The 57,671-nt window shown below is 59.1% G+C and carries 49 protein-coding genes, 7 tRNA genes and 1 other RNA gene (1 of these 57 running past the window's edge); 46 read left to right on the top strand and 11 right to left on the bottom strand.

What is annotated here, in order from left to right:
• From J0L98_RS03155 to J0L98_RS03140, 4 genes are all read left to right on the top strand, one after another.
• Positions 1–511 carry the final stretch of a PAS domain S-box protein gene (locus J0L98_RS03155; RefSeq protein WP_296410025.1) on the top strand. Its footprint begins 2,108 nt before the window's first position, so 511 of the gene's 2,619 nt are visible here — the last part of the coding sequence; its start codon lies off the left edge, out of view; it ends in the stop codon at positions 509–511.
• Between the two features lie 69 nt (positions 512–580).
• The gene (locus tag J0L98_RS03150; protein ID WP_296410024.1) at positions 581–1,198 is read left to right on the top strand and encodes a response regulator; all 618 of its coding nucleotides are present in this window, start codon (positions 581–583) and stop codon (positions 1,196–1,198) included.
• A 199-nt stretch (positions 1,199–1,397) separates the two neighbouring features.
• On the top strand, positions 1,398–1,982 hold the full coding sequence (locus tag J0L98_RS03145; protein WP_365954119.1) for a phasin family protein: 585 nt from the start codon (positions 1,398–1,400) through the stop codon (positions 1,980–1,982).
• Between the two features lie 107 nt (positions 1,983–2,089).
• Positions 2,090–2,923, top strand: a complete 834-nt coding sequence (locus tag J0L98_RS03140) for a ferritin-like domain-containing protein (protein WP_296410020.1) — start codon at positions 2,090–2,092, stop codon at positions 2,921–2,923.
• Positions 2,924–2,947: 24 nt separating this feature from the next.
• Here J0L98_RS03140 and ccsB read toward each other — a convergent pair whose 3' ends face one another.
• The 3 genes from ccsB to J0L98_RS03125 all read right to left on the bottom strand — a co-directional run bounded on the left by ccsB (position 2,948) and on the right by J0L98_RS03125 (position 6,894).
• Positions 2,948–4,087 (bottom strand): c-type cytochrome biogenesis protein CcsB, encoded by a 1,140-nt coding sequence (ccsB, locus tag J0L98_RS03135; RefSeq protein ID WP_296410018.1) that lies wholly within the window; start codon positions 4,085–4,087, stop codon positions 2,948–2,950.
• Between the two features lie 14 nt (positions 4,088–4,101).
• On the bottom strand, positions 4,102–6,144 hold the full coding sequence (locus J0L98_RS03130) for a cytochrome c biogenesis protein ResB (protein WP_296410016.1): 2,043 nt from the start codon (positions 6,142–6,144) through the stop codon (positions 4,102–4,104).
• 114 nt (positions 6,145–6,258) lie between these two features.
• A complete protein-coding gene (locus J0L98_RS03125) occupies positions 6,259–6,894 on the bottom strand; it encodes a c-type cytochrome (protein WP_296410014.1) in 636 nt (211 codons plus the stop codon).
• 108 nt (positions 6,895–7,002) lie between these two features.
• Between J0L98_RS03125 and yihA the strand changes: the two genes are divergently transcribed.
• On the top strand, positions 7,003–7,632 hold the full coding sequence (yihA, locus tag J0L98_RS03120; RefSeq protein WP_296410011.1) for a ribosome biogenesis GTP-binding protein YihA/YsxC: 630 nt from the start codon (positions 7,003–7,005) through the stop codon (positions 7,630–7,632).
• Between the two features lie 94 nt (positions 7,633–7,726).
• The gene (locus J0L98_RS03115) at positions 7,727–9,166 is read left to right on the top strand and encodes a mannose-1-phosphate guanylyltransferase/mannose-6-phosphate isomerase (RefSeq protein WP_296410008.1); all 1,440 of its coding nucleotides are present in this window, start codon (positions 7,727–7,729) and stop codon (positions 9,164–9,166) included.
• Between the two features lie 33 nt (positions 9,167–9,199).
• Here the strand turns inward: J0L98_RS03115 and J0L98_RS03110 are convergent, their stop codons facing one another.
• Both J0L98_RS03110 and J0L98_RS03105 read right to left on the bottom strand, forming a co-directional pair.
• Positions 9,200–9,733, bottom strand: a complete 534-nt coding sequence (locus J0L98_RS03110; RefSeq protein WP_296410007.1) for a DUF2946 family protein — start codon at positions 9,731–9,733, stop codon at positions 9,200–9,202.
• Positions 9,734–9,751: 18 nt separating this feature from the next.
• Complete coding sequence (locus J0L98_RS03105) at positions 9,752–10,555, bottom strand: outer membrane protein assembly factor BamD (protein ID WP_296410005.1); 804 nt, start codon at positions 10,553–10,555, stop codon at positions 9,752–9,754.
• 43 nt (positions 10,556–10,598) lie between these two features.
• On the opposite strand from J0L98_RS03105, the gene J0L98_RS03100 reads away from it, so the two are divergent.
• The 20 genes from J0L98_RS03100 (at position 10,599) to J0L98_RS03000 (ending at position 25,851) form a co-directional block, all read left to right on the top strand.
• Positions 10,599–11,528: an RluA family pseudouridine synthase gene (locus tag J0L98_RS03100; RefSeq protein WP_296410077.1), complete on the top strand. Its 930-nt coding sequence runs from the start codon at positions 10,599–10,601 to the stop codon at positions 11,526–11,528.
• Positions 11,525–12,256, top strand: coding sequence for a peptidoglycan editing factor PgeF (gene pgeF / locus J0L98_RS03095; protein WP_296410003.1), 732 nt, complete (start codon positions 11,525–11,527; stop codon positions 12,254–12,256). The genes J0L98_RS03100 and pgeF overlap by 4 nt, the downstream gene beginning before the upstream one ends.
• Before the next feature lie 58 nt (positions 12,257–12,314).
• Complete coding sequence (locus J0L98_RS03090; RefSeq protein WP_296410001.1) at positions 12,315–13,118, top strand: ZIP family metal transporter; 804 nt, start codon at positions 12,315–12,317, stop codon at positions 13,116–13,118.
• A 257-nt stretch (positions 13,119–13,375) separates the two neighbouring features.
• Entirely contained in the window at positions 13,376–15,115 is a 1,740-nt protein-coding gene (gene phaC / locus J0L98_RS03080) for a class I poly(R)-hydroxyalkanoic acid synthase (RefSeq protein WP_296409998.1), read from the top strand.
• Positions 15,116–15,254: 139 nt separating this feature from the next.
• On the top strand, positions 15,255–15,995 hold the full coding sequence (gene phbB, locus J0L98_RS03075; RefSeq protein ID WP_296409996.1) for an acetoacetyl-CoA reductase: 741 nt from the start codon (positions 15,255–15,257) through the stop codon (positions 15,993–15,995).
• Between the two features lie 41 nt (positions 15,996–16,036).
• Entirely contained in the window at positions 16,037–16,777 is a 741-nt protein-coding gene (gene phbB / locus J0L98_RS03070; protein WP_296409994.1) for an acetoacetyl-CoA reductase, read from the top strand.
• Between the two features lie 248 nt (positions 16,778–17,025).
• Positions 17,026–17,631, top strand: coding sequence for a polyhydroxyalkanoate synthesis repressor PhaR (gene phaR / locus J0L98_RS03065; RefSeq protein ID WP_296409992.1), 606 nt, complete (start codon positions 17,026–17,028; stop codon positions 17,629–17,631).
• Positions 17,632–17,689: 58 nt separating this feature from the next.
• Positions 17,690–19,015: a 30S ribosomal protein S12 methylthiotransferase RimO gene (gene rimO / locus J0L98_RS03060; RefSeq protein WP_296409990.1), complete on the top strand. Its 1,326-nt coding sequence runs from the start codon at positions 17,690–17,692 to the stop codon at positions 19,013–19,015.
• 286 nt (positions 19,016–19,301) lie between these two features.
• On the top strand, positions 19,302–20,219 hold the full coding sequence (locus J0L98_RS03055; RefSeq protein ID WP_296409988.1) for a patatin-like phospholipase family protein: 918 nt from the start codon (positions 19,302–19,304) through the stop codon (positions 20,217–20,219).
• Positions 20,220–20,420: 201 nt separating this feature from the next.
• Positions 20,421–21,848, top strand: a complete 1,428-nt coding sequence (locus J0L98_RS03050) for an FAD-binding oxidoreductase (protein ID WP_296409986.1) — start codon at positions 20,421–20,423, stop codon at positions 21,846–21,848.
• 245 nt (positions 21,849–22,093) lie between these two features.
• Positions 22,094–22,915 carry a PEP-CTERM sorting domain-containing protein gene (locus J0L98_RS03045; RefSeq protein WP_296409984.1) on the top strand — a complete coding sequence of 274 codons (822 nt, stop codon included), beginning with the start codon at positions 22,094–22,096 and terminating at the stop codon, positions 22,913–22,915.
• A 254-nt stretch (positions 22,916–23,169) separates the two neighbouring features.
• Positions 23,170–23,245 (top strand) — tRNA-Ala (locus J0L98_RS03040).
• A 16-nt stretch (positions 23,246–23,261) separates the two neighbouring features.
• Positions 23,262–23,337 (top strand) — tRNA-Glu (locus J0L98_RS03035).
• 66 nt (positions 23,338–23,403) lie between these two features.
• A tRNA-Asp gene (locus tag J0L98_RS03030) sits at positions 23,404–23,480 on the top strand.
• Positions 23,481–23,525: 45 nt separating this feature from the next.
• Positions 23,526–23,601 (top strand) — tRNA-Glu (locus tag J0L98_RS03025).
• Positions 23,602–23,648: 47 nt separating this feature from the next.
• Positions 23,649–23,724 (top strand) — tRNA-Ala (locus J0L98_RS03020).
• Positions 23,725–23,740: 16 nt separating this feature from the next.
• Positions 23,741–23,816 (top strand) — tRNA-Glu (locus J0L98_RS03015).
• Between the two features lie 63 nt (positions 23,817–23,879).
• Positions 23,880–23,956 (top strand) — tRNA-Asp (locus J0L98_RS03010).
• Positions 23,957–24,141: 185 nt separating this feature from the next.
• Positions 24,142–24,579: a low molecular weight protein-tyrosine-phosphatase gene (locus J0L98_RS03005; RefSeq protein WP_296409982.1), complete on the top strand. Its 438-nt coding sequence runs from the start codon at positions 24,142–24,144 to the stop codon at positions 24,577–24,579.
• 165 nt (positions 24,580–24,744) lie between these two features.
• Positions 24,745–25,851: an NDP-sugar synthase gene (locus J0L98_RS03000; RefSeq protein WP_296409981.1), complete on the top strand. Its 1,107-nt coding sequence runs from the start codon at positions 24,745–24,747 to the stop codon at positions 25,849–25,851.
• 510 nt (positions 25,852–26,361) lie between these two features.
• Here J0L98_RS03000 and J0L98_RS02995 read toward each other — a convergent pair.
• The 3 genes from J0L98_RS02995 to J0L98_RS02985 form a co-directional block, all read right to left on the bottom strand.
• The gene (locus tag J0L98_RS02995; RefSeq protein ID WP_296409980.1) at positions 26,362–26,742 is read right to left on the bottom strand and encodes a VapC toxin family PIN domain ribonuclease; all 381 of its coding nucleotides are present in this window, start codon (positions 26,740–26,742) and stop codon (positions 26,362–26,364) included.
• Positions 26,739–26,942: a type II toxin-antitoxin system VapB family antitoxin gene (locus tag J0L98_RS02990; RefSeq protein WP_296409979.1), complete on the bottom strand. Its 204-nt coding sequence runs from the start codon at positions 26,940–26,942 to the stop codon at positions 26,739–26,741. The genes J0L98_RS02995 and J0L98_RS02990 overlap by 4 nt, the downstream gene beginning before the upstream one ends.
• A gap of 504 nt (positions 26,943–27,446) precedes the next feature.
• A complete protein-coding gene (locus tag J0L98_RS02985) occupies positions 27,447–28,841 on the bottom strand; it encodes an undecaprenyl-phosphate glucose phosphotransferase (protein WP_296409978.1) in 1,395 nt (464 codons plus the stop codon).
• 401 nt (positions 28,842–29,242) lie between these two features.
• Between J0L98_RS02985 and J0L98_RS02980 the strand changes: the two genes are divergently transcribed.
• The 12 genes from J0L98_RS02980 to J0L98_RS02925 all read left to right on the top strand — a co-directional run bounded on the left by J0L98_RS02980 (position 29,243) and on the right by J0L98_RS02925 (position 44,521).
• The gene (locus J0L98_RS02980) at positions 29,243–29,581 is read left to right on the top strand and encodes a hypothetical protein (protein WP_296409976.1); all 339 of its coding nucleotides are present in this window, start codon (positions 29,243–29,245) and stop codon (positions 29,579–29,581) included.
• Between the two features lie 355 nt (positions 29,582–29,936).
• Positions 29,937–31,148, top strand: a complete 1,212-nt coding sequence (locus J0L98_RS02975; protein WP_296409975.1) for a polysaccharide export protein — start codon at positions 29,937–29,939, stop codon at positions 31,146–31,148.
• Between the two features lie 48 nt (positions 31,149–31,196).
• A complete protein-coding gene (locus J0L98_RS02970) occupies positions 31,197–33,425 on the top strand; it encodes a polysaccharide biosynthesis tyrosine autokinase (RefSeq protein ID WP_296409974.1) in 2,229 nt (742 codons plus the stop codon).
• A 249-nt stretch (positions 33,426–33,674) separates the two neighbouring features.
• Positions 33,675–34,367 carry an acylneuraminate cytidylyltransferase family protein gene (locus tag J0L98_RS02965; RefSeq protein ID WP_296409973.1) on the top strand — a complete coding sequence of 231 codons (693 nt, stop codon included), beginning with the start codon at positions 33,675–33,677 and terminating at the stop codon, positions 34,365–34,367.
• Between the two features lies 1 nt (position 34,368).
• Positions 34,369–36,615, top strand: a complete 2,247-nt coding sequence (locus tag J0L98_RS02960) for an N-acetylneuraminate synthase family protein (protein ID WP_296409972.1) — start codon at positions 34,369–34,371, stop codon at positions 36,613–36,615.
• A gap of 81 nt (positions 36,616–36,696) precedes the next feature.
• Positions 36,697–37,191, top strand: coding sequence for an acyltransferase (locus J0L98_RS02955; protein ID WP_296409971.1), 495 nt, complete (start codon positions 36,697–36,699; stop codon positions 37,189–37,191).
• Positions 37,192–37,215: 24 nt separating this feature from the next.
• On the top strand, positions 37,216–38,232 hold the full coding sequence (locus J0L98_RS02950; protein WP_296409970.1) for a glycosyltransferase family 2 protein: 1,017 nt from the start codon (positions 37,216–37,218) through the stop codon (positions 38,230–38,232).
• 9 nt (positions 38,233–38,241) lie between these two features.
• Positions 38,242–39,480 (top strand): oligosaccharide flippase family protein, encoded by a 1,239-nt coding sequence (locus tag J0L98_RS02945; RefSeq protein WP_296409969.1) that lies wholly within the window; start codon positions 38,242–38,244, stop codon positions 39,478–39,480.
• 42 nt (positions 39,481–39,522) lie between these two features.
• The gene (locus J0L98_RS02940; RefSeq protein ID WP_296409968.1) at positions 39,523–40,875 is read left to right on the top strand and encodes a hypothetical protein; all 1,353 of its coding nucleotides are present in this window, start codon (positions 39,523–39,525) and stop codon (positions 40,873–40,875) included.
• Positions 40,865–42,145, top strand: a complete 1,281-nt coding sequence (locus J0L98_RS02935) for a hypothetical protein (protein WP_296409967.1) — start codon at positions 40,865–40,867, stop codon at positions 42,143–42,145. Before J0L98_RS02940 ends, J0L98_RS02935 begins: the two co-directional genes overlap by 11 nt.
• A 92-nt stretch (positions 42,146–42,237) precedes the next feature.
• Positions 42,238–43,035, top strand: coding sequence for a transposase (locus J0L98_RS02930; protein ID WP_296409966.1), 798 nt, complete (start codon positions 42,238–42,240; stop codon positions 43,033–43,035).
• A gap of 277 nt (positions 43,036–43,312) precedes the next feature.
• Positions 43,313–44,521 carry a nucleotide sugar dehydrogenase gene (locus J0L98_RS02925; RefSeq protein ID WP_365954107.1) on the top strand — a complete coding sequence of 403 codons (1,209 nt, stop codon included), beginning with the start codon at positions 43,313–43,315 and terminating at the stop codon, positions 44,519–44,521.
• A gap of 104 nt (positions 44,522–44,625) precedes the next feature.
• On the opposite strand, the gene J0L98_RS02920 is transcribed toward J0L98_RS02925, so the two are convergent.
• Positions 44,626–45,780 carry a DUF1501 domain-containing protein gene (locus J0L98_RS02920; RefSeq protein ID WP_296409963.1) on the bottom strand — a complete coding sequence of 385 codons (1,155 nt, stop codon included), beginning with the start codon at positions 45,778–45,780 and terminating at the stop codon, positions 44,626–44,628.
• Between the two features lie 15 nt (positions 45,781–45,795).
• Positions 45,796–47,259 (bottom strand): DUF1800 domain-containing protein, encoded by a 1,464-nt coding sequence (locus tag J0L98_RS02915; protein ID WP_296409962.1) that lies wholly within the window; start codon positions 47,257–47,259, stop codon positions 45,796–45,798.
• 201 nt (positions 47,260–47,460) lie between these two features.
• On the opposite strand from J0L98_RS02915, the gene J0L98_RS02910 reads away from it, so the two are divergent.
• On the top strand, positions 47,461–48,375 hold the full coding sequence (locus J0L98_RS02910; protein WP_296409960.1) for a VanZ family protein: 915 nt from the start codon (positions 47,461–47,463) through the stop codon (positions 48,373–48,375).
• 192 nt (positions 48,376–48,567) lie between these two features.
• On the top strand, positions 48,568–50,202 hold the full coding sequence (gene pgi, locus J0L98_RS02905; RefSeq protein WP_296409959.1) for a glucose-6-phosphate isomerase: 1,635 nt from the start codon (positions 48,568–48,570) through the stop codon (positions 50,200–50,202).
• A 213-nt stretch (positions 50,203–50,415) separates the two neighbouring features.
• Here the strand turns inward: pgi and J0L98_RS02900 are convergent, their stop codons facing one another.
• On the bottom strand, positions 50,416–52,002 hold the full coding sequence (locus J0L98_RS02900; protein WP_296410075.1) for a transposase: 1,587 nt from the start codon (positions 52,000–52,002) through the stop codon (positions 50,416–50,418).
• A 441-nt stretch (positions 52,003–52,443) separates the two neighbouring features.
• Here J0L98_RS02900 and J0L98_RS02895 point away from each other — a divergent pair, with 441 nt between their 5' ends.
• The 6 genes from J0L98_RS02895 to dnaX form a co-directional block, all read left to right on the top strand.
• Complete coding sequence (locus J0L98_RS02895) at positions 52,444–52,716, top strand: transposase (protein WP_296409958.1); 273 nt, start codon at positions 52,444–52,446, stop codon at positions 52,714–52,716.
• A gap of 135 nt (positions 52,717–52,851) precedes the next feature.
• The gene (locus J0L98_RS02890; protein ID WP_296409957.1) at positions 52,852–54,261 is read left to right on the top strand and encodes an MBL fold metallo-hydrolase; all 1,410 of its coding nucleotides are present in this window, start codon (positions 52,852–52,854) and stop codon (positions 54,259–54,261) included.
• A gap of 119 nt (positions 54,262–54,380) precedes the next feature.
• Positions 54,381–55,073: a response regulator transcription factor gene (locus J0L98_RS02885; RefSeq protein ID WP_296409956.1), complete on the top strand. Its 693-nt coding sequence runs from the start codon at positions 54,381–54,383 to the stop codon at positions 55,071–55,073.
• Entirely contained in the window at positions 55,070–56,482 is a 1,413-nt protein-coding gene (locus J0L98_RS02880) for an ATP-binding protein (RefSeq protein ID WP_296409955.1), read from the top strand. Before J0L98_RS02885 ends, J0L98_RS02880 begins: the two co-directional genes overlap by 4 nt.
• A 36-nt stretch (positions 56,483–56,518) precedes the next feature.
• Positions 56,519–56,617: signal recognition particle sRNA small type (gene ffs / locus J0L98_RS02875), an RNA gene on the top strand.
• A gap of 104 nt (positions 56,618–56,721) precedes the next feature.
• The coding region (dnaX, locus tag J0L98_RS02870; protein WP_296409953.1) for a DNA polymerase III subunit gamma/tau at positions 56,722–57,671 on the top strand (950 nt) is incomplete at its 3' end.

Genomic DNA, 57,671 nt, shown 5'->3' with positions numbered 1-57,671 from the left:
CGGCGAAATCGTGCACCGGGTGCGCGGCTTTGTCCGCAAGGGGGGGCTGGTGACGGCCCCCGTGGCCCTGAACGAGGTCGTTCGGGACATGGTGCGCTTTGCCGAATTCGACGCCCGCGCCCACTCGGTCCAGTTCGTCCTCGAACTGGCAGATCCTCTGCACCCCGTCTTGGCCGACCAGGTCCAGATCGAGCAGGTCATCGGCAATCTGGTGAAGAACGGCATTGAGGCGATGGGTGAGAGTACCCGTGAGCGCGTGCTGACGATCCGCACCCGGCCGCTCGACGACGGCACCGTAGGTGTGTGCGTGATTGACCGGGGCGGCGGGCTTGCCGACGTTGTCCGTGCCGACCCCTTTGCCCCCTTTGTCACCACCAAGCCCGATGGCGTCGGTCTGGGCCTCGCCATCTGCCGCACCATCGTCGAGAACCATGGCGGGCGAATGTGGGTCGAATCCAGCACATCGTCGGGTACCACCTTCAGCTTCTGTCTGCCGGTCGTTGCGGTGTGAGCGCATCCCGTAGCCGGGCAGGAAGACAGGTTGTGCGGCGCGCGTGAACAAAAAAAACAGGAGGCAGACATGGACACCCCGCTGGTTTGTGTTGTGGATGATGATGATGCAGTCCGGTTATCCATCAGCTTGCTTGTAGAGACGCTCGGGCTCCCGGTGCGCAACTTTCCCAGTGCCGTTGACATGCTTGCGGATCCCCAGGCACTTGAGCAGGCCCATTGTCTGGTTCTGGACGTGCGCATGCCGGGCCTCAGCGGGGTGGGGCTGCAGGAGCGCCTGATGCGTCTGGGCAATGCCATCCCCATCATATTCGTCTCCGCCCACGGGGATGTGCCCATGGTGGCCCGGGCCATGCGGGACGGCGCCTTCGATTTCCTGCAGAAGCCCTTCAATGAGCAGCACCTCCTTGATCGCGTCCAGGAGGCCGTTCAGGTGGCGGCCCGGCGGCGCAACGAAAAGGTCTGGCTGGCGGACGTCCAGGGCCGTCTTGACTGCCTGACCGCGCGGGAGCGCGATGTCATGGAAGGGATGGTCGCCGGGCGCCTCAACAAGCAGATCGCCGATGATCTTGGCATCAGCATGAAAACCGTCGAGCAGCACCGTTCCCGGGTCATGGAGAAACTGCGTGTCGACTCCCTTGCCGAACTTGTGCGAATGGTCGTCCTGGCCGGGGGTCAGTCCGAATGAATACCCTTTCCCTATCCGGGTTTTCCCGGGGAGGAGGGGGGGAAAGGCCGGATTTGTGCCTTGCAGCATTCTTGTCATCATACGTTCCATGGCGTTGCGGCAAACCAGAAGCTCTCCGCAGCGCCAGCTGGGGGCGTCAAACAAAAGCACAAGGGAAGGGGGGAGGAGACACCTTCAACTATGTGATGCCTGTGACTGAATGAATCGAGGAGTGAATCAGATGGCGGAAAAGAATTTGTTTCAGTGGGGCCCGTATCAGGAAGCAGCCATGGAAAGCGGTCTTTCCCTTTTCGGGAATCTGACCACTCAGGTTGAGAAGATCACCCGTCTGCAGCTCGAAGCGGGCGCAGAGGCGACCCGCGAGGCGCTTGCCGCAGCCCAGGCCCTCATCGAGATCAAGGATCCGGCGGAGCTCGGCAACTGGCAGACTACCTATTGGCAGCCCGGTCTTGAGCGCGTCGCGGACACCGTTCGCAAGCAATATGACCTTCTCGCCGAGAGCCGCAGCGTGGTGCTTGACGCCATCAAGGAGGCTTCCGCCGAAGCCACCCAGCAGGTCCAGGCCGGCATCGACCGTCTGGCCGAGCAGGCGCCCGAAGGCTTTGGTCCGGTATTTGAAGCCATTCGCAATGGTCTGGCTGCGCAAATCACCGCCCTCGAAAGCGTGTCTCTGGTCAGCGACCAGATCAATGGCATCGCCGAAGCCAATGTGGTGGCCCTCAAGAATGCCGTCAAGCCGGTCATCGCCAAGCCTGCTGCCACGAGCAAGCGCAAGGCTGCCTGACCTTAGCCTGCACGCAAAGAAAAGCCATTCTCGGGCCGCGATCTCCGGATTGCGGCCTTTTTTTGTCTGTTTCCGGCGGGCGGGTGGGCCTGATACCATCCGGCCCCATGCAGGACTTTTCCCACGTGAATCTCCAGGCCCGGGCGCTGGAGGCACTCATGAGTTGCAGCCCGGCGCTGAAGGCCGCGCAGGTGGATGCACTCCTCGCTGACTGGCAAGCCGGCTATCTCGTCCTGCCCGAAGCCGGCGCCTTGCCGCCCCCCGTGCTCAATCCCGGGCGACCCGAACGGCCCGAGCTGGTCCCCCACACCGAGTTGCCCCGGCGACGCCCCGGCTCCCCGGGCGGGCACGCAGCCTTGCTGCACGCCATTGCGCACATCGAGTTCAATGCCATCAATCTTGCCCTTGATTGTGCCTACCGGTTCTCCGGCCTGCCTGCCGATTACTACGGGGCCTGGCTTGGGGTGGCTGCCGAGGAGGCCTACCATTTTTCCCTCATCGAGGCTCGCCTGAGGGGTCTTGGCCATGCCTACGGTGACTTTCAGGCCCACAACGGTCTGTGGGAGATGGCGATCAAGACCGCTGACGATCCCCTGGCCCGCATGGCGCTGGTGCCCCGGGTGCTCGAAGCCCGCGGGCTGGATGCAACACCGCCCATCGTCAGCGCCCTGAAGCGTATCGGTGATACCGAAACCATCGCGGTACTCGACATCATCCTGCGCGATGAAATCGGTCATGTGGCCCTGGGTGACCGATGGTTCCGGTATTTCTGTGCCGAGCGCGGGCTGGCGCCCGAGGCCACCTACCTTGTTCTCATGGCCCGGTTTGATGCACCCTGGCCTCCGCGCCCCCTCAACGTTGAAGCCCGCCGGAAGGCGGGCTTCAGTGATGCGGAGATCGCCTGCCTGGAGGCGGGCAAGGCCGCATCCACGGTGCGCTAGCACTTGCCCGCTGTCGGGCAGGGGCTAGAGTGAGCCGTAGGAATGCAGGCCCGACAGGAACATATTGACCCCGACAAAGGCAAAGGCCGTCACCACAAGGCCTGCGATGGCCCACCAGGCCAACATGGGTCCGCGCAAACCCTTGGTCAGGCGGATATGCAGCCAGGTGGCATAGTTGAGCCACACGATAAAGGCCCATGTTTCCTTCGGATCCCACTGCCAGTAGGTGCCCCAGGCCTCGGCCGCCCACAAGGCGCCCAGGATGGTGGCGATGGTGAAGAAGGCGAAGCCGATGGCAATGGCCTTGTACATCACATCATCCAGCACCTCGGCCGGGGGCAGGCGATTGGCCAGGATGCCCTTGCGCACCAGCAGATCGGCTACGCCAACCATCGCCGCCAGGGCAAAGGCGCCATAGCCGATGAAGTTGGCCGGCACATGCACCTTCATCCAGTAGCTCTGCAGCGCCGGGATCAGGGGCTGGATCTCCTGCGCCTCGCGGCTGAAGGTGTACCACAGCAGGAAGGCCACGGCAGCCGAGATCACCAGCAGCACGAAGGCCCCCATGCGGCGGGTGGCGTAGCGACCTTCGTAATACAGGTAGAGCAGGCCGGTCATCAGGGCGAAGAGCACGAAGACTTCGTAAAGGTTGCTCAGGGGAATGTGGCCCACATCGGCCCCGATCAGATAGCTCTCGTACCAGCGCACCATCAGGCCCGTGGTACCCATGGTCACCGCGCACCAGGTGAGCGCCGAGCCAGTGGCGTCGGCAAAGTCGGAGCGCGCCGCCAGGCCCAGGCAGAAGGCCCCGGTGGCGATGAAGAACAGGGCGCTCATCCACATGATCGCCGTCTGGCTGGAGATCAGATACTTCAGGAAGAACACCTGCTCGGCCCGCGCCAGATCTCCCTGGTACAAGGCGATGCTGACCAGGGCAAGGGCCGTGGATGCCGCCAGGAAGGCCCGGAAGGGCTTCCAGGCAAAGCCCATGGCAGCAAGGCCCGGCACGGTGAACAGCAGGATTGCCTTGTCATAGACATCCATGAAGCCCCCATACTGGCGCAGGGCAAACAGGGCGCCACCCGCGAGGGCAAGGGCATAGAGCCAGTCGCCGGGGCTGAGGCGGCGCAGGAGCGGACTACTTTCCTTCTGGGCGATTTCCATGGCGATAACTCAGGTCAGGAGCGGGGGGAGGGATTGAGCAGGGTGGTGAGGTCGTCCCGGTGGCGTCTGAAGCGCTCTTCCACATCCATCGACTTGCGGTTCGAGCTGAGGGCCACCAAGGCCTCTCCGGTGTCTTTGATCAATACAAAGAGGCGACGTTCGCGAACGTACAGCATGGCGAAGACGCCCAGCACGAGGAGCAGTGAGCCCAGATAAACGATGGGCTTGCCGGGCGAGCGGGTGACCTGCAGCACGGTCGCGCGTACTTCGTCGAAGCCAACCGGCTGGAAATACACCGGGGCGCCGTAGTGGAGGCTGTCGTTGGTGGCGTTCAACGTGTCGCGCAGCAGCCGCGAGTGTTGCGCTGCCGGCACCAGGGCCGGCAGGCCCGCATCCGCGCGGGCCATTTTCCAGGCCTCCCAGGCCGAACCTTCGAGAATCTTGATGAAGACGTCGGCGGCCTTGTCCCGCTCGGTTTCGGGAATGGTGTTTTCGATGAACTTGCCCAGACTCTCGAAGCCACCCCGGGCAAACAGTTCGAGGGTACTCGCAGTGGTTTCCTGCATGCGGGCCCGGACATCGGGGCTCGTGTCGGCGCCCAGGGCCGTGGCCGTAAAGCGCCTTGCAATGTCGGGGTGGCGGGTCGGATCCAGCATCACCCGGCGTATGGCGAACCAGCTATCGGGCCGGCCGTCATCATCCATGGGGATGCGCATGAAACGGAACGGTGCCGAAGGGCTGTCGCGCATTCCCGTCAGCAGATACCAGGCGCCGTCCTGGCGTATGGGCTGCATGAAGTTCTGGTACTCCCGCGCCTGACCGGCCGAATCACGCAACTTGAACTGGATGCTCGGACCGACGTTCTGCATATCCTTGGCGGTCGGTGAGCGGGCGCCGCTGCCCAGGTGCTTCTCGAGGCGGGCAAAGTTGCCTGTGTCGGCCTCCGGCTTGTCGGCAGCCATGTTCTCAATGTTGAAGGCTCGGAAGCTGCCGAGTTCCAGGGTGTAGTCGAACCCGGCGGTTTTCAGTGCCATGGCCTCGCCAACCACGGCCTCGGTCGCCAAGGGGCGTGGCGCGCCACCGCTGCGCAGATCATGGCCCAGCAGGTGTAGACGCGACCCCCCATCTTCGAAGCTGGCCTGATACATCATCACCCCGGCGAACTCGAAGGGCTTGTTTACCTCGATGGTCTTCTCCACCGACTTGCCGGTGGCGTTCTCGGTGATGATGATGTCGCTGGCAAAACGCTTGGGCATGCCGCTCTCGTAGTGCTCCAGATGGAATTTGCGCAGGGAGACCGTGAAGGGCAGATCCTGCAGCAGGATGCCATCCTGCACGTTGAGTACGGCGGTATTGGCGCTCTTTCCTTCGGGAATGAAGACGTTGCCGCGGAAACTCCAGTTATCGACGCCCAGCCGACTTGTATCGGGGATCCGGGAAATCAGCTGGTTGCCGGTGGTGACCTGCTTGCCACCCAGGGCCATCTGGATCTTGAGGGGAAGGTTGCCGTCGAGGAGCCCGCCCAGGCAGATCAGCACGATGGCCCCGTGCGCCAGGAAGTAGCCGATTCTGGTCCAGCTCCCCTGCTTGGCTGCCAGCAGGATGCCGTCCTCGCGCCCATTGATGCGGGTCGAGAACCCGTTGTTGCGGAGATAGGCTTCTACGGCTTCCTTTGCCTGTGCGACCGGCAGGCTGTGAGCAAAGCGCGCATGGTGGGCAAAGCTCGACAGGGAGGCTTCCCGGGCATGCTCCCGAAAACCTCGCATGTCCCGCAGCATCGGCCGGGTCTGACGCAGGATGCAGGCGCTTGTGGACAGCACCAGAAAGCCCAGTATGGTGAGGAACCAGAACGAGTTATAGACCGAGTAGAGGCCCAGCTTCTCGAAAACCGGAAACCAGAACGGGCCGAACTGGTTGAGATAGTTGTTGTAGGGTTCGTTCTGCTTGACCACCGTCCCGATGATGGAGGCGACGCCAAGAAGGGTCAGCAGGCTGATGGCAAAGCGCATCGAGCTGAGCAGCTCGTAAATGGCGCGGAGGGTGCTGCGGTGTCGCATGGCGTTGCGGCGGTGGAGGTGGTTGGATGCGATGGAGCAGGGGGCTTGCCAATGAAAAAGGGGTGGTCTGACCACCCCTTTTTATAGCTGGCGGGCGCCCGGAAGCGCCTTGACTCAGCGCAAGCCGGCCGCGTAGTCGGCGACAGCCTTGATTTCCGGGTCGGTCATCTTGACGGCGATGGTCTGCATCATCTTGGCCGGATCGTTGGCGCGCTCGCCAGCACGGAAGGCCCGCAACTGGGCTTCGGTGTAGTCGGCAAACTGACCGGACAAGCGCGGGTACTGGGCGGGCATGCCGGCACCGGCAGGGCCGTGACAGGCTGCACAGGCAGGGATGCCGCGCTTCAGGTCGCCGGCGCGCCACAGCTTCTGGCCGAGCTCGATGGACGCCTTGTTCTTGGCAGACTCGGGCTTCTGGGCCTGACCGGCAAAGTAAGCGGCAAGGCCCTTCATGTCGGCGTCGGAGAGGCCGGCGACCATGCCGCCCATGATGGGGTTGGCACGCTCGGCAGGGGCGCCGCCCTCACTTTTGAAGTTCTTGAGCTGCTTGTAAAGGTATTCCGCATGCTGGCCCGCGAGTTTCGGGTTGACCGGAATCTGACTGTTGCCGTCAGCGCCGTGGCAGGCGCCGCAAACCTGTTCTGCAGTCTGTTTCGCCTTGGCCAGATCGGGCTGGGCGGCGGCTTTGTCTTGAGCCTGGACCGCGCCGGTGGCCAGAAGCAGCGAAAGCAGCAGGGAACGCTTGATCATGATGTCCTCGGAAGCCAAGAATGTGGATGTCTCAAACCTGTTATTCTATAGCAACTTCAGTCTTTTGCGCGATGCAATAGCGTGTGTTGCGTATGCCTACGCTCCCTCATGTCCCTGTTCCGTAACGCCCAGTTCGAGATTTCCGTTGCCAAACCCAACGGTCTGCCGCCGCCTGCGGGCCCCGAGGTGGCCTTTGCCGGCCGTTCCAATGCCGGCAAGTCCAGTGCCATCAACACCTTGTGCGACCACGTGCGTCTGGCCTTCGTCTCGAAAACCCCGGGGCGCACCCAGCTGATCAACTTCTTCCGCCTGCGCAACGGGGCCGTGCTGGTGGATCTGCCCGGCTACGGCTACGCCGAAGTACCGGAGGCCATCCGCCTTCAGTGGCAGCGTCTGCTTGAGGACTACCTCACCCGCCGCCCCAATCTCGTCGGTCTGGTCCTGATCATGGATTCCCGTCATCCCCTCAAGGACCGTGACCGGGTCATGATTGGCTGGTTTGCACCCAGCGGCCGTCCCATCCATGTGCTGCTCACCAAGAGCGACAAGCTCACCCGCTCGGAGCAGGCCGCGACACTGGCGGCGGTGCGCAAGGAACTGGCGCCCCTGGGCGAACAGGTCACCGTGCAGTTGTTCTCAAGTCTCAAGAAGACAGGGATTGAAGAAGCCGAGCGTGTCGTTGGATCATGGCTGTCTGTACCGGATGAAGAACTCCCCGGTGAAACTGTGTCCACATGACGCCGGTTTGAGGGGCCGGGGTTTGTGGTAAAAAGCGAACTCATTGTGCACTGCACGCACCAGCCGATTTTTTACTTTCCCGACCCGACCGATCATGGAACTTCAACCCGTCATCCTTTCCGGCGGCTCCGGCACGCGCCTGTGGCCCTTGTCCCGCGAACAGTACCCCAAGCAGCTCCTCGCCCTGGTGGGTGAAGAAACCATGCTGCAGGCCACGGCCGGCCGGCTGGCCGGTTTCGGCGGCCGCCTGGCGGTGGCGCAGGCGCCCATCGTCGTGTGCAATGAAGAATACCGCTTCGTCACCGCCGAGCAGCTCCGTGCCGTCGGTCGCGCCAGCCGCGACATCGTTCTGGAGCCCACCGGCCGCAACACCGCGCCGGCCCTGACCTTGGCAGCACTGGCCGCACAGGAGGCCGACCCGGTGCTGCTGGTGATGCCGGCCGACCACGTCATCCGTGACCTGGCCGGCTTCCAGAAGGCCATCGACGACGGCATCCCGGCTGCCCTTGATGGCGCCATCGTCACCTTCGGCATCGTGCCGACCCACGCCGAAACCGGCTACGGCTACATCCGTTGCGGCGCCGACCGGGCCGATGGCAGCAAGGCCATCGCCGCCTTTGTCGAAAAGCCCGATGCGGCTACCGCTCAGCGCTACCTCGACAGCGGCGAATACCTCTGGAACAGCGGTCTGTTCATGGTCAAGGCCAGCGTCTGGCTGAAGGCCATGGCCCAGCTCCAGCCGGCCATGTCCCAGGCCTGCCTGGCCGCCTGGGCGGGCGGCTCGCGGGACGCCGACTTCGTGCGGGTCGACAAGGCCCTCTTCCAGGCCTGCCCGTCCGACTCCATCGACTACGCGGTCATGGAAAAGCTCTCGGCGGCCGAAGGGCTCGGCATCGCCGGCTGCGTCGTGCCCATGTCGGCCGGCTGGTCCGATGTGGGGGCGTGGGACGCCCTGTGGCAGATCGCCGACAAGGACGCCAGCGGTAACGTGGCCCGCGGTGATGTGCTCTTCGAGGACAGCCGCAACACCCTCGTCTATGCCCAGGACCGCATGGTGGCCTGCGTGGGCCTGGACGACGCGGTCATCGTCGAGACCCCCGACGCCGTGCTGGTGGCCCGCAAGGACAAGACCCAGAACGTCAAGCAGATCGTCGCCGCCCTCAAGGCCGGCAGCCGCAGCCAGGCCTCGGCCCACCGCAAGATCCATCGCCCTTGGGGCTGGTACGACTCCATCGACAATGGCGAGCGTTTTCAGGTCAAGCGCATCGTGGTCAATCCGGGTGCCCGCCTGAGCCTGCAGATGCACCACCACCGGGCCGAGCACTGGATCGTGGTCAAGGGGACGGCCGAAGTCACCAACGGCGAGAAGACCTTCCTGCTGGGTGAAAACGAATCGACCTACATCCCCCTGGGCCACGTGCACCGCCTCGCCAACCCGGGCAAGGTGCCCCTCGAGATCATCGAAGTGCAGTCGGGCAGCTATCTCGGTGAGGATGACATCGTGCGCTTCGAGGACAAGTACGGGCGCGGGTGAGCACCAAAGGGCCGGCTGCTACTGCCGGCCCAGTCATGCCGGGCTTGAGAGGCCCGGCTCCTGGATGAAACCAAAACGGGCCGCCACGCCGGCCTGCGCAATCCGCCCCACCGTCAGCAGCCGGCCCGCCCAGTTCAGGCTCAAGGCTGAGTTTGGCGCTTCCAGGTCGCCTTCCAGTCTGACGCACATGGCCGCCAGATCCCGATCATCCAGCAATGCCACGCCGTGCTCGCAGCCCAGCAGCAGGCTGCCGTCCTCGTCGAGCCAAGCCTCCGTCACGTGGGTCACGGGCTGGCCGGTATGGGTCTCAAGCTGCTCGGTGCCGCTCAGGCGCAGGATCAGGGGGGTGTAGTCGAGGCTGACGAACACCTGCTGCGGGCCGTTCTGGAAATACCAGCGCCCGTCGGCCGTGGGCTGATAGTTGCGTCCAATGAAGGCGTTCAGGCCGGCATGGCGGATCGGCCCTTCCGGCACCCGCCACTCACCCCGGCGGCTCAGGCGCAGCCAGCCGGTGCAGGAAGGCACATTCGGCCACTTGGCCAGGGCCGCCCGGACCGCTTCATCCATGAGGGTGTGATCCCCTGCTTACCAGAGCTTCCACCAGGCGCCCTTGCGGTCGGCAGGGGCCCCGGCGGTCAGATAGGCGCTCTTCGGGAAATTGGTGCGAAGCACCCGCTCCGCATCGTCCCGCAGCTCGGTGAGCTTCAGCGCGTCGTAGCTCTTCGCCATCAGGAACAGGGCTTCCTCGGTGGCGGGGGACTGGGGAAAGTCCTTGACGGCTGTCTGCGCCCGGTTGGCCGATGCGAGGTAGGCGCCGCGACGATAGTAGTAACGGGCCACGTGCACCTCATGGGACGCCAGGGCATTCACCAGGTAACGCATGCGCAGCGTGGCGTCGGGGGCGTACTTGCTCTCCGGGAAGCGCTGCACCAGTTCCTTGAAGGTGTTGAACGACGCGCGGGCCGCCTTGGTATCGCGTTCCGAGAGATCCTGATTGGCCAGGGCGCCGAGCAGGCCCAAATCTTCATTGAAGTTGGCCAGGCCCTTCAAGTAGTAGGCGTAATCCACGTTCGGGTGGTTCGGGTGCAGCTTGACGAAGCGCTCGCAGGCCGCGATGGCCGAAGCCGGCTCATTGGACTTGTAGTACGCATAAGCCACTTCGAGCTGGGACTGCTGGGCGTAGCGACCATAGGGGTAGCGCGCCTCCAGCTTCTCGAACATCTTGATGGCCCGGTCCCAGGCGCCATCGGACATGGATTCCTTGGCCTCCGAGTAGAGCTTCTGGGCGCTCCAGCCATTGGTTTCGTCGATCTGGTCGGGCAGGCCGCTACAGCCAGCAAGCAGAAGGAAGCCGGCAAGCGTTAAACTACGCAGGGTGAAATGCGCCATTGAAAACTCTTTGGAAGAAGATTGGGCCGATTATAGCCCAGCCATCCCTTCCCCCTCGCCGCTGCGAGAGTCTATTCCTGACGACTGTGCCGGCCTTCGGGCTGATCAGGCACTTGCCCGGTTGTTTCCGGAGCATTCCCGCAGCCGTCTTCAATCCTGGCTCAAGTCCGGGCGAATCCTCATCGATGGGGCCTCGCCGGATTCAAAATCCAAGGTCTGGGGGGGCGAGACCGTGCTGGTCAGCCCCGAGCCCACCGAGGCGATGCTGGCCGAGCAGGCCGAGGACATCCCGCTCCGGGTGCTCCACGAGGACGACACACTGCTCATCATAGACAAGCCTGTGGGCCTCGTCGTGCATCCCGGCAGTGGCAACTGGTCCGGCACCTTGCTCAATGCCCTGCTGCATCACGGTGCCCGCTTCCGTGAGCTGCCCCGTGCCGGCATCGTGCATCGCCTCGACAAGGACACCAGCGGCCTGCTGGTGGTGGCCAAGACCCTCGAAGCCCAGACCGATCTGGTCCGCCAGCTCCAGGCGCGTACCGTCAAGCGCCACTACCAGGCGCTGGTGCATGGTCACCCCGGGGAGAGTGGCGAAGTCAATGCCCCCATCGGCCGTCACCCGGTCCAGCGGACCCGCATGGCCGTGGTGCCGGGCGGTCGCGAGGCCCTGACCCGCTACCGGGTCATCGAGCGCTTTTCCCGCGCCACCCTGGTCGAATGCGAACTGGCCACCGGCCGCACCCATCAGATCCGCGTACACATGGCCCACATCGGCCATCCACTGGTGGGCGACGCCACGTATGGCAAGGCCCGCAGCGCCGATCCGCGTCTCGACGCCTTTTCCCGCCAGGCGCTGCATGCCTGGCAGCTCGGCCTCATCCACCCCCGCACCGGCGAACCCTGTCGCTGGGAAACCCCTTTGCCCGCCGATTTCGAGGGCCTGCTGGCCCTGTTGCGCAGCACCACGCCATGAACGACACCTGGATCCAACCCGACTGGCCCGCTCCGGCCCGCGTCAAGGCCCTGACCACCACCCGCACCGGCGGCGTCGGCAAGGCCCCCTACGACACCCTCAACCTCGGCACCCATGTCGGTGACGACCCCTCCCGGGTGGCCGACAACCGCGGCATCCTCCGCCAGGCCCTGCCCGGCGAACCGCGTTGGCTCAACCAGGTGCACGGCACCACCGTCGTGGATGCCGCCGTCGGCGACGGCGTGCCCGACGCCGATGCCGCCTTCACCCGCGAGTCGGGTCGTGTCTGCGTCGTCATGACCGCCGACTGCCTGCCCGTGCTGCTCTGCGACCGGGCCGGGACCGTCGTCGCCGCCGCCCATGCCGGCTGGCGCGGACTCTTTGACGGCGTGATCGAAGCGACCGTGGCGGCGATGGGCGTACCGCCGGGCCAGCTACTGGCGTGGCTCGGCCCGGCCATCGGCCCCGATGCCTTCGAGGTGGGAGGAGAGGTCCGGGCGGCCTTCATGGGTCACGATCCGGTGGCCGAGGCCGCATTCCGGCCATCCCCCAATCAACACAAGTGGCTGGCCGACATCTACCTTCTGGCCCGCCAGCGCCTGGCCCGAGCAGGCGTGACCGGCATCCATGGTGGTGACGCCTGCACGGTCAGCGATCCGGTACGTTTCTTCTCCTACCGTCGCGACGGCGCCACCGGCCGCATGGCCTCCCTCATCTGGTTGGCGTGAGCCATGGTTTTGGGGCGCTGGCGCTATACTGCGCGGCCCATTTGATCTGCGGATGACCATGACCCCCCTTGCCTGGATTGTAGTGATGAGTATCTCCGGGGGGCTGTTGAGCGTGCTCGTGGCCGCGGCGCTCTCCTGGGCTGCCCGCCCCACATGGGTTCCCACCCTCATCAGCTACGCCATTGGCGCCCTGCTCGGGGCTGCCTTCCTCGAGGTGCTGCCCCACGCCATCGAGGCTGCCGAAAGCCCCGAACGTGCCGCCATGAACATTCTGGCCGGCATCCTGATTTTCTTTGTTCTGGAAAAGCTCGTTCTATGGCGTCACTGCCACGACGAAGGTTGTCACGGGCACAGGCATGATCACCACGGGCATGGGCAGGCTGCGGCCCCGGAGCACGATCATGGGCGAAGCGGCCTGCTGATCCTCATCGGTGACACATTTCACAATTTTGTCGACGGCGTACTCATTGCCGCCGCCTTCGTGGAGAGCACGCCGCTGGGCATTGTCACGGCGATGGCCATCATTGCCCACGAGATCCCCCAGGAGGCCGGTGACTTCCTGATTCTCCTGCATTCCGGCTACAGCCGGGGCAAGGCGCTGGCCTTCAATCTCCTGTCGAGCCTCGCGACCCTGGTGGGAGGCATCCTGGCGTACTTTGCCCTCTCTCACATGGAGACGCTGGTGCCGGTGTTTCTCGCCCTCGCCGCCGCGAGTATGATTTACGTCGCCGTGGCCGATCTCATTCCGGGTTTGCATAAACGGACTGAATTGCGCGCCACCGCCCAACAGGTATTATTGATCGCCGCCGGTATTGCCTCCATCGTCCTGGCCCACCCCCTCGCGGAGCGAGCGCTGGGCTGAGCGACGGCGGCGGGCCGGGGTGCCGAAAAGCCACAAAAACAGGGAGAGCGGCGCAAGGCCATACAACAAGAAAGTCAGAATCCCGCCGATCACGGTCGTTTCGGTTACCGTGGCGAGCAGGGCGACATAAATCCAAGCGATAGCAACGATATACATCCCCGGATTCTACAAGGCCGCAATGCGGGTCGGGGGCAGGTGTTGGTCAGATTCGCCCGCACCATAACGTCGTGCAAAAGGCAAACAACAAGGAGAGGTGGATGTCTGTAACACCGGAGCAGTCTGCAGAGGCACTACAGGGCATGTTCAAGTTCGGTCAGTCACTGGCCGAAGGCTTTTTCGATTTCCTCGGCAAGCAGAATGCCGCGCTCCAGCAGGTCGCACCTGCTGCTGCGCCGCAGATCCCCCTGCCTGAGACCCAGGAGCTTGCCCGGCTCCAGAAGGAGCTTGCCGAAGCCCACACCCGCCTATGGACCAGCATGGCCCAAGCTCGCCCCGGCGAACCCGTCGAGCCGATGGTTCAGCCCCAGCCCGGCGACCGCCGTTTCGCTGCGCCCGAGTGGTCGTCGAGCCCCGTCTATGACTACATTCGCCAAGCCTATCTGCTCAATGCAGACTACCTCGCCAAGGTTTCCGACGCCCTGCCCATCGCTGATGGTCGCAGCAAGGCCCGCATGCAGTTCCTGACCCGCCAGTACATCGACGCCCTGGCCCCCTCCAACTTCGCGGCCACCAACCCCGAGTTCATCCAGACGGCGCTCGCCACCAAGGGCGAGAGCATTACCCAGGGCATCAAGAACCTCATCGGCGACATGGAGAAGGGCCGCATCTCCATGACCGACGACTCCGCCTTCGAGATCGGCCGCAACCTGGCCACCACGCCCGGTTCCGTCATCTACGAAAACGAGCTCATCCAGCTGATTCAGTACGCGCCGCTCACCGAAAAGGTCTACAAGACCCCGCTGCTGATCGTGCCGCCCTGCATCAACAAGTTCTACATCATGGATCTGCAGCCGGCCAACTCGCTGGTGCGCTTCATCGTCGAACAGGGCTTCACCGTCTTCCTCGTCTCCTGGAAGAACGCCAAGGCCGAGGAAGCCCACTTCGGCTGGGACGACTATCTCGAAAAAGGCCCCGTCACCGCCCTCCAGGTAGTGCGTGAAGTCACCAAGGTGGACAAACCCAACGTCCTCGGTTTCTGCGTGGGCGGCACCATCCTGTCGTCCTCCCTTGCCGTCTTGCGCGCCAAGGGCGAAGACCCGGCCGAAAGCCTTACCCTCATGACCACCCTGCTTGATTTCGCCGATGCAGGCGAAATCGGCTGTCTGGTGGACGAAGCCTCGGTCGCCGCCCGCGAAGCCGCCATCGGCAAGGGCGGCCTGCTGATGGGCCGCGAGCTGGCGCAAGTCTTCTCCAGCCTGCGGGCCAACGACCTCATCTGGCAATACGTGGTTGGCAACTACCTTAAGGGCAAGCAGCCCGAAGCCTTCGATCTGCTGTACTGGAACTCCGACAGCACCAACCTCTCCGGCCCCTTCCTTGCCTGGTACCTGCGCAACATGTACCTTGAGAACAACCTGCGGGTTCCCGGCAAGCTCGAGATGCTCGGTGTCAAGGTGGACATGGGCAAGGTTGATCTGCCCGCCTACCTCCTCGCCACCCGCGAAGACCACATCGTTCCCTGGACCAGCGCCTACCTGGTGCGCCAGATCCTCGGCGGTGAAACCACCTTCGTGCTGGGTGCCAGCGGCCACATCGCGGGCGCCATCAACCCGGCCTCCAAGAACCGTCGCAGCTACTGGACCAGCGACTCCCAGGCCTCCGTGCCCGAGGAGTGGCTCGAGACTGCCACCGAGCAAAAGGGCAGCTGGTGGTTGCACTGGATCGAATGGCTCAAGACCCGCAGCGGCACCCAGATCGCCGCCCGCAACAAGCCCGGCAGCACCAAATACAAGGTCATCGAAGCGGCCCCCGGCCGTTACGTGAAGGAAAAGGCCTGAGTTTCAACTCCGGCACGGCCTTGCCCGTGCCGGAGCGCACACCATAAAAAATAGAAAAGCGCTGGCGGCGAGACAACAACGGGGGCGCTGCCGGCGTTCAAGTCACCCCCGCATAAATCATGAAAAAGGAGGGAGAATCATGGCACGTGTAGCACTGGTAACCGGAGGTATGGGCGGTCTCGGCGAGTCCATCTGCATCAAGCTGGCGGCGCTCGGCTACAAGGTCGTCACCACCCACTCGCCCGGCAACCAAAAAGCCGCCGAATGGCTGCAGACCATGAACAACATGGGTTATGGCTTCAAGGCCTATCCCTGCGATGTGGGTGATTTTGACTCAGCCAAAGCCTGCGTCGAGCAGGTTACCGCCGAGATCGGCCCCGTCGACGTTCTGGTCAACAACGCGGGCATCACCCGCGACATGACCTTCAAGCGCATGACCAAGGCCGACTGGGACGCCGTCATGCATACCAACCTCGACAGTGTCTTCAACATGACCAAGCAGGTCATGGACGGCATGGTCGAGCGCAAATGGGGGCGCGTCATCAACGTGTCCTCCCTCAACGGCATCAAGGGTGCTTTTGGTCAAACCAACTATGCCGCCGCCAAGGCGGGCATGCACGGTTTCACCAAGTCCCTGGCCCTCGAAGTCGCCAAGTCCGGTGTCACGGTCAACACCATCTCCCCGGGTTACATCGGCACCAAGATGGTCCTCGCCATTCCGCAGGAAGTCCTTGAAAGCAAGATCCTGCCCCAGATTCCGATGAGCCGCCTCGGCAAGCCGGAAGAAATCGCCGGTCTGATCGCCTACCTCTCTTCCGACGAGGCAGCCTTCGTGACCGGCGCCAACATCTCTATCAACGGCGGTCAGCATATGTTCTAATCGCCACTCTCTCTCTGGCACTGCAACAAAAGGAAAGTGAAATGACTCAACGCATCGCTCTTGTTACTGGCGCAGTTGGTGGTCTCGGCACTGCGATCTGCAAATCCCTCGCCGCCGCAGGTGTCCGCGTGGTGGGCAACTTCTTCCCGGGCGATCCCGCCAAGGACGCATGGGTTGAGGCCCGCAAGGCGGAAGGCCTCGACATCCCGCTGTACGGGTTCGACGTCTCCGACTACGAGCAGTGCAAGGCGGCCGTTGAGGCCATCGCCACCGAAGTCGGCCCCATCGACATCCTGGTGAACAACGCCGGCATCACCCGCGACAAATTCTTCCCGAAGATGGAAAAGGGTCAGTGGGACGCGGTCATTGCGACCAACCTCACCAGCCTGTTCAACGTCACCCACTCCATCTCCCCCAAGATGGCAGAGCGTGGCTTTGGCCGCATCATCAACATCTCCTCGGTGAACGGCGTCAAGGGCCAGGCCGGCCAGACCAACTACTCCGCCGCCAAGGCCGGTGTCATCGGCTTCACCAAGGCCCTGGCTGCCGAGCTGGCCACCAAGGGCGTTACCTGTAACGCCATTGCCCCGGGCTACATCGGCACCGACATGGTCATGGCCATCAAGGAAGAAGTCCGCAACGCCATCATCGACACCGTGCCCGTCAAGCGCCTTGGCAAGCCGGAAGAAATCGGTGCTGCTGTGGTCTACCTGGCTTCCGATCTGGCTGGCTACGTCACTGGCGCCACCCTGAACGTGAACGGCGGTCTGTACTACCAGTAATACGCTGTCGCAGTATGCATCGCGCAAAACCCCGCTTCGGCGGGGTTTTGTTTTTTTGCGCGGGCAGGCGCGGCACGTGACCCGGGCCTTGTCCGGACGACCGCAATCGCCCTCCTGAATCAGTGCCCGCGACACATGCATCATCGTGCAACACCCATCACGGTAAACCCGCAGCGGGGCAGGGTTTTTTTTTGCGCACCGCAGTATAATCGGCAATGGCGAATTTCATCGCCGAGGAGAAGACACGAATGGCCGATCAGATTCGCCTGATAAAAAAGTACCCGAACCGCCGCCTTTACGACACCCAGACTAGCTCCTACATCACGCTCGCAGACGTGAAGGAACTCGTCCTTGAACACGGTATCTTCCAGGTTGTTGACGCCAAAAGCGGCGAAGACCTGACCCGCAACATCCTGCTGCAGATCATCCTCGAAGAGGAAGCCGGTGGCGCCCCCATGTTCACCAGCGACCTTCTTTCCCAGATGATCCGCTTCTATGGCAATGCCATGCAGGGCATGATGGGCAAGTATCTCGAGAACAACATCAAGGCCTTCACCGACATGCAGGCCAAGCTCCAGGAGCAAGTCCGCTCGGTGTATGGCGAAAACGCCACCGTCAATCAAGACCTCTGGGCCCAGTTTCTGAACTTCCAGGGGCCGGCCATGCAGAGCATGATGGGTGCCTACATGGAGCAGAGCAAGAAGATGTATGCCCAGATGCAGGAGCAACTGGACAGCCAGACCCGCAACCTCTTCTCCGGCTTCCCCTTCCCCGGCTTCCCCTCCGGCCTTGCCGGTGACAAGAGTGCCGCACCGGCGCCCGACGCCGCTCCGCCGGCCACTCCCAAGAAATAAAAAACGGGGCCGCGCAATCGACGCGGCCCCTGCACTTCATCCCCACAGGTTTTTACGCATGACCCAATCCAAGCTCGCCGCCCCCAAGGTGGGGTTCGTTTCGCTCGGGTGCCCCAAGGCATTGGTGGACTCCGAGCACATCCTTACCCGCCTGCGGGCCGAAGGCTACGAGATATCCCCCTCCTATGAAGGCTCCGACCTGGTGGTGATCAACACCTGCGGCTTCATCGATTCCGCGGTGGAAGAGTCCCTCGACGCCATCGGCGAAGCCCTCGCCGAGAACGGCAAGGTCATCGTCACGGGCTGCCTGGGTGCCAAGGACGACGTCGTCCTGGCGGCTCACCCGCAAGTGCTCGCCGTCACCGGCCCCCATGCCACCGAAGAGGTCATGCACGAGGTGCACAAGCACCTGCCCAAGCCCCACGACCCCTTCATCGACCTGATCCCGCCCCAGGGCATCAAGCTCACCCCCGATCACTACGCCTACCTCAAGATTTCCGAAGGCTGCAACCACCGCTGTACCTTCTGCATCATCCCGTCCCTGCGCGGCGACTTGGTCAGCCGGCCCATCGGCGATGTCATGCGCGAGGCCGAAAACCTCGTCAATGCCGGCGTCAAGGAGCTCCTCGTCGTCTCCCAGGACACCTCCGCCTACGGCGTCGACACCAAGTACCGCACCGGCTTCTGGGGCGGCAAGCCCATGCGCACCAAGCTCTACGACCTGTGCAACGCCCTTGGCGAGCTGGGTGTATGGGTGCGCCTGCACTACGTCTATCCCTACCCCAGCGTGGACGACATCATCCCGCTGATGGCCGAAGGCAAGGTCCTGCCCTACCTCGACGTGCCCTTCCAGCACGCCAGCCCCCGCATCCTCAAGGCCATGAAGCGCCCGGCCAGCGCCGAGAACAACCTTGAGCGCGTGCGTCGCTGGCGCGAGATCTGCCCCGACCTCACCATCCGCTCCACCTTCATCACCGGCTTTCCTGGCGAGACCGACGCCGAGTTCGAAGAACTTCTCCAGTTCCTCGAAGAAGCCAAGCTCGACCGCGTGGGCGCCTTTGCCTACTCGCCGGTTGAAGGTGCCGCCGCCAACGAACTGCCCGGAGCCGTTCCCGACGAAATCCGCGAAGAGCGTCGCCAGCAGCTCATGGAATTCCAGGAAGACATCTCCACCGAACGCCTCGAACGCTTCATCGGCCGCGAGATGACCGTGCTGGTGGACGAGATCGACGACGACGGCGCCTTGGCCCGCTCGCCCGGCGACGCCCCCGACATCGATGGCCTCGTCATCATCCCGGCCGGCGAGCACCTCGAACCCGGCGAATTCGCCCGCGTCCGCATCACCGACTGCGATGTGCACGACCTCTACGCCGAGCCGCTTTAAGCGCGGATGCCTGAAGCAGGCGAAAGCCAGGGATTCCCGCCCCGTAGGGGCGACTTCAGTCACTCGCGGACTCCGATCAACGGACGCCGCCTGGTATTACGTGCGGATCAGCTGTAGGGGCGACTTCAGTCGCCCACGGACTCCGATCAAGGGTATGTCCGTGATCAACGCGTGTTGGGCGACTGAAGTCGCCCCTACAGCCCCTACAATTCGCCTCTGCATTTTGCCCCCGGGGCGGCGCGTCAAATCGAGGCTCCCGGAATGAATTCGATCCCACGGTAAAGCCATGACCCGCCGCAAACGCCCCCCTCGCATCGGCATCGCCCTTGGCAGCGGTTCCGCCCGCGGGTGGGCGCATATCGGTGTGCTGCGGGCGCTGGCGCGGGAGGGCATCGAGCCACAGATCATCAGCGGTTGCTCCATCGGCGCCTTCGTCGGCGCCGTCGCCGCAGCCGGCGACACCGAAAAGCTCGGCGCCTGGGTCGAAACCCTGGGCTGGCAGGACGTGGTCGGCCTGATGGACATGGGCCTGCGCGGCGGCCTGCTCAAGGGCGACAAGCTCATGGCCTTCTTCGAACGCCAGTTCGTCGACCGCGACTTCACCGCCTTGCCCCACACCTTCGGCTGTGTCGCCACGGATCTCCACAGCGGCCACGAAGTCTGGCTGCGGGACGGCAGTGTCTCCAGTGCCGTGCGCGCCTCCATCGCCTTGCCCGGCCTCATGGCCCCAACGTGGCAGGATGGACGTCTGCTCGTGGATGGCGGCCTGGTCAACCCGGTACCCGTCTCCCTGGCCCGTGCCATGGGTGCCGATGTCGTCATCGCCGTCGAGCTCAACTCAGATGCCGTTGGTTGGGCCTGGCGCAACCGCCACCCGGTCGAAGCCGCTGCCGAAGCCCCCGGCGGGTGGTCGCGCAAGCTGCTCTCCCGCTTCGGCATCAATGGCAAACAGGCCGCCGATGTGGAGGAGGGCGCCGACGAAAGCCTGCCCTCCATGCTCAGCGTCATGCAAAGCAGCATCGCCATCATGTCCGTCCGCATCGCCCGCAGCCGCCTGGCGGGTGAGCCCGCCGACGTCCTCATCTCACCGCGCCTTGCCCAGCTCGGGCTCATGGACTTCCACCGCGGCGCCGAAGCCATCGCCGAAGGCGAAGCCGCCGTCGAGCTCGCCCTACCCGCCATCGCCCGGGCGCTCGGCCGCTAGGCGGCGCCTGTAGGGGCGACCTGTAGGGGCGACTTCAGTCGCCCACGGACTTTGATTAACGGTCTGGCTGTGATCGACGCGTGGATGGGCGACTGAAGTCGCCCCTACGAGTCGCCCCGACACCTCGACCCCACAAACGCAGCCGTGCCCCGCGTTTTCCTGTAGGGTCGAATTCATTCGACCCCATCACTGCAGTCCACCATGACGCCGCTCTTCGACACCCTCCGTACCCTCGTCGGCTCCGCCCACTGCCTCACCGACCCATCCGCCACTTCGCCCTACCTCACCGATTGGCGGGGCCGCTACACCGGTACCGCGCTGGCTGTCGTCCTGCCCGCCGACACGGCCCAGGTGGCTGCCGTGGTGCAGGCCTGCGCGGCCGTCGGTGTGCCGATCGTGCCCCAGGGGGGTAACACCGGCCTGTGCGGCGGCGCCACGCCCCTGGCGGACGGCAAGGCGGTCGTCGTCAATCTCTCCCGCCTGCGCAAGATCCGCAGCGTCGACCCCGCCAACAACGCCATCACCGTCGACGCCGGTGTCACCCTGGCCGACGTTCAGGCCGCCGCCGACGGGGCAGGGCGCCTGTTCCCCCTGTCCCTCGCCAGCGAAGGTAGCTGCGAGGTCGGCGGCGTCATCTCCACCAATGCGGGCGGCGTGCAGGTGCTGCGCTACGGCAACACCCGCGAGCTGGTCCTCGGCCTCGAAGTCGTCCTGCCTGATGGCCAGATCTGGAACGGCCTGCGCGCCCTGCGCAAGGACAACACCGGCTACGACCTCAAACACCTCTTCATCGGCGCCGAAGGCACCCTCGGCATCATCACCGCCGCCACCCTCAAGCTCTTCGCCAAACCGCGCCAGACCGTCACCGCCTGGCTCGCCGTGGCCAGCCCCGCCGCCGCGGTCGAACTGCTCTCCCGCCTGCGCAGTGTGGCGGGCGACCGGGTCACCGCCTTCGAACTCATCAGCCGCCCGTCCCTCGACCTCGTCCTGCAGCACATCCCCGGCGCCCGCGATCCGCTGTCCCAGGCGCACCCCTGGTATGTGCTCGTCGAACTCACCGACACCCTCATCAGTGTCGACCTCGCCGCCGTCCTCGAAGCCGAACTCGCCACCGCCATCGGCGACGGTGCCGTCCTCGATGGCACCGTCGCCGCCAGCCAGGCCCAGGCCACCGCCCTGTGGAGCCTGCGCGAGAACATCTCCGAAGCCCAGAAGCGCGAAGGTGTCAGCATCAAGCACGACATCGCCGTGCCCGTCAGTGCCATTCCCGAATTCCTCGACCGCGCCGGCGCCGCCCTGGAAGCCTGCTACCCCGGCCTGCGTATCGTCGCCTTCGGGCACGTGGGCGACGGCAACCTCCACTACAACCAGTCCCGCCCTCGCCACGACGAAAACGCGGCCTTCATCGCCCGCACCGAAGAGGTGGGGCGCGTGGTGCATGATCTGGTGCATGAACTGGGCGGCTCCATCTCTGCCGAGCACGGCATCGGTCAGCTCAAACGGGCGCTGCTTCCTGCCTACAAACCCGCCGTCGAGCTGGAACTCATGCACCGCATCAAGTACGCGCTCGACCCCCGAGGCCTGATGAACCCGGGCAAGGTTCTGCAGGGGAGAAGGGCGGCAGATTGAGCCCAGTTTGGGTTCGATGTCCGTAGCCTGCGGGTCTGTGTCGGCAAATTTTACAATCACACGTACCAGCGTTTTGTCAGAAACAATAAACCCATGAATTAATGTGATATTTCGCTTTCGGCACGCTTATTGCTCTTTTTTCGGCACATCGCCTTAAAGGGCCTGCCCAAAAAATCAGCGATTCATCTGATCAGGGTCGGCACGTAAAGATCTGAAATCCGTTTGACCTGTATTGGAGAGACCTCATGAAGAAATTCGCTGTAGCCGCTACCGTCGCGGCCCTCGCCACCGCCAGCTCGGCCTCTTTCGCTGCCGGCTACGCCACCACCTTCGCCGGCCTGACCGGTGATTTCGTAATCTCCGACTTCGGCATCAACACCGCCGGCCCCACGCTCCCTGATCCTTCCAATAACCAGTTCAAGGTCACCCTGACCAACGTTGATGGCAAGGTCACCATCCAGGTGCCGCCCGCCGGCAACTACAACATCTACGCCCTTGCCGGCACCTCCTCCCTGATCGACTACGACGGCATCGCCGGTCCTGATCTGGGCGCCGTGTACCCCACCACCACCAAGGTCGGCGGTGGCAACGTGGCGGTCACCAACACCACCAGCAGCCTGGTTGAGTTCGACTTCAACGGCGTCGGCGCCACCACCCTGAAGCTGGATGGCGTTCTGCAGTCCATCCCCTACACCACCGGCGCGATCACCATCAGCGGTGCGGGCGCCACGTCCCTGTTCGGCACCCTGCTGGGCCTGGGCTCCTTCCTCGTCAATCCGGTTTCCGGCACGGTTGATGTGTCCTACAAGCTGTTCCAAGACTCCATCGAAATCCTGATCGACGAAACCAACCTCGTTGGTGGCAGCTTCGAAGACGCACTGCTGGCCCTCGACAACCTGCCGGCGGTCAATCCGTTCGGTCTGCCTGCTGGCAACCGCAACGCCGTCATTGATGGCACCTTCGCCGCCAATGGTGTTCTCTTCACCGTTCCGGAACCCGCCACCCTTGGCATGCTCGGCCTCGGCCTGGCTGGCCTGGCGGCTGCCCGTCGTCGCAAGGCTGCCTGATCGTAGCTTGCTTCGTGCAGGTCAAAACGGCGGCGCAAGCCGCCGTTTTCATTTCTGCCGGGTGATCGCACCAAACGCCCCGGGGGCGATTTCTGTCGCCCCTGGGCGGCAACTTGTCGTTTCTGCCTTGCTTCACAAAACCGGGCGCAATTCCATCTATAGTGAAGATCGCAAGCACGCATCTTCAAGGTGTTTGGCGCAAAAAGTGGTTTACAAAGCACAGTTCGACACCTATAATGCGGTCTTCGTTGGACGGGGGTATAGCTCAGCTGGGAGAGCGCTTGCATGGCATGCAAGAGGTCAGCGGTTCGATCCCGCTTACCTCCACCAACAAAAGCAATACCGGGTCCCCATCGTCTAGAGGCCTAGGACACCGCCCTTTCACGGCGATAACCGGGGTTCGAATCCCCGTGGGGACGCCAAAATTCAAGTCCTGCGGCAGCATGGCAGGCGCATTTAGCTGAAGCAAGCTGAATGGCTGGGTAAATGGAGTGGTAGTTCAGTTGGTTAGAATACCGGCCTGTCACGCCGGGGGTCGCGGGTTCGAGTCCCGTCCACTCCGCCAACGTTTTGCATAAGGGGCCTTGGCCCCTTTGTTGTCGGTCAGCAGGTCCCCATCGTCTAGAGGCCTAGGACACCGCCCTTTCACGGCGATAACCGGGGTTCGAATCCCCGTGGGGACGCCAAGAAAGGCAGGTTCCAGGGTAGGGGCCTGAGCAGTTGGCAGTATCGTGGGGGTATAGCTCAGCTGGGAGAGCGCTTGCATGGCATGCAAGAGGTCATCGGTTCGATCCCGTTTACCTCCACCACAAAATTCAGTGTCAAGTCCCCATCGTCTAGAGGCCTAGGACACCGCCCTTTCACGGCGATAACCGGGGTTCGAATCCCCGTGGGGACGCCAGGATGCAAAGTCCTGCAGCATTAGTGCAGGCGATTCAGTCAAGCACTGAAGTCATCAGTAAATGGAGTGGTAGTTCAGTTGGTTAGAATACCGGCCTGTCACGCCGGGGGTCGCGGGTTCGAGTCCCGTCCACTCCGCCAACATCTCGAAGCCTTTGATGGGCTCGAAAAATACAAAAGCCGCCCTTGGGCGGCTTTTGTATTTTGGCCCGTTTATCCCTCACGGGCCGCACCCGCCAAGTCGGGCCGCAATGTGCACTATGCATTTCTTGCGGGGGTGGTATCGGCGTAAAATCACGGCCTTCCTTCCAGGCTTTTCACTACTCGTGTTCCAGAAAATCCTCACAGTCTGCACGGGCAACATCTGCCGCAGCCCGGTTGCCGAATACCTGTTGCGGCACGAACTCACTGCTGCGGGGCGTGCCATCGAGGTGCAGTCGGCCGGCATTGGCGCCCTGGTGAATCACCCTGCCGATGATGCGGCCCTGGCCTTCACCGATCAGCTCGGCGTCTCCATGGCTCCGCACCATGCCCGCCAGATCGCCCAAAGCCATACCCGTTGGGCCGATCTCATCCTCGTCATGCAAAAGCACCACCTGGACTACGTCGTCGCCCTCGACCCCACCGCCCGCGGCAAAACCTTCCTGCTTGGCCATTGGAGCAAGCAGGAGGTTCCCGACCCCTATCAACGGGGCAGCGGTGCCCATCTTGCCGCCTACAACCTCGTCGCCGCAGAAGTCAAAACCTGGGCAAGCCGTGTTTGATTTCACGAGAACGTCATGAAACATCGCCAAGCATCGGCGAATTCCTTCGAGCAAACTGGTAGAATTCATTGTAAATAACTGTGGCGTCAACCGGCTCGCGTCTTGCGCCGGCTCGCGGCGGGCGCAACAGCGATGCAACGTATGCAACTACCGGAGAGCTCCATCGTGGCAAAGGCAATGATCCTGGCGGCTGGCCAGGGAACGCGGGTCAGACCCCTCACCAAGAACGTACCCAAGCCCATGGTGCCCATCCTCGGCAAGCCGGTGATGGAATACCTCGTTGAGCATCTCGCCCGTTTTGGCATCAAAGAGATCATGATCAACGTGGCCTACAACCACTACAAGATCGAGAACTACTTTGGCGACGGGCACCGCTGGGGCGTCACCATCGGCTACTCCTACGAAGGTGTCCGTGATCACGGCGAGATCGTTCCCAAGCCCGTGGGCTCCGCCGGCGGCATGCGCAAGATCCAGGATTTCAGCGGTTTCTTCGACGAAACAACGCTGGTCATCTGCGGCGACGCCATCATCGATCTCGACATCGGGGCGGCCCTCCACGAGCACCGCGCCAAGCAAGCGGTCGCCAGCGTCGTCACCCTCGAAGTTCCCCAGGATCAAGTCAAGAACTACGGCATCGTCGTTACCGACTCCAACGGCCGCATCAAGTCCTTCCAGGAAAAGCCCTCCCCCGAAGAGGCCAAGTCCAACCTGGCCAGCACCGGCATCTACATCTTCGAGCCCTCCGTGCTCGACCTCGTGCCCTCCGGCCAAACCTTCGACATCGGCAGCGAGCTCTTCCCCATGCTGGTTGAAAAGGAGCTTCCCTTCTTTGCCCAAAAGCGCTTCTTCAACTGGATCGACATCGGCCGCTTGAGCGACTACTGGTCGGTGCTCATGCGCGTGCTCAATGGCGAAGTCGCCCAGATGGACATGCCCGGCAAAGAGATCCGCCCCGGCGTCTGGGTCGGCCCCAACACCTCCATCGCCTGGGACAGCGTCCAGATCGTCGGCCCCGTGTACATCGGCTCCAGCGTGCGCATCGAGCCGGGCGCATCCATCATCGGCCCCACCTGGATCGGTCACGGCAGTCACATCAAGTCCCGGGCGCGGGTTGAGCGCAGCATTCTGTTTGAATACACCCGCATCGCCCTCGGCCAGAGCTTCTCCGAGATGATCGTCTCACCCCAGTACTGCGTAAATCGCAGTGGCGACGCCTACTACGTCGGCGACGACGAATGCCCCCTCCGCTGGGGCGACGCCCGCGGCGGCTGATTCAACCTGCGGATGTAGGGTTTATCCTGCTTTCCTCGGTTGTCCTCCCCGAACCAGACGCAAACCCAATGCTGACGCGGGTTTTCCCGCCACTCGCGGTATCACCCGACGGGTGAAGCAGAAGGGGTTTGTGGGAGGCTCAGAAGGCGGCTGGAGGGACTGTAGGGGCGACTTCAGTCGCCCGCGGACTGCGATCAAGGGCGTGCCTGTGATCAACGCGCGGATGGGCGACTGAAGTCGCCCCTGCAAATCGCTCGTACAGGAGAGACCGTATCGACCGTCAGACGACGCGTCAAACGGAGAAAATTAAGGTTTATTCGACCATCCCCAACGAGCGGCTTTCCGTTGGGGGCCTGCGATGTTGAACGCTTGTCGAGTCGGCAAAGAAAGGTCGTGCTGGTCGCCACAAACGATCAGCACGTTCCATACCCGTGCTCCATGGCGACAACGGTGCGACGCTCAAGGCCACCGCAAGGTGCTGGCGATGCCTAACGGGCGCGGGATTGCCCGTTAATGCAGAGCCGGCTGGTACATCACACCGAAACGCTCCGCCAATACAGACAAGCGCTTATCCAAGGTCCACAATTCCGCGCCCGCGGTCATCATGGTCGATGCCAGTAGCTGCAGATCCACCAGGCCGTACCCTACCCCGAACACGCGCTCTCGTTCGACGAATGCCATAACCTCCCGCACGCTTGCCTGTTGCGTCTGCTGCAGCTTTTCGAGATCAGATAAGGTCTGAACGCGACTGGGCGGTGTTCCACACGCGATTTCCCCCAGGACCATCGGGTGCATCATCACAAGATCAAACGCCAGCAGTTGAATCAACGCGTCATTGCAATTTCGAAAGTGATCGACCCACACCGAGGTATCAACGAGAACCCCTTTCATCCTTGCGCATCCTCGCGGCGGCGTGAAATTTCCGGCATGTCAGGCATGGCCCCGCCAAGGGAGGCAAGGCGTTTGGCTGCCTGGATTCGTATAAAGGTTTTAATGGCCTCACGGAACAGGTCTGCCTTGTCCATGCCTGGATCGGCAACTTCCAGTGCCTGTTCGTACAGGGCATCATCAATGGTCACCGTGGTTCTCATATACGCCCCGCGTCATCAAAGCAGGTTCAATTTTGCATCAACTGAGATGCTCGCACAATGGAAGATGGCTGTTCAAAAATCGCCGCGAGGATCGGCCACGGCGGTCACATCAAGTCCCGCTCGCGGGTTGAGCGAAGCAATCTTTTTGAATACACCCGCATCGCCTTCGGCCGGATCTTCACCGGGAAGATCGTCTCACCCTAGTACAGCGTAAATCGCAGTGGCGACGCTTACTACGTCGGCGACGCCCGCGGCGGCAGATTCAACCTACTTTCCTCGGTTTTCCTCCCCAAACAAGACGCAAACCCAATGCTGAAGAGGGTTTGGCGGTATCACCCGACGGGTGAAGCTGAAGGGGTTCGTGGGAGGCTCAGACGGCGGCTTGAGGGACTGTAGGGGCGACTTCAGTCGCCCGCGGACTTCGATTAGCGGCATGCCTGTGATCGACGCGCGGATCGGCGACTGAAGCCACCCCAGCAAGTCGCGCGCACAAGCAACCCACGCTCAATAGGCGTTCTTGTCCTTGAACACCACCGCCACGGTCTTGAAGATGATCCACAGATCAAACCCCAGCGACCAATTGCGCAGGTACTCCAGGTCGTACTCGATACGCTTCTCCATCTTGTCCACCGTATCGGTCTCGCCCCGGTAGCCGCTCACCTGGGCCCAGCCAGTGATGCCCGGCTTGACCTTGTGGCGGATCATGTAGCCCTTCACGATCTTGCGATACGTCTCGTTGTGGGCCACCGCGTGGGGCCGAGGCCCAACAATGCTCATCCGCCCCTGCAGCACGTTGATGAACTGCGGCAGTTCATCCAGCGACGTCTTGCGGATGAAGGCCCCAAAGGGCGTAATCCGCGCATCGTTCTTGGTGGCCTGCTTTACCACGTTGCCATTGTCGGTCGTGGTCATCGAGCGAAACTTGTAAACCAGGATTTCCTGGCCATCCAGCCCGTAACGGCGCTGCTTGAAAATCACCGGCCCCGGTGACGAGAGCTTGACCCCAATGGCCAGCACCAACATGACGGGCAGCAACAAGACCAGCAATATGGCCGAAATCACGATATCCGATGCCCGCTTGATCAAACCCCTCAGCCCGGTGAAGGGTGTCTCGCACACCGCAACCACGGGCGTGCTGCCAACGCTGTGCATCTGCCCTTGGATCAGATCGGTCACAAAGATATCCGGCACAAAAAAGATCGACGCCGTGGTGTCTTTGAGATCGTCCAGCAAGGAGAGAATGCGTGGCTGGGTTGCCATCGGCACCGCCAGGTAGATCTGATCAATGCGGTTCAACTTAACAAAGTCTGGCAGCTCGGTCATCGTGCCCAGGGTGGGCAAACCATCCGTATCGGGCAGGCGCTCCAGATTGCGGTCATCAAAAAAGCCCACCACGCGGCAGCCCAGGTAGGGGTTTTGCTTGAATTGCCGCGCGAGGCTCAGGCCCACGTCATTCACGCCGGCCACAATCGCCGTGCGTTGGCGGGTGGTGGCCGTAAGGGCGCGCAGCACCACCACCCGCGCCACGAAATGCGCCGCCACCATGGCCAGGGGCGCAAGCACCACCCACGACAACACCACCGTGCGCGGAAAATGCCGTACATAGCCGCTGGCAATCCCGAAGCCACCCAACACGGCCACCAGCAGCAGCCAGTTGGTCCCGATCTTTCGGATCACGCGCCGAGGTTGCTCGTGAAACCCCGCGTTGCCCGGAAACAGCAAGCCGAAGGCCATCACCGCCAGGAGGATGTAATGCGGCCCACCCAGCGGGTCGAGCAACAGCACGCAGCCGGCCAGAGAGAGCATCGCCACAACGGGGTCGAGCAAGGCCTCAAGGGCCGAGGTCAGCGAGTAGCTCGGCCGTAGAAAGCTGCGATGGTTGTCAAGCGAACTGAACATATGAGATCCGTTGTTGCACTGCAATGCCGCGGCGCGGCAAGACCATGTTGAAATGTCGGATACGATCCGTCGTGGTGCGGCAAACCGCACAGCATCTTCGGCAAAATCGTGATAAATGCCAAAAACGTTTTATATACAATAACATGCAGAAGTCTACCGCAAATCTTCCACCTGCTCAAAAGACCTTGCATCCAGCTTGCGCCCCTTTTGGGTGCTGAGTGTGTCGGCAAATTTTACAGTTGCCCCAGAATGTTGCGCTGCAGTGTCTCGGTCATTCTGAAAATGCTACACCGCAACATGATGAATTATTGTGACTTTGGTTATGCAGCGGCCCATGCCAAATGCAGCCGGCGTGGTTTTTGCTTGTTGCTTAAGCATCAACTATCACTGGTCATGCCATCATGCGCAAACTCATTGTTTCGTGCCTGGCCTCGGCGGCGGTCTCCCTGGCCGGGGCAGCAAGTGCCAACGTAGGCAACGCTGGCAGCGGGGGTGCCCTCAGCATGGCGCCCGATGCCCTCGGCAACACACCGGTAAGCATGCAAGTGCCCAGCGTGCAGGCCATGTTCCCTGCTACCGCAGCCCGCGTCGGCCTTCCGGGCGGGGCTGTCCACCTGCCATCCGCGGGCGTGCCGGAGGCCTGGGGCGTCGGCCCGGGCGAGCAAGGCAGCACCGAATCCATGTTGCTGGCCGGGGCGCTGTTGGTGGTGGCCCTGATCATCCGGCGCATCTCGGGTTAGGGCGCTGGGGCTGGGCAAAGCGTTTGGCCCGCCTGCTGACAATCCCCTCTTCGCCAACTTTGCAACATTCCGTATCTTTTTGTTTTACCGGGGCGTGAACTTGTTCGGTCGAGGTAATGAAAGCTGCGTGTTAACATTACAAGCGCAAACTTTCGATTCGTCCTCGCGCCTGCCTTGATGTGGGGCACGGAACAGAGACGCTCCGGTGCTGGCATGCCGGAGCCTTCATCAACAACACGGGGTTTCGGTTTTGCAGCAAACAACGGCGCCACCCGCTGCGCACTACGCGCAAGCCGGGGTTAAGGGCAAAAGCCCCGCCAGTGCTGCTAGGCCATACCCCAAAGAACATCGGATCATGATGGCCTACCGAGACGCTCAAACCTTCCGCACCGCTTCCCGGCCGCGCCTGCGTGGCCTTGCCTTGGCCACCCTGGCCGCCTGCCTCAGCTCTGCCTGTGCGCTGGTGCCGGGCGACAAGGCCTATTCCCTGCGCGACAGCCAGTCGGCCGTCAAGCTGCCCGTCAAGCAGGGCGAAGAGACGGTGCCCGACAACGTCAAAATCCGCCCCATCACCGCCGAGCTGATCATCGAGCAGCTTGCCGCCGCCAAGCCGCCGCGCCAAAACCTTGCCCAAGACAGCTTCACCAAGCCCGCCGCCCCCACCAAACCTGCCAACGTGGCCACCCCGGTGGACTACAAGGTCGGCCCCGGCGATGTGCTTACCATCATCGTATGGGATCACCCCGAACTCACCACCCCGGCCGGTCAATACCGGTCTGCGGAGCAGGCCGGCACTGTGGTGGCCGAAGACGGCACTATTTACTACCCCTACGTGGGTACCCTGCAGGTGGCCGGCAAAACCACCCGCCAGATCCGCGAGCTGCTCAGCACCCGCCTGTCCAAGTACATCGAAAAGGTGCAATTGGACGTGCGCATGGCCGCCTTCCGCAGCAAGCGCGTGTATGTAGTGGGCGAGGTGGCCAAGCCCGGCCTGCAAGACGTCACCGACATTCCCATGACGGTGCTTGAGGCCGTAAACCGCGCTGGCGGCTTTAGCCCTGAGGCAGATCACAGCCGTGTACTGCTCACCCGCAAGGGCGTCACCTACCGGGTGGACATCCAGTCCATGTACGAAGACGGCGCCACCGAGCAAAACGCCCTGCTGGAGCCCGGCGACATCCTCAACGTCTCAGATCGCAGCTTCAACAAGATCTTTGTGCTGGGCGAGGTGCAAAAGCCCGGCTCCCTGGTCATGACCAAAAAGCGCTCCACCCTGGCTGAGGCGCTTGCCGATACGGGCTACATCTCCCAAGAGAAGTCCAATCCCAAGTGGATCTACGTGATGCGCGGCGAAAGCGAAACTCCAGAGCTCTTCCACCTGGATGGTTCCTCGCCTGACTCCATGCTGCTGGCCGACCGCTTCCCCCTGCGCCCCCGTGACATCGTTTATGTGGATGCGGCCGACGTGGTGCGCTGGAATCGCGTGGTTTCCAACATCCTGCCCACTGCCCAGACCCTCTGGCAGTTGAGCGGAACCAAGTATCCGCTGTTTGGCGGCCGCAACTGATCGCGCGCTCCTACGCTCCTCAGAATTAGAAGACAGAACGGACAGCTCATGGAACAACAAAATCTTAGCTCTGAAGCCCGTAGTACAGATGATCAAGAAGATAGTGGATTGGCACTCGGTGAAGCTATCTCAGTTCTGATTGACTACCGTTGGCTGATTGCTGTCGTTACACTACTGGGCGTGCTTCTCGGTGCAGCTTGGACATTTATCGCTCGGCCCGAATATAAGGCTAGTGGCTTGATTCAGGTAGAAGAAAAAGCCTCCGCCGCTCTTAGTGGTCTAAAGGAGCTGGGTTCTCTCATGGGGTTGGCGGGTGATACCACCGTAGCCGCAGAGCAAGAGATCCTCAACTCTCGCATGATCCTAGATAAAGTAATCGAGAAGCAGCGGCTCAACATTCTGGCTGAACCTCGCTACTTCCCATTAATCGGACGAGCGGTTGTGAATAGCCTGTACAACAAGGAGCAGGGGGTGGCAGCCCCCCTTCTGGGGCTCAACAGCTTTGCTTGGGGAGGAGAGACCATTAAGGTCGATTCGCTTTCAGTCCCAAGGGATATGCTTGATGAAAAGCTCACATTAATATCGTTGGAGAACGGTGCATTTGAGATTTTCGATGCAGATGATGTTTCAGTTATTAAGGGTGTTGTCGGCAAGCGCGCGACTGCTGGCAACTACTCTATATTCGTATCTGATTTAAATAGTCGTCCAGGGACACAGTTTAGAATAATTCGTTACTCGTCTGATCAGGCTTTGGAGGACTTGAGTAAGAAGTACGTGGTTAAAGAGCGGGGGAAGAAGTCTGGAATTCTTGATATCAGCCTTCAAGGTAAGGATCCAAATAAAATCGGCATTGTGCTGGACGATATACTCAACACGTATGTCCGTCAAAATGTGGATCGTCGTTCTGCAGAGGCGGAAAGTACCTTGGCCTTTTTGGAAAGGCAGCTTCCCGAGATAAAGCGCCAGATGGACGTAGCGGAGGCTGCGTACAACAGTTACAGGCAGACAAGAGGGTCGCTGGATCTGAACATCGAAACTCAAAGCGTGCTGCAATCACTCGTCGAAGTGGACAATCAAATTGTCGCACTGCGCCAAGAACGAGATGAACTTAGGCAGTACTTTACCCAGGAACATCCTCGCATCCAAGCCGCTAACGCTCGCATCGAGCAACTCAAGCAGCGACGGGCTCAATTTGACTCTTCAGTAGCAAAGCTGCCGGATACTCAGCAGGAGGTTCTGCGCTTGGCGCGAGATGTCGAGGTCAATACGGCTCTGTATACAAATTTGGTGAATACTGCGCAGCAACTACGAGTGAGCAAGGCTGGCACCGTAGGGGACGTACGAATCATTGATCCTGCAGCTGTTTCAAGCCAACCAGTCGGCCTAAAGCCAATTGTCATTCTGGCGATAGGCGGAGTTTTGGGGGGTGTGGTCAGTCTTGTTATTGTTTGGCTGCTGCGTACCCTAAGAGTCGTTATTGAAAGTCCCGATGAAATTGAGTCCCGCCTTGGACTGCCTGTTTATGCATCTATACCGCATAGTGAAGAAGAGGTTGAATTGGCTAAGCGGAATAAGGGGGCTAAATCAGGCGAATTGCTGGCAGTCACCAATCCAGACGACGATGCGATTGAGAGTTTGCGTAGCCTGCGGACTACTATTCATTTTGCTTTGCTGGATGCGCAGAGGAATTCATTGTTGATCACAGGTCCCAGTCCAGGGCTTGGAAAAAGTTTTATTTCAAAAAACTTAGGTGCAGTACTAGCCCAAACGGGAAAGCGTGTAGTGATTGTGGATGCCGATCTAAGGCGTGGTCACATCAATAAGGAGTTTGGCCTAAAGCGTGAAAGTGGGATTTCGGAGTTTGTTGCAGGCGAGGTCAAGGTCGATGACATCGTTAAACCAACAGCCGTTCCAAACCTTTGGATAGTAACAACTGGCCAAATTCCACCTAATCCCTCTGAGTTGTTGATGCACCTGAGGTTTGAGGAGCTACTCGAAAAGCTGGGCGAGCGTTTCGATACGTTAATCGTGGATGCTCCTCCAATTCTGGCGGTGTCTGATGCTGCAATTATCGGACGAAATGTTGGGGCGACGCTTATGGTTGCCCGAGCAGGCCAGCATCCGCCACGCGAACTGGAACAGGCGGTGAAGCGGTTGCGTCAAGCAGGCGTTTTTGTAAAAGGATTTGTGTTCAATGACCTTGATATGGAGCGCCAACGCTATAAATATGGCTACAGGGGATACGTTTACAAGTACTCTTATTCGACGAAGAAATAAGTCCTGGTTCAAGATTATTTCGGAAAAGTTACTATACCGTCTCGGCCCGCAGCTCAGGATAACGTTGGATATATGTGCCAAGTTCGATTCATAAAAGTCGATGCGAGTGCCAAAAGGGGGCTGCCCATCAAGGTTGATAAATTGTCCATCCGTATAAATTTTCTTGTGTCTTGGTGAAAGTAATTGTCGATGTGTGATGACGTCATCCAAGATTAGGATTTGACGCTAGCTTGGTCAGTAGGAGGCAACGTGAAGAATTTGGTGGTCATTCCCGCAAGAGGTGGCTCAAAGGGCATTCCGAGGAAAAACGTTAAAGATATCGGAGGGAAGCCGCTAATTGCATGGTCTATAGAGCACGCAATCTCTGCTAAGTGTGTTGACAGAGTCGTCGTAAGTACAGATTGCCCGGAAATAGCAGAAATCGCGAAAGCCTATGGGGCCGAAGTCCCATTTATGAGGCCTGCAGATCTTGCCAACGATCGCGCCCCTACGGAGCCAAGTCTTATTCATGCACTAGACTTTCTTCGTGAAAAGGATAGGTATCACCCAGACAACGTAGTTTTATTGCAGGCTACGTCTCCAGTTCGCGCATGTGATGCGATAGATAACGCTTTTCAGGAGTTTTCAAACAGAAATGCGGACTCTCTTGTCAGCGTGTGCGAGATGTGGAATTTCCTTTGGAAGGATTTAGACTCCCCTAAGGCGCTCTATGATTTTCAAAATCGCCCGCGTCGCCAAGACATCGAAAAGAAAGACGTTAAATTTAAAGAGAATGGCTCTATATATATATCCAAGTCAAATGGCTTGGTTAGAGAAAAGAATAGACTCTTTGGAAAGGTTGCGATGTACGTAATGAGTGAGGAAGAGAGTTTTGAAATTGATACCGAACTCGACTGGGTAATAGTTGAAACCATTTTGAAGAGTTTCTCAAGCGGAGTCTGAAATGATTGTTGTGAAAAAGTTGGTTGATTTTCTGGTTTTTGATACTGAGTCAATAATCAAGGCGCTTGAGAAGATCAATAACAATAAGAAAAGAATTGTCTTTGTTGTTGACGAAAGTGGATGTCTTCAAGGTGCAGTCTCGGACGGAGATTTTCGGCGCTGGCTGACCTCAACAAGTGATTTTGATCTTGGTGTGAGTGTTGCCGAGATTATGAATAAGGGCGTACGTTCCGCTCCTGTCTCATCTCAGCGAATTGAGATTGAGGCGATGTTTGGGACAGCTGTTGACGCAGTTCCTTTGCTAGATAGTTCCCAGCGTTTAGTTGCAATTGCATTTAAGACCCAAAAAGGGTTTGCTATAGGCGGGAACGTAATTGAAGCAGAGGGGCCTGCTTACCTGATTGCCGAGATAGGAAACAATCATAATGGTGATATCACGCTTGCCAAGCGGCTTGTGGACTTGGCTGTTGAGGCAGGCGCAGATTGTGTCAAGTTCCAAATGCGTGATTTGGGGAGCCTATACAAGGGCGGTGGAGGTAAGGATAGCTCTGCTGATCTTGGCGCTCAATACACCATTGATCTGCTGAATAAGTTCCAGCTCTCAAACGATGAGCTATTTGAAGTATTTGATCACTGCAAGGAAAAGGGACTCACTCCCTTGTGCACTCCATGGGATCTGAACAGTCTTCGAGCACTGGAAGAATATGGCATGGAGGCCTATAAGGTTGCGTCGGCCGACTTTACTAACCACGAGTTACTTGATGCCCTAGCCGCAACAGGGAAGCCATTGATCTGCTCAACCGGCATGTGTACAGAGAGTGAGATAAAGGCCTCTGTTGCTTTTCTCAGATCAAGAGGGGCCGATTTTGTCCTGCTTCACTGTAATTCCACATATCCAACACCTTTCAAAGATGTGAATCTTGCTTATATAAAGCGCCTGCAGGAGATCGCTGGCGGAGTAGTCGGATATTCCGGACATGAGAGGGGCATTTCCGTTCCAGTGGCTGCCGTTGCATTAGGCGCTAAAGTAATCGAAAAGCATTTCACGGTCGATAAGGGAATGGAGGGTAACGATCATAAGGTATCATTGTTGCCAGATGAGTTTGCAGATATGGTGCGGCAGATTCGTGAGGTAGAGGAGGCAATGGGGGGCGCTCGTGAAAGATCTCTCACTCAAGGTGAAATGATTAATCGAGAGACGCTGGCAAAGAGCTTGGTAATTGCATGTGATGCACCATCTGGAACCGTCATCACGCGCGATATGGTCTTAGTAAAGAGCCCTGGCCAAGGGCTGCAGCCGATGTATTTGGATCAGTTGGTTGGGCTGAGAACGAAACGTGATTTTCGGGCCGGAGAGTATTTCTACGAGTCGGATCTGAAAGCAGACTCTGTTGACGCTAGAGCTTATGTGTTTAGTCGCCCGTTTGGAATTCCCGTTAGATATCACGACTACGGGAAGCTTGCGCCGCTGTCAAACCTGGATTTTGTAGAGTTTCACCTGAGCTATCAGGATATGGACTTGAAGTTGGAAGACTTCTTTACGGGTGTTCAGCCAATCGGTTTTGCGGTTCACTCGCCGGAACTTTTTGCCGGCGATCACATTCTTGATCTTGCGTCGACTGACGATGAATATCTTGATAGGTCAATTCGCGAGCTAAATAAAGTTTGTGACGTGACGCGGAGTCTCAAAGCGCATTTTCCGAGAACTGAGTGCCCTGTTATTGTTGTGAATGCAGGCGGATTTAACTCCACCGGCTTTCTTCCAAAAGATCAACGCCCTCAGATGTATGAAAGAGTCGCTGCAGCGCTCAAGGAAGTAAATCAGGACGGTGTTGAGATAATAATACAGACAATGCCCCCATTTCCTTGGCACTTTGGCGGACAAAGTTACCATAATTTGTTTATTGACCCGAACGAAATTGCAGAGTTCTGCGAAAGATATAATTTCAGAATTTGCTATGACGTATCGCATTCAATGATGGCATGCAATTATTACCATTGGGATCTTCATGATTTCACGCTTAAGGTAGGAAAGTATATCGCGCACATGCACATTGTTGATGCTTTGGGCGTAGACGGCGAAGGTGTTCAGATAGGCCAGGGCGATGTGGACTTCACCCAACTTGCATCAGATCTGAGCGGCTGCGCTAGTGGCGTTCAGTTTATTCCAGAGGTCTGGCAAGGGCATAAAAATAGCGGCGAAGGATTTTGGAACGCGTTGGATTTTCTTGAGCGATTTAAGCTCTGATTTGAGTTTGGCGGAAGTGCTGTGAGTCGCCCAAGATCATGGGCGACTTATAGTGCGGATATGAATTACGAGCTTTGTCTCATGGACTACCTCAAAAGAAAATTGGAGCAACTCGCCGCGCTACCTTGGAATGTATATAACTTGCAATTTCATAAAAATTTCGGGAAATTTTCGAAAATAAACGGAAAGTGCAAGCTAACCAAAAAGACGTTCCTTGGGAGAAACTGTCACTTTAATGGGATTGAGATTGAGGGGCGTGGTGTCGTGAGAATTGGTAATAATTTTCACTCAGGTAAAGAGTGTTTAATTATAACTGATGTTCATGACTATGATCACGGAGATGCACTGCCATATGGGAAGGGATATCTCGTACGAAACGTATTGATTGGTGACAATGTTTGGCTCGGTTCCAGAGTCATTATTCTTGGCGGTGTGACAATAGGTGATAGTGCTATCGTTCAAGCAGGTGCCGTTGTGACAAAAGATGTTGAGCCGCTTGCAATTGTGGGAGGCTCCCCGGCCAGGAAGTTTAAGGAACGTGATGCTGGTCACTATTACAGCATTCTGAGATCGTAATGCCTCAAAATAACTAAATGGTTTATGACAAATACTATTAAGCTCTCTGTTATTGTGCCTATTTATAATGAGAAGCGCTATATAGTTAAGCTCCTTGAGAGTCTTTGTGCGAATAACTATCCGTACTCTGATATGGAGATTCTCCTTTTGGATGGAGGTAGTACGGACGGAACTCGGGAGATTGTCAGCGAGTATTGTGTTAAATACCCGCATCTTCGGTTGGTTGATAATCCGAATAAATTTCAGGTCTTCGCGCTAAATGTTGGGATTGAGCAGGCTAAAGGGCAAAACATTATAAGATGTGATGCCCATGCCGAATACCCATCAGATTATTTTAGAACTCTGAGCGCATTGCTGGACGAGTTGCCTGCCGATTTGGGCAACGTGGGCATTAAGGCAGACACAACAGCTCCTGATGGCTCTGATCAAAGTATTTTGATAGCGTATCTGCTTTCATCTAAGTATGGAGTTGGAAACAGCCACAGGTCAATTCGCGGGAAGGGGCTTGTCGAAGCTGATACGTTGCTATTTGGCGCTTGGCGTAAAAGGGTTTTTGACGACGTAGGCCTTTTTGATACCGATTTTATTCGTGGACAGGACTATGAACACAATCTCCGCCTTCGAGAGAAAGGCTACAAGGTTATTGTGGACACTGATCGTTCATTCAAATATTACACGAGGAGTTCTTATATTAAGTTTTGCAAGATGATGTTTCAATATGCGTATGCAAAGCCTTTTATCATAAGGAAACACCGTCGTTCTTTGAATTTTCGATCATTAGTGCCTTTGATATTCTTTTTAAGCTCGGTCTTGTGCTTGCCTGTCATGCCAACGCTTAGTGGGGGACTCTTGCTTGGGTATTCTGCATTTTCTGGAGTTGTAGCTAAAGATTTCTATTTCAAGGAAAGAAATGCTCTACTTGCGAGTCGCATCCCCCTTTACGTCTTTTCCCAGCATTTGTCTCATGCACTAGGGACTTTGGTTGGTTTTTTTGATGCGTTTGTATTGAGAAAAAAAATGTTCCTTGAACATACAAGATAGCGAAATGAGATGAGCAGAGGCTATAGGTTTTTTCTTTATTTGCTTTCTAATGGAACGGCGAAAGGCGTTCCATTGCTCAGTCTTTATGTGTTTTCAAAGTACGTAGATCTTGCCGACTATGGTCGGATTTTATTGGTCATTGCCTGGGCCGGAATTTTGATGCCTCTTCTCTCAGGAAATGCCTTTATGGGATTGGATAGATCAATACCCTCGAGGGGGGTTAAGGCCTCCGCAGAAGAGATTGGGCAGATTTTTTGGCTTGTTCTTGTGGCTCATGCCATTTTGATCGTTGTTCTGATACTGGCTGACCAATTTGGCTTGGCTATTTTTTCAGACGTTTTTTCATACGCAGTAGTTTATTCGTTATTTAGTTCTATCGTTTTCTTGGGGCTTCAGGTTCTTAAGAATATAGAAAAGCCATTTACATACTTCTTCGCGGCCAATATTGCTTCTGTGGGGACTTTTTTTGGCGTCTTGGCCGCGTTTTTGTTTGGTAAATATTTGCCGTGGGGCGCGTCCGCTGAGTTTTCTTATATTGTTAAGATTTATATCTTATTTCAAGTGATCTCTGCTGCTTACACGGTCAGTTTTTTGGTCGGGCTAGGTGTTTCATTCAAATGGCCAGGAGGTGTGTGGAGGCGTTTTTTTGAGTCGCGCACTTACTTGTTGCACTCTTTCTCAACGTCAATCATTAATTTCTCTGACCGGGTTGCTCTATCATTTTTCTTTGAGCCACAGGTCGTCGGTGCATACGCGGCGGCTTTGCTGCTGGGTCAATCAGTTTCCCTGATCCAGGATTCTTATCACAAGAGCTATGCCCCTGATGTCATGCGTAGGTACTCAAGTGAGACGGATTCGGATATAAAGAAGTATGAGATTAGATCCTTGAAGAGGATTGGTGGGCTTCTCATTATTGTTGGGTTTCTTGTTTCGGCATCTCTTTGTCTGCTTTCGTCGTATTTTTTGACACAGGATTACAGCCCTCGTGTCGATTTGGTTTTGTTGATCGGGTTTGGATATTCCATAAATGGAATTATCAAGTTTTTTTTGCCTAGACTGATGCTCGTCGGACGTTTTGCGAAATTCGCCACAGCTATGACTGAGGGCGCGCTAGTTAAACTGGCCTTGAATTTTGTCTTGCTTCCTTCGTTGGAGGGGCTAGGTGCGGCGATTAGTACAGTTCTTTCCTTTCTGTATATCGCAATTCGCGTTTATAACTATTGGAATAAGAATTATGATTTCAAATAGTATTTCACTCGTGATTGATTATCGTCTTATCGAGACTGTTCTATGAAGAACGTTGATCTTTTGCGAGCACTTTGCGATTTCGATCAGGCTGTTACTCTGCGTGCGAGTGGCCGAGCTTGGTTCTTAAGGTGTTGGGAATCTGCGCGGTTCTACCTATTTACGTTGATCTTTAGTCAGCGCACGGAGTTGGATGTTCCATACACTCCTACGAGGTCTGATGTAGTGACGCGAGCCGTTGCTGCACTGAGATCATTCAAAGTTCTTTTTTCTAGTACTGGAAATGTAGAGATTTTGTTTCTCGTGCATGAGAGAGCTAGAAATGGAGTCGATCCTTATCTTGATATGTTCATTCAGGCAACTGGGCGAGATAGGGCAGAGTTCGCTTTTTGGGGTGATTCTCGGTGCGAGGATCAAAATGGCAGATTCGGGAATTTGGAATTTCAGTCAATCGATGCCGTGAAATTTGTTTCAAAAGTCGCTTCCATAGTTGTCGCGCCATTGTTTGGTGTCGTCCTGGTTCCTGTCTTTTTCTTGGGCTCAGCCTATTTGAATTGGAAGGCATATAAGACGTTGGTGCTTAGGTTTGGTGAGGCTTGGATTGCCTACTATTTATACCGTTATCTGCTTAAGAAGCAGGGGCCGACTTTTCTTGTGATGACCGTTAGCTACTGCAATGCTGCGCTTTGTGCTGCTGCAAAGGACTTGGGCGTAATTGTAGTTGAACTTCAGCATGGACTCATCTCTCCCAATCATATTGGGTACTGTGACTTTAAGAGCTCGCTTTGTAGGCCAGACTGGTTCGGCTTTTTTGGAACGGATTGGGCGCCGCAGCTTCCGTGGCGGTGCATGACGTTTGTTGTAGGGCATCCAGCTTGGAAGGAATATATTCAAAACCAGGTTCCTCCCGCAAAGTGTCCTGATGGTTTTAAGCACGTCTTGGTTATTTCACAGAGGTCCATTTCAGGCTCTATTAGGGCCTTCATAGAAGAGGCTTTGCGTTCTTCAGACTATATTTTTGAGGTCAAGCTGCATCCTGCAGAGGATAAAGGTAATCAATATGAGGGAATGGGGAGTAGAGTCGTAGTGCATCGAGAGTCCCTTTTGAATGATTTAGTCTCCCGGTGTGCTTTTATCGTTGGGGGCTATTCGACGCTAGTAATCGAGCTTGCGGCTAAAGGACTTCTGGTGAACGTACTTCCGGTGGCAGGCGTTGAAAGACTCCCTAGTAATGTTATTAATTGTAATTTATTGGAGACCGGTGATGATCTTCTGCCGCGGTCTTCCGGCGGGGATGCGCCGAAGTTTTTTGAGAAAACTGATTTTCTTGCCATAAAAAATCTGCTTCAAAAAAAAATGACTTTGGATTCGGCTAGGAGTGCAGTTAATGAAAGCTAGTGCGGGTCAAAAGTTTTTCTTTGTTGGATATGCTGCTTATTTTTCGCTATTGCTAATTTTTTTGTTGTTTTTCTTGGATAAATATTACCCCTATCCTTATATAGAAAACTCATTTTCGCTCTTTAGAATCATCTTCGCAGCCTTGGTGCTTTCAGTTCAGTCTGCTTTTATTTTGACCGCTGCTAAAGCTGATAGTCCCGTTGAGTGTATTTTGCATATGTTCATGGTGTTGATGATTGTTCCTAACGCTGCGTTCTATGCATCTACTGGTTTGAATTTCGGTTTTCTGTTTGTATATTTTATATTTTCTCTGTTGCTTGTTTTTTTGGCTAATTTCTTTGATGTAAGAGTAAAAATGCCTGTTCTTTCTGAGAAGGGGCGAGTCAAGATATTGGTTGTGCTGTCGCTGTTGTCTCTTTTTTATTTCATTTCTGTGCATGGATTTTCTTTGAATTTGAATGTATTTGCACTTGAGGATGTATATGAGGTTAGAGAGGCGGCTAGGGAGGAGCGTAGTCAGTTTGGGCGTTATTTTTACAGCTGGTCGACTAAGCTAATACTGCCTCTGACCATTGTGTGGGGAATGCTTCGCCGTAATTATTTGCTGGTGTTCTTGGGGTTGCTAGGTATGTTGTACCTTTTCGCAACCAGTGCTCATAAGTCGGTTATTTTTTCCGTTGTTCTTCTCTTGGCGTTTTCTGGAGAGGCGGGTTTTAGAAAGAAGAGCTTGTTGTTTTTGTACGGTGCTGTTCTGATGGTGGCTGTTTCTATGGCTATTTTCTTGTTTTTTGAGTTTGACGTTGTTCAGTCTCTTTTTATTAGACGAATGTTGGTATTGCCGGCTATATTGAACGAGTATTATTTCCGAGTCTATGCCGAGGTTCCCGCCTATTATGCCCATAGTTTTTTGAGCGGAATTGTAGAGAATCGATATTACGATACCCCGCCTTATGTGGTCGGTTTGGAGTATTTTGGGTCTGAGATTATTTCGGCCAATAATGGATTTGCTTCGGATGGGTATGCTAATCTGGGCTGGTTTGGGGCCGCTTTTCAATCTGCGGTTTTGGCTTTTGTTCTTTCATTTCTTGCTACTCGGCCGATATCTAGCAAGTATTTTGGCTTTTTGTTCATCTATGTTTATCAGCTTAATACGAGCGCTCTTTTTACAACGCTCTTGCATCATGGCCTTCTATTGCTTTGCGTTGTTGCGGTCTATGGCTTTCTGGCAGAGGGTGGTGCTCGGAAGAGATTCCGTATTCGGCGCAGTTAAGTTTGGCAGGGTGTTGATTTAATCAGTCCCCGGTGTCCGCAAGGTTTTTCGCAGATTTGTGACATGCAGTGTATTAATGACATTTAATTTTCATGCGCAGCCACGTCCATAAACAGAGCAGCTTGTTCGGCTGTACTAACATCGAAGACCGGATTGCGGCGAATAGTCCGTTGCTGATCATTAAACTCCCGGCTGATATGGGTTCACATTCGATGTCGCCGACCTTCGATTCCCTATTTGCCGAAGGCGGACGCCCGTCGATTGCGCCTGAGCGCCTTCTTCGCGTCCTGCTGTTGGAATACCTGTTCTCCATTCGCTCCGAGCGGCGACTCATCAAGCACCTCGATTTCAACATGCTGTTCCGCTGCTTCGTCGGCTTGCTAATGGACGAACCGGTGTGGGACTACTCGAGCTTTTTGGCCATCCGCGATCGGTTGCTCGATGAGAGTGCCATGCAGGAGTTCTTTGGCGGCCTCGTGAGCGCCGCCGAATGGGCTGAGCTGGCTTCAGATGGACACTTTAGTGTGGACGGCTCGCTCTTGCGGGCACGGGCCTCGCACAGGGGCCTGGCTGCGCGGGATGGCTCGGATGAAGGTGCCAGTCCCGGACCAGGAGCGCACCCCAGAGGTGGATTTCCGCGGCAAGAAGCGCACGAAAAAGACCCACGTCTCTCGCACCTATCCGGATCCCCTCCTGGCCACCAAGAACACGGGCTTTGCCCATCTGAGCGACATTATTCATACGCTCAGAGAGAACCGCCACGGCCTGATCGTCGATGTGCATGGCACGCACGCAGCATGCTGCGCAGGTTGGATCGTATTTGGGGCGAGGTACTACTGAAGTTTGCCAACCGGTTCGGCGTGGCAATTTGCTGGCTCAGTCCCTCTTGAGCAGGGGAATGTAGTCCCCGCCGGCCAAGTAGAGCAGATATGGAGCGTTGAGGGGCGGCGCAATGGGCCTGCCATTGACGTGTGGGCGGCAGCAGACTAAGTGCATAAAATAGGCAGGTCAGCTAGTGTGAGGCTTTTGTTGGGGAATGAGTGATCATTTTGGCAAGTGAAAAGCCGCGAGGGCAAGGACTTTTCAACGCGTTGCTATGTGTAGGGTGGCTTCAGCCGTCCACGGATTTTGAATGAAGCTCCTGTGTGGGCCGCTAAAGCCGGTCCCATGGGTTTGTGCCAGTTTCTATATATCAATTGCAGGTTCATTATGAAAATCGCAATCGCAGGCACGGGGTACGTTGGCTTGTCCAATGCCATCCTGTTAGCGCAGCACAATGAGGTTGTCGCCCTAGATATCGTCGCCGACAAGGTTGATATGCTTAACAAGAAGATGTCTCCCATTGATGACAAAGAGATCGAGGAATACTTGACGAGTAAGCCCCTAAATTTCAGGGCAACGCTGGACAAGGAAGACGCCTATACCGGAGCGGCGGTTGTCGTGATTGCCACTCCGACGGACTATGATCCGGAAAGCAACTATTTCAACACCAAGTCCATCGAGGCCGTTGTGCGCGATGTGATTTCGATCAATCCAGACGCGCTGATGGTTGTCAAGTCCACAGTGCCCGTGGGATATACGGCCAAGGTTCGATCCGAGCTTAGTTGCCAAAATCTGGTCTTCTCCCCGGAGTTCCTGCGGGAAGGGCGGGCCTTGTTCGACAACCTATACCCGTCGCGGATCATCGTGGGGGAGCGTTCGGAGCGTGCGAAGATGTTCGCAGAGTTGCTACAGCAAGGGGCTATCAAGCAGGATATTCAGGTGCTCCTGACCGATAGTACCGAAGCAGAGGCAATCAAGCTGTTTGCCAACACGTTCTTGGCGATGCGGGTAGCCTTTTTCAACGAGCTAGATACCTATGCCGCAACCCATGGTCTGGACAGTCGCCAGATCATCGATGGGGTGTGTCTCGATCCGCGCATTGGCTCGCACTATAACAATCCTAGTTTTGGGTACGGTGGCTATTGTCTCCCCAAGGACACTAAGCAGCTCTTGGCGAATTACCGTGATGTGCCGCAGAACCTGATCCACGCTATTGTCGAGTCCAACACGACTCGCAAGGATTTTATTGCCGATGAGATCATCCGGCGCAACCCCAAGACGGTGGGTATCTACCGATTGATCATGAAGGCCGGTTCCGACAACTTCCGGGCGTCAAGCATCCAGGGGATCATGAAGCGGATTAAAGCCAAGGGAATTGAGGTGATTGTCTATGAGCCGGTGCTAAAGGAAGGCGATTTCTTCCATTCCCGTGTGGTGAATGATCTGGCCGAGTTCAAGAAGCAGTCGGATGTGATCATTGCTAATCGTCGGACGGATGCGCTGGAAGACGTTCGGGGCAAGGTTTATACCCGGGATCTGTTTGGTAGCGATTGAGGGTTGCGAGTCAGCTCCTTCTTCCGAGCCTGAATCCGCTTGTGCTCCCCTTTAGCCGAATCTGCGTTTGCGCCAGATGCACCCGGCGCAAACGCGGGGTAAGTTCATGGGGAGACTTTTGCGAACAATGATTTTGCGCGTGAGTGGCTTATCCCCATGTTGTCTATAGCTAAGTCGATGAGTACTTTCCGATAGTCCGTAAGAATGGGGTAGTCTCGCCCGTCATTGAGGTTGTCCGGTTTGAGGTCGATTTGTTCACCGATAATTGGGGCTCTTGCTTTTAGATTTCCGCCCAGCAGCCAGTATGTAGTTCCGTAGCCGTGATCGGTCCCTTTACTTCCGTTTTCTCGGAATGTACGGCCGAACTCCGATACGACGATGACTGTGGTGTTTTGCCATTCATCCCCGAGTTCTGTTACGAAGGCAGCAAGGCCTTGTCCGAGCTCTTCCAGACGCTTTGCTAATGAACCGGTGACTGCTCCCTGGTTGTAATGGGTGTCCCAGCCCCCAATGTCGACAAAGCCAAGATTGAATTCTTCTCGCATCAGTCGGGCAATCTTGCTTGCTTCGGCTGCAAATCCCGTAGAAGTGTTGGCCGTCCGGTTGGGCTCGAGTATCGTTTGCTTTATGGATTTTGTCTTTGATTCAAGAGTTAGGGCTGTATTAATAGTGTCATATAGTTCGTGGTTAGCGTACATCTCCCGTACTCCGTTTTCTATATTTTCGCTAATTTCACGGCCACCTGTGGGTTTGAGGGAGATGTTGGGAATCGTCCGGGGGCCGTTGAATGCAAAGGGGCGGGCCAATGTGAAGGAAATTGGGCGGGCATCAACCATTGCAGTTGCCATGCGGTAGAGCAGGCCGTTGTGTCCGACTTTGTTGTCCTTGCCTCCGATACCTAGTTCTAGTCTGTCCTGACTATCAAAGTGGCTGCGAGATGTGCCGGGAATACCTACGAACGGTAAAAAAGCCATCTGCTTCTTCTGGATCAGAGGAAGAACGTTTTCTTTCAGGGCTGGATGGAGTCCCCAGTCTCCATCCAGCGTGATTGCGGCATCTCTCGGAATTGCGATGTTAGGACGACTTTCGTAGTAAAAGTCGCTGGATATTGGAATGAGAGCGCTCGCCGCATCATATGCACCGCGCAGAAGAATAAACATAAATCGGTGCTTCTGCTGCGTGGGGACGGCTAGCAGCTGACTGGTCTTGCCAACACACGTTAGCGCGCTGGCTGCTTGAAGGAAGCGTCGGCGATGCATGGCATGTTTTCCTTGTCAGCGATACATGAATGCTGGGGCACTAAGAAACATCTGAACCGCACGTGTAGGCTCCGGTTGGGAGGAGATGGCCTGCAGTGTTGTCGAGCTTAGCAGTGGTTGGTATATGCACCACGGTGCGTCGGTTGATGATGGAGCTTTCTGCATGTCGCCGTGCCAGCGTTTGGCCAAGCGATCCGCTGATTGGATACGGCCGAGAAGTTGTGCGGGCGTAGCCCATTGGGCTGTGACCAAAGGGTACCCGTCCGGTGTTGTTCTGCCAAAGAGAGGCTCTCCCAGCTGTTCAGCTAGTCGAAGCTCGTTCGGCGGAAGGGGGGATGGTGCCCCGCCGTGTAAAAGACGCAGGGCGGAAATGCTGTATTGAAAGGGTGATTTGAATTTCTTGCCGAGGGATGCTTCCATCTCCGGCGAATCTAGAATAACGCGAAGTACCTCGGCTATGTCCCCTTGGGTGCGTTGAAATGTGGCGGTAGCAGCCGATATGAGACGGGCTGGTGGGGTGTCGGCCACGAAATACTCTATGAGCTTGCGCGATATGAATCGTGCCGTAACAGGGTGATCCGCCAAAAAATCGAGTATTTCATTGACTTCGTCCAACCCCCGACCCTTGATGCTTCGGCCCATGAAAGTCTTGTCCCCATAGTCGTGATGGGCGGGGTTGTACTGGAATACGCCATCGAGTACGTACTCGGCTTCGCGGTCCTTTGGGAGTTTTGGTGGAGCGCCGCTTAGATTCGCTTGTAGGCCTGTGAGAATACGAGCGAGTTCTTGTACGTCCTTTTGTGTATAGCCGCCGTCAATGCCCAGTGTATGGAGTTCAAGTAGCTCGCGAGCGTAGTTCTCATTTATTTTTCCTGCACGATTTTGGGTGTTGTCAAGGTATATCAACATGGCGGGATGATGCAGAGAGATGCGTAACAGGTCTTTGAATTTCCCAAGAAGATGAGGGCGGAGAGCTGCCTCGTAGTTGCCAACCATGGTGGCGATATCGCCTTTACCGCCGTGAACCGTGAAATGGTTGAACCAGAACCAAGCCAATTGCTCTTTAAGCTGGTCCGGTGAGTAAACTGCGCGCGTTAGGTGCAGTTCGGTCGCCTGTCGGATTAGTTGTGTGCGCTCTAAGCCTAGTTCTATCAGCTGACGAGATTTTTCTTCGCCTGGGGGCAAGGTGTTGGCGTGTTGGCGTCGTTGGCTGCGCTCTTTCTGTAGGTCGTTCAAAGGCCTTTCGGGGGCTCCAGAGTTCAACTCTTGCCTGGTTTCATCTGAGGGCTGAAGTTGTGCATTGAGGAATCCAGCCCTGCCTAGCCGAGAAAATGCTTCGATAGTTTGCTGGTTAATGCCATAGGTTACCCGATTGAGCCACATCAGGTCGCTTGCAGTGATTGTGGTTTCAGCTACGACAGGACTCACTACCGTCAGGAGGATGCAGAGGAAAATGAGGTCCAGCAGAGTGCGTTTCATATTCAGACCGATTCTCCAGTGGTAAAAGGTACGCCAGTGATGTTGCAACGGAGTGCGAGTAAATTGGTTGACCGTGGAGTTGCTATGGGCTTTCGAAAGGTAGTCATGGCAGGGAGGTGGTCTGTCCATCTATTGTTCGTTGTCTTGATTATCGCGTCACTTATCCTTACTTCGACGTCCGTTCGGTATGTTGTCAAGGGAGTGTTCATCCCTGTGGCGGTCCCTGCGGCTGAAGAGGGCGCTACGGTTCTCGCCGGCGCACCCGTGGTGGCGTTCGGAGCCGCGGGGCTTTCACTATCAGCACTGAATCCCGCAGGTATCAAGGCTTTGGGCTGGTCGGCCCGCCCTTCCGCAGGTGCGGTGGCGTTTCGTGTGCATGGTTCGGTGCGGGCCGTTGGAGTTAGTTTAAGGGATGACCCTAAAGGGGCGGCACAGATCGCTGTGTTACAGATCAAGAACGAGGGCCGTTCATCCTCGAAGGTATTGCTGGCTTTGAGTGGATCGGCTGCGGCCGATTTCGAGGAGGTAATTCTGTTGCGTCCGGATGCTGGTAGCGTTGTGTTGATGGCGAGGCTGGTGCGCGTATCTGGAGAGCTCCTAGTCAAGAATCTTCGCCTCGAATGGTTGGCTGAGCGGGAGTCCGCCCTCTGGGCATCGCGGGGGCTGATGCTTGTTTGGGGGCTTGTCCTTATACTGCTTGCAAGATCGTGGGCGATGCGCGCGCGTAGTCCCGCTGGCTTGTTGGTAGCTCTGATTGTAGTGTTGTGGGGGGTTCTTATGCCGGGTGATGTGAAGAATGGACTGGATCGGTGGGTCTGCGAAATGTTTGCGTGGCAGCCGGACGATTCCATCGGAGTATCGTGGAGCAGTTTGACTCATGGTGCGATGTTTTTTGTGCTTGGCGGCATCCTTGCTGTGGTAAGGCCGGATCAAAGAGGGCCATTGCTTTTGATCGATCTGCTGTTTTTGGCCGTGAGCACCGAGGTGTTGCAACTTTTCGTTGAAGGTAGGAAGGCGGACGTTGCCGACGGGGCGATAGATTTTCTGGGAGCATTGATTGGGATCGGATTGGTCCGGCTCGTGAGGCGAGTCGGGAACCAGCTTGAGTATGAGTAGTTTTCTTGAATTACAATATTCATAGTCATTAGGCCTGTTGCTTCAGAATGGATTTCTGCTACTCGTCGAGGTTTTGCTGGATTGATTTTCACGTCTGTTCAGTAAAAGCGAGTTTCAGATGGGGCTACTCTTGGCGAGACTGTATTTTTATACGATAGATTTTCGAGGCGTCCGGATATGCCCAATACACAAATGCCTGCATGGCAAGCCCTCATCAAGCATCACCAGTCCGTTTTCAGGGTGCATCTGCGCGATCTGTTCGCCTCCGACCCCCAGCGTTTCGAGCGTTTTTCGCTGGAGCTGGAAGGTCTGCTGGTGGATTTTTCCAAGCAGCGCGTCGACGACACCACTTTGCGCCTCTTGCTTGATCTGGCCGAGACGGCCCGGCTGGGTGAGTGGCGGGCGCGCTTGTTTGCGGGCGAGAAGATCAACTTCAGTGAGCAGCGGGCGGTGATGCACCCGGCCTTGCGCTATCTCAAGCTGGGGGCTTTCCCTTCGGCCGCGTGGGACGTGATGCCCGAGGTGCGCGCGGTTCGGGCGCAGATGCGGGCGTTTTCCGAGCGGGTGCGGGGTGGGCTGTGGCGGGGGTTTTCGGGCGAGGCGATTCGCGATGTGGTGAACATCGGGATTGGCGGTTCGGACCTGGGGCCGAAGATGGTGGTGCGCACCCTGGCGGCCTACCAGCGTTCGGGCTTGCGCATGCATTTTGTGTCCAATGTGGATAGCGCCCATCTGGCCAAGCTGCTCGATTCCCTCGACCCGCGCTCGACCCTGTTTGTGGTGGCGAGCAAGACCTTCAGCACCCAGGAGACCATGCTCAACGCCCACACGGCGCGGGCGTGGCTGTGCGCGGCAGCGGGCGAGGGGTGGGCACGGGCGCTGCCCCTGCATTTTGTGGCGGTCACGTCGGATGTGGCCCGGGCGGCCACCTTTGGCGTGCCCGAGGCCAATGTGTTTCGCATGTGGGATTGGGTGGGGGGGCGCTATTCGCTCTGGTCGGCGGTGGGCCTGCCGATTGCGTTGGCCATTGGCATGAACGGCTTTGAGCGCCTGCTGGCGGGGGCGCAGGCCATGGACACCCATTTTTGCGAGGCGCCCTTCGAGCGCAATCTGCCGGTATTGATGGCGCTGATCGGGGTGTGGAACACCAACTTCCTGGGGGCGTCCACCAGCGCGGTGCTGCCCTATAACGAATCCCTGCGTTTTCTGCCGTCCTTCCTGCAGCAGCTCGAGATGGAGTCCAACGGCAAGACGGTGGGGCGCGACGGCCTGCCCCTGTCGTGTCAGGCCAACCCCATTGTGTGGGGCGAGATCGGCTCCAACGGGCAGCACGCCTTTTTCCAGTTGCTCCACCAGGGCGGCTGGCTGGTGCCGAGTGATTTCATCGCCAGTGCCCAGAGCGATTTTCCGCTGCCGGGGCATCAGGCCCCGCTGATGGCCAACTTCCTGGCCCAGAGCGCAGCCCTGGCCTTTGGCAAGACGGAAGCGGAAGCCCGCGCCGAACTGGAAGCGGCCGGCATTGCCGGCGATCAGATCACGGCGCTGCTGCCCCACAAGGTCTTCGCCGGCAACCAACCTTCCACCACCATCATCCTGCCCCGGCTCGACCCTTTCCACCTGGGCATGCTGCTGGCGCTGTACGAGCACAAGGTGTTTGTGCAGGGCGTGGTGTGGGGCATCAACTCCTTCGACCAGTGGGGCGTGGAACTGGGTAAACAACTCGCTGGCCGCCTGCTGCCCGCGCTGCAGGGCGAGGGCGATACCGACGGCTTGGACCAATCCACGCGGGAACTGATCGCCTGGTGCCGGGAACACGGGGATTTCTGATCGTAGGCATCGTTGACGGCGGGCGGAGCGATTTGCAGGAGCGACTTCAGTCGCCCATCCCCGCGTCGATCACCGGCAAACCCTTGTTCGAAGTCCGCGGGCGACTGAAGTCGCCCCTACGCGAACCTTCGCAATGACCCGCCGACGCAGCACCCACGTCCCTTGTAGGGGCGACTTCAGAGGGTGTTGTAAATCTCTTTTCGCCCCCGCATTTCACGCCAAACCGGGCTGTGCCTGGGTCCATCGGACGCTGAGCGCCGCTGGGCACCTGCCGATGAGTCGCCCACGCCATTGTCTCGTTGGCGGGCAAAGCGTGGTCAAACGGCGCGTCAGGCGCAACAAAAGGGCCAACAACCGCCCCCGGCGGGCGTATGCCAGTGCCCGCCCGAGGTTATAAGCCGTCAAGTGCAGACGGAACTCCAGGCGGACGCGGCTCAAGCCGCGGCGGCGGAAGCGGTTCAGGCCCTGGCGCTCGCGCAGCATCGAGAACACCGGTTCGACCATGGCCTTGCGCTGGGCGAACACCTGTCTGGCCCGGGGTTGGGCCATCACCTGGCGCAAGGCTTCCTTGAGCTCCTGGCCCGCACTGCGCTGGATCGTCCGCGCCTCGGCCTGGGTACATTGGGCGCGGCGCTCACATGCGCCGCAGGCCGAGCTCGCGTACTGCACGTAAGCCCGTAGCCCCTTCTGCGGATTGCCCGCACAGCGGCGGGCGGGGTGCAACTGCGCCCCGGCCGGGCAGAGGTAGTGGTCACCGTCCTCCACGTAGCGGAAGTCGCGCAGGGCAAACAGCCCGGGCTGCTTGCCCTGGCTCTGTCCATCCTCCGCCTGTTCGGGACACAGCAGGCTGATGTCTTTCTCCAGCGCACACTCGAGCACCGCGTAGCTGTTGAAGCCGGCATCGAGCAGAAGCTCCTGGGTCTGGGTGCCGTCGAGCCTCTCCAGGGGCTCGGCCAGTGCGGCTTGTTCGCTCGTTGAATGCACCTGTGCGTCGAGCACCACCCGCGCCTCATTGACCAGCACCGCCGCCTGGTAGGCCGGGCGGCTACCGCGGCCGTTCTTGAGCTTGAGCAGCCCCGCCTCGGGCTCGCCCACCACCACGGCCTTGGCGTTGGGACGATCGCCCAGCGCGGCACGGGCGCGCTCAAGTTCCTCGTACGCCGCCGAGCCTTCGGCGGATTCACCCCACTGCGCTTCCAGCGCTTCGCGCTTGACCAGGGCAAAGCGCGAACTCATCGCTTCGAGCACCGTTCCATCGCCCGCCACTCGGGCACGCCCGGAGTTCGTGCGCTTGAGCACGGCTTCGGTCACCGAAGCGAACAGGGCACCGCTCAGCGCCTCCTCATGGCGCGTGATGAAGCGCCCCAGGATCGAATGGTCCGGGGTGATCCCCCCGCCCACCCACATGCACTCCAGATCGCTGCGCGTCAGCCGCTCCAGCCCGCGCAGTGAGCTGATCCCCCTCATCAGGCCAAACAGCACCACCCCCGCCATCAGCCACGGTGCGTACCCCGGCCGACCCACCGGGCTGTACTGCGCCTCGAAGGCGCTCCAGTCCTGTTCGCTCAGAATCTCCCGCAGCACCAGGGCGTCGCGCAGACCCATCTCACGCAGGTGCGCGTCCAGGCGCTGCATCCCGATGCGGATCTCCCGAGGGTCCGGATCTTCGAAGCGAATCGCCGGGCGGCGTGCCTCTACTTGGCGAGGCTCAAGCCCGGGTTCGCTATCAAACTCGTCGAAGCCGAGTTGCACGCCTGTCTTGATGCGGGTCACCCGCCGCTTGATCTTCTTATGCCCCATTGCCACACCGATCTCATGATCACCGGGGAGAATCGTAGCTCAACGCCAGGGAAGAGGGTTTCGCGACACCCTCTTCAGTCGCCCATCCGCGCTTCCCCCCGTGCTTTCATCGGGGTGTTGGTCGCCTCTTGTGAAGTGAATAAATGCCTTAGGCATTTCATTCGTGCAGAATTGCGCATTGATATGATCGATGGGGCTGTTTATATGTGCTTACCGATGCAAGCCCTCGTCCGGGCTGTGGGGCTTGGGATTCCGATGGTGGTTGGACGCGGCAGGTTGCACGATGACCCGTGAGGCTCTGCGCGTTGGGCGTTTTTCTCAGGCGGGTGGCATTTACCTGGTGACGACGGCAACGGCTGGGCGCTTGCCGGTGTTTGCGGACTTTCATTGCGCGCGGCGGGTGATCTGCGAGATGCGTCGCGTGTCTGCCGAGGGGGTGTGGTGTCGCTTGCCTGGGTGCTTATGCCGGATCATCTGCACTGGCTGATCCAGCTTGGTCAAGGCGTGAGCTTGTCGATGCCGATCCGGACCTTGAAGGGGCGAAGTGCTCGTGCTTTGGGCCATCCCGTGTGGCAGCGGGCTTTCCATGACCGCGCCCTTCGTCGTGAGGACGATGTTGTGTCCGTTGCCCGCTATATTGTTGCCAACCCTGTCCGTGCCGGCCTGGTGAGCCGTGTCGGCGATTTTCCCCATTGGGATGCGGTGTGGCTGTGACCGTCGCTCAGTGGGCCGGATGGTTTTGGCGGGGGGACGGAGGCGCAACGCGCGGGGGCGACAGTTGCTGCGGTCCTGTCGTTTTGCGGCACTGCGTCTACACCGTTATGCCGATGGCACCTAGAATTCTTGTCCATGAATGCAAACATCATCCATCACGGCGCTTTTCAGGGGGTGACGGGGTCTTGTCACCAGTTGTTCATTGATGACATCAACAGCCTGTTGATCGACTGCGGCTTGTTCCAGGGGGCGGAGACGGCGCCCGATGGGGCGTCGGGGGCAGACAGGCTGGAGATCCCGTTTCCAGTGGAGCGGGTGCAGGCGCTGGTTGCCACGCATGTGCACATCGATCATGTGGGCCGCATCCCGTGGTTGCTGGCGGCGGGTTTCAAGGGGCCTATCCTGTGCAGTGAGCCTTCGGCCAAGCTGCTGCCGGTGGTGCTGGCGGATGCCTTTGCGGTGGGGGTGACGCGGGACGCGCGGCTGGTGGAGCGCTACCTGAAGATGGTGGAAGCGCGCATCCGGCCGATTCCCTGGCGCACCTGGTATCCGGTGTTTTCGGGGCCGCAGGGCAGTTGCCGTATCCGCCTGCAGCGGGCGGGGCACATTCTGGGCTCGGCCTATGTGGAATGCGAGCTGTCGCGCCCGGGTGGCGAGCGGCTGCGGGTGCTGTTCTCGGGGGATCTGGGGGCGCCCCACGCGCCGCTGCTGTCGGCCCCCAGGCCGCCCTGGTCGGCCGATGTGGTGGTGCTGGAAAGCACTTACGGCGATCAGGTACATGAGAAGCGCAGCGCCCGCCGGGCACGCCTGCAGGCGGTGGTCGAGAAGGCGCTGGGCAATGGCGGCACGGTGATCATCCCGGCCTTCAGCATCGGCCGCACGCAAGAGCTGCTGTATGAGTTCGAAGACATCCTCTACCGGCAACGCCAGACGCCGGGGCGCTTTGCCGAGGCCTGGGCCAAGCTGCCCATCTACCTGGATTCGCCCTTGGCCGGGCGTTTCACCCGCATCTATCGCGAGCTGCAGCCCTACTGGGATGCCGAGGCGCTGGCCCGGGTGAAGGCGGGGCGCAAGCCCCTGGATTTCGAGCAGCTGGTGGCCATTGACGATCACGCCGACCACGAGGCCAACGTGCGCCGCCTGGCCCGCAGCGGCGCGCCGGCCATCGTGATTGCCGCCAGCGGCATGTGTGCCGGCGGGCGGGTGATGAACTACCTGAAAGCCATGCTGCACGACCCGCGCCACGATGTGTTGTTTGTGGGCTATCAGGCCCGGGGTACGCCGGGCAGTGCCATCCAGACCTTCGGCCCGCGGGGTGGCTACGTGGAGATCGATGGCGAGCGCATCGACATCCGCGCCGGCATCCACAGCCTGTCGGGCTATTCGGCCCATGCCGACCAGAACGATCTGGTGCGCTTTGTCACCCGCATGCGCCATCTTCCCGCGGAGGTGCGCCTCATCCATGGCGATGCCGACGCCCGGCACGCCCTGGCCCGCCGGCTGCAGGAGGCCACCGGGGGCAAGGTAAGGGTGATGAACGGCTGAGGACGGGCCGCCGCGACGGTAAAGGCAGGTAAAGCCGGGTTAAAGCGCGACCTGTGCTTCATGCGAAGCCGGCCCCTCTCGTATCATCGGAGGCGTGATATCCGGGAGGCGAAGGGGCGATGGGCAAGGTGCTGTTGGTGGACGACGATGTGGAGCTGTCGTCGATGTTGCGCGAGTACATCCTGCGCGAGGGTTTCGACGTCGATGCGGTCCATGACGGCGAGGCTGGCGTGCGTGCTGCGCTCTCGGGGGGTTACGGCATCGTTGTGCTGGACGTCATGATGCCCGGGATGGGCGGCATCGAGGCGCTGCGGCGCATCCGGGGCCAAAGCCAGGTGCCGGTGCTGATGCTCACGGCGCGGGGTGATGACGTGGATCGCATCGTGGGCCTGGAGCTGGGGGCGGATGACTATGTTCCCAAACCCTGCACCCCGCGGGAGCTGGTGGCGCGGATCAGGGCCATCCTGCGGCGCAGCCAGGACGGGCAGGTGGCGGCGGAGCCCGGGAGCGACACGCTGACGGTCGGGCCGCTGGTGATGTGGCCCTCCATGCGTCGCATCCAGTGGCATGGCGCCGAGTTGGGGCTGACCAGCACCGAGTACAACCTGCTGGAGACCCTGGCGCGTAGCGCGGGGCGCATTGTCAGCAAGGCGGAACTCTCCGAGAAGGGGCTTGGGCGTCCGCTGGCCCGGTTTGATCGCAGCATCGATGTGCATCTTTCCAGCATCCGCCACAAGCTTGGCCCACGCCCGGACGGGCGGCCGTGGATCGAGACGGTGAGGGGGCTGGGCTACCAGTTGGTGCGGGAATGAGACTGGGGCGCCTGTTCTGGAAGTTCTTCTTTGCGTTCTGGCTCGCCCTCTTGCTGGCGGGCGGCGGCGTGGGAACGGCGGTGTGGTGGCTCCACCAGTCTGAGCGTGAGCAGCAGGCGAATGAGGATGACCGCCTGCTGGCCGGCGGGCCACGGGCGGCGGTGGCGGTGAAGGCCGCGGCGGCGGTGCTGGGGCGGGGCGGCGAGGATGCCTTGCGGGGCTTTCTTGCCGATGTGGACGAGGTGCGCTCGCCGCGCCTGCTGGCGGTGGATGAGACGGGCCGGGAGGTGCTGGGGCGACCTGTCGACCCGGCGGTGCTGGCGCAAGCCCGGGAGCGGGCCGAGTCCGACAGCCCCCGTCGTGGCGCGCGCCGGGTGAACGACCTGGGTGGCAAGGCCTGGCTGCTGTTCGTGCCGGCCGAGTTCGAGGATCGCGCGGGGGCCTTTCCGCGGCCACCCGGCGAGCCGCGGCCACCCTTCGGGCGGCGCGGCCCAGCGCCGAACCCGTGGTTTCCCATCGTGTCCGGCCTGGTGGCCAGTGTGCTCTTCAGCGCCCTGCTGGCGTGGTATCTGTCCAAGCCCATTCGCAGCCTGCGCTGGGCCCTGGGGGCGGTGGCCGAGGGGCGGCTCGATGCCCGGGTGCGGCCGCTGCTCGGCGGGCGGCGCGACGAGATCGCCGATCTGGCCGAGGATTTTGACCGGATGGCCCAGCAGATCCAGACCCTGGTGGGCGCCCAGCGACGTCTGCTCCACGATGTTTCCCATGAGCTGCGTTCGCCCCTGGCCCGGGTGCAGGCGGCCGTCGGTCTGATGCGTCAGGACCCGGCGAAGCTCGACGTGACCATAAGCCGGATCGAGCGCGAGGCGGTGCGCCTTGATGAGCTTGTCGGCCAGCTATTGACCCTGTCGCGCCTGGACACGGATCGGCGCGATACGCCGCGCGAGCCCGTTGACCTGATCGATCTGGCCTCGGCCATTGCCGACGATGCGCGCTTCGAGGCCCATGCCCTGGGGCGCGACCTGCGTTTCGAAGGGCGAGGCGAGGCGGAGGCCCTGATCTGGGGAGAGCTTGTTCAGCGTGCCTTCGAGAACGTGATCCGCAATGCGGTGAAGTACACCGCCGACGGGACTTTCGTTGAGGTCAGCGCGCTTGCCGACGGCGATGTCTTCAGGCTGCGGGTGGGGGATCGCGGCCCGGGGGTGCCCGCGGCCGAGCTGGAATCCATGTTCGAGCCCTTCCACCGGGGCAGCAACACCGGGGGGGCGAGTGGTTTCGGCCTGGGGCTCGCCATTGCCCGTCGCGCCATTGATGCCCACGGCGGGACGATAGGCGCGCGCAATCGGGAGGGCGGCGGGCTGCTGGTCGAGATCACCCTGCCCCTGGCGGCAGACGCGCCGCAAAAGGAATAGGCGCCGCCGCAGCCAAGCTGCTAGAATGCCGGCCGTGGCGGGTCTCCCCGCATTGCAGCGCGGTGAACCTGGTCAGGGCCGGAAGGCAGCAGCCACAGCCGTTCCCTGCAAGTGCCGGGGGTCAGGCTCGCCACCCCGACTTCAATAAAAAGGGGCGTCCAGGTTGGCGCCCCTTTTTTCGTTCTGCGTTCTTGTCCTCCGTCCGCCGGTGCGTAGGGCGGGGCTGTTAGAATTCCGCCATGGCCTACCAAGTACTTGCCCGCAAGTGGCGCCCGCGCAGTTTCGAGACGCTCGTCGGGCAGGAGCACGTGGTGCGTGCGCTCACCCATGCCCTGCAAACCGGGCGCCTGCACCATGCCTACCTGTTCACCGGCACGCGGGGGGTGGGCAAGACCACCATCTCCCGGATCCTGGCCAAGGCCCTCAATTGCGAGACCGGCGTCACCGCCACCCCCTGCAACCAGTGCGCGGCGTGTACGGCCATTGATGCCGACCGCTTTCCCGATTACGTGGAGATGGACGCGGCCTCGAACCGGGGCGTGGACGACATGGCAGCGCTGCTGGACCAGGCCGTGTATGCGCCGGTGCAGGGCCGCTACAAGGTTTACATGATTGATGAAGTGCACATGCTCACCGGGCATGCCTTCAACGCCATGTTGAAAACCCTTGAAGAACCCCCCGAGCACGTCAAGTTCATCATTGCCACCACCGATCCGCAGAAGATTCCGGTGACGGTGTTGTCCCGCTGCCTGCAGTTCAACCTCAAGCAGATGCCGCCGGGGCATATCGTCGGCCATCTGACCCGCCTGCTGGAAGCCGAGGCGGTGCCCTTCGAGCCCGCAGCCCTGCGCCCCATTGCCAAGGCGGCCAGTGGGTCGATGCGCGACGCTCTGTCGCTGCTCGATCAGGCCATCGCCCACGGGGCGGGGCGGGTGGAGGAGCAGGCGGTTCAAGACATGCTTGGCACGGTGGGCGATGACCACCTGTACGCGGTGCTGCAGGCCTTGCAGGTCAATGACGTGCAGGCCCTGATGGCCGCCGCCGACGGCATGGAGGCGCGGAGCCGTCCAGAGGAAAGAAGCCGACGAGGCCGCGCTGGCGGCGGCAAGGAAGCGGGCGAAAGCCTATGGCGAGACCATCGAAAAATACGCCACGCCAAGCGAGAAGATGGCCAGGGCGCTGCGCGAGG

Source organism: Zoogloea sp. (genome assembly GCF_017302315.1).
In the GTDB taxonomy this organism is placed as follows: Bacteria; Pseudomonadota; Gammaproteobacteria; order Burkholderiales; family Rhodocyclaceae; genus Zoogloea.
This window is presented reverse-complemented; position numbering and strand designations above follow the sequence as displayed.

Bases quoted from the DNA above. Each gene is read 5' to 3' on its own strand.
- J0L98_RS03150 (WP_296410024.1), top strand. From the start codon at position 581: ATGGACACCCCGCTGGTTTGTGTTGTGGATGATGATGATGCAGTCCGG.
- J0L98_RS03145 (WP_365954119.1), top strand. From the start codon at position 1,398: ATGAATCGAGGAGTGAATCAGATGGCGGAAAAGAATTTGTTTCAGTGG.
- J0L98_RS03140 (WP_296410020.1), top strand. From the start codon at position 2,090: ATGCAGGACTTTTCCCACGTGAATCTCCAGGCCCGGGCGCTGGAGGCA.
- ccsB (WP_296410018.1), bottom strand. From the start codon at position 4,087: ATGGAAATCGCCCAGAAGGAAAGTAGTCCGCTCCTGCGCCGCCTCAGC.
- J0L98_RS03130 (WP_296410016.1), bottom strand. From the start codon at position 6,144: ATGCGACACCGCAGCACCCTCCGCGCCATTTACGAGCTGCTCAGCTCG.
- J0L98_RS03125 (WP_296410014.1), bottom strand. From the start codon at position 6,894: ATGATCAAGCGTTCCCTGCTGCTTTCGCTGCTTCTGGCCACCGGCGCG.
- yihA (WP_296410011.1), top strand. From the start codon at position 7,003: ATGTCCCTGTTCCGTAACGCCCAGTTCGAGATTTCCGTTGCCAAACCC.
- J0L98_RS03115 (WP_296410008.1), top strand. From the start codon at position 7,727: ATGGAACTTCAACCCGTCATCCTTTCCGGCGGCTCCGGCACGCGCCTG.
- J0L98_RS03110 (WP_296410007.1), bottom strand. From the start codon at position 9,733: ATGGATGAAGCGGTCCGGGCGGCCCTGGCCAAGTGGCCGAATGTGCCT.
- J0L98_RS03105 (WP_296410005.1), bottom strand. From the start codon at position 10,555: ATGGCGCATTTCACCCTGCGTAGTTTAACGCTTGCCGGCTTCCTTCTG.
- pgeF (WP_296410003.1), top strand. From the start codon at position 11,525: ATGAACGACACCTGGATCCAACCCGACTGGCCCGCTCCGGCCCGCGTC.
- J0L98_RS03090 (WP_296410001.1), top strand. From the start codon at position 12,315: ATGACCCCCCTTGCCTGGATTGTAGTGATGAGTATCTCCGGGGGGCTG.
- phaC (WP_296409998.1), top strand. From the start codon at position 13,376: ATGTCTGTAACACCGGAGCAGTCTGCAGAGGCACTACAGGGCATGTTC.
- phbB (WP_296409996.1), top strand. From the start codon at position 15,255: ATGGCACGTGTAGCACTGGTAACCGGAGGTATGGGCGGTCTCGGCGAG.
- phbB (WP_296409994.1), top strand. From the start codon at position 16,037: ATGACTCAACGCATCGCTCTTGTTACTGGCGCAGTTGGTGGTCTCGGC.
- phaR (WP_296409992.1), top strand. From the start codon at position 17,026: ATGGCCGATCAGATTCGCCTGATAAAAAAGTACCCGAACCGCCGCCTT.
- rimO (WP_296409990.1), top strand. From the start codon at position 17,690: ATGACCCAATCCAAGCTCGCCGCCCCCAAGGTGGGGTTCGTTTCGCTC.
- J0L98_RS03055 (WP_296409988.1), top strand. From the start codon at position 19,302: ATGACCCGCCGCAAACGCCCCCCTCGCATCGGCATCGCCCTTGGCAGC.
- J0L98_RS03050 (WP_296409986.1), top strand. From the start codon at position 20,421: ATGACGCCGCTCTTCGACACCCTCCGTACCCTCGTCGGCTCCGCCCAC.
- J0L98_RS03045 (WP_296409984.1), top strand. From the start codon at position 22,094: ATGAAGAAATTCGCTGTAGCCGCTACCGTCGCGGCCCTCGCCACCGCC.
- J0L98_RS02995 (WP_296409980.1), bottom strand. From the start codon at position 26,742: ATGAAAGGGGTTCTCGTTGATACCTCGGTGTGGGTCGATCACTTTCGA.
- J0L98_RS02990 (WP_296409979.1), bottom strand. From the start codon at position 26,942: ATGAGAACCACGGTGACCATTGATGATGCCCTGTACGAACAGGCACTG.
- J0L98_RS02985 (WP_296409978.1), bottom strand. From the start codon at position 28,841: ATGTTCAGTTCGCTTGACAACCATCGCAGCTTTCTACGGCCGAGCTAC.
- J0L98_RS02980 (WP_296409976.1), top strand. From the start codon at position 29,243: ATGCGCAAACTCATTGTTTCGTGCCTGGCCTCGGCGGCGGTCTCCCTG.
- J0L98_RS02975 (WP_296409975.1), top strand. From the start codon at position 29,937: ATGATGGCCTACCGAGACGCTCAAACCTTCCGCACCGCTTCCCGGCCG.
- J0L98_RS02970 (WP_296409974.1), top strand. From the start codon at position 31,197: ATGGAACAACAAAATCTTAGCTCTGAAGCCCGTAGTACAGATGATCAA.
- J0L98_RS02960 (WP_296409972.1), top strand. From the start codon at position 34,369: ATGATTGTTGTGAAAAAGTTGGTTGATTTTCTGGTTTTTGATACTGAG.
- J0L98_RS02955 (WP_296409971.1), top strand. From the start codon at position 36,697: ATGGACTACCTCAAAAGAAAATTGGAGCAACTCGCCGCGCTACCTTGG.
- J0L98_RS02950 (WP_296409970.1), top strand. From the start codon at position 37,216: ATGACAAATACTATTAAGCTCTCTGTTATTGTGCCTATTTATAATGAG.
- J0L98_RS02945 (WP_296409969.1), top strand. From the start codon at position 38,242: ATGAGCAGAGGCTATAGGTTTTTTCTTTATTTGCTTTCTAATGGAACG.
- J0L98_RS02940 (WP_296409968.1), top strand. From the start codon at position 39,523: ATGAAGAACGTTGATCTTTTGCGAGCACTTTGCGATTTCGATCAGGCT.
- J0L98_RS02935 (WP_296409967.1), top strand. From the start codon at position 40,865: ATGAAAGCTAGTGCGGGTCAAAAGTTTTTCTTTGTTGGATATGCTGCT.
- J0L98_RS02930 (WP_296409966.1), top strand. From the start codon at position 42,238: ATGCGCAGCCACGTCCATAAACAGAGCAGCTTGTTCGGCTGTACTAAC.
- J0L98_RS02925 (WP_365954107.1), top strand. From the start codon at position 43,313: ATGGGTTTGTGCCAGTTTCTATATATCAATTGCAGGTTCATTATGAAA.
- J0L98_RS02920 (WP_296409963.1), bottom strand. From the start codon at position 45,780: ATGCATCGCCGACGCTTCCTTCAAGCAGCCAGCGCGCTAACGTGTGTT.
- J0L98_RS02915 (WP_296409962.1), bottom strand. From the start codon at position 47,259: ATGAAACGCACTCTGCTGGACCTCATTTTCCTCTGCATCCTCCTGACG.
- pgi (WP_296409959.1), top strand. From the start codon at position 48,568: ATGCCTGCATGGCAAGCCCTCATCAAGCATCACCAGTCCGTTTTCAGG.
- J0L98_RS02900 (WP_296410075.1), bottom strand. From the start codon at position 52,002: ATGGGGCATAAGAAGATCAAGCGGCGGGTGACCCGCATCAAGACAGGC.
- J0L98_RS02890 (WP_296409957.1), top strand. From the start codon at position 52,852: ATGAATGCAAACATCATCCATCACGGCGCTTTTCAGGGGGTGACGGGG.
- J0L98_RS02885 (WP_296409956.1), top strand. From the start codon at position 54,381: ATGGGCAAGGTGCTGTTGGTGGACGACGATGTGGAGCTGTCGTCGATG.
- J0L98_RS02880 (WP_296409955.1), top strand. From the start codon at position 55,070: ATGAGACTGGGGCGCCTGTTCTGGAAGTTCTTCTTTGCGTTCTGGCTC.